Consider the following 57,671-nt stretch of genomic DNA (forward strand, 5'->3'; position numbering starts at 1 on the left):
TGGCCGGAAAGTTAAAGGGCAAGGCCCGCGAACAGGTGCTATCACAATTAGTTGAAGGACACATAGATCTGCTGGTGGGAACACACGCAATTTTTCAGGACAACGTACATTTTAATAATCTCGCGTTGGTGATTGTGGACGAACAGCACCGTTTTGGCGTACATCAGCGCCTTGCATTACGAGAAAAAGGCGAGCACCAAGGCGCCTATCCTCACCAATTGATTATGACGGCAACGCCGATTCCACGCACGTTAGCCATGACGGCGTATGCAGACTTAGACACCTCAATCATAGACGAATTGCCACCGGGTAGAACACCGGTTAAAACCGTTGTTATACCCGATACACGGCGAGAAGAGGTGATTGAGCGAGTGCGCAGTGCTGTCGTGAATGATAATCGACAAGTCTATTGGGTTTGTACCCTCATAGATGAGTCAGAAGTGCTTCAATGTCAGGCTGCCGAAGATACCATGGTGATTTTGAAAAGCTTACTTCCAGAGCTTAAAATTGGTTTGGTGCATGGACGTTTAAAGGCGATTGAAAAACAGACCATAATGGCCGCTTTTAAAGCAGGTGAACTCGACTTGTTGGTTGCGACTACGGTAATTGAAGTTGGGGTTGATGTGCCCAATGCGAGCTTAATGATTATTGAGAACCCTGAGCGATTGGGATTGGCGCAATTACACCAGCTTCGTGGTCGGGTTGGGCGAGGCTCAGTCGAAAGTCATTGTGTATTATTGTATTCCAGTCCATTGTCTAAAACAGCCAGTAAACGCCTAGGTGTATTGCGTGAATCTAATGATGGGTTTTACATTGCGCAGCAAGATTTAGAAATACGCGGCCCTGGTGAGTTACTGGGAACAAGGCAAACAGGGCTGGCAGAGCTGCGCATTGCAGATTTGGTGCGTGATGCCGAATTGATCCCCCAAGTACAAACGATGGCAACCCATTTGTGGGACAATCACCCCGCGCATGCGCAAGCAATTATCAATCGATGGATAGGAAATAAACAAAAATATGGTCATGCCTGATATGTCAGTTCTTCCTCCTGTCAGTGCAGAATCTGACGCACTTATTGATCAGGCTCAACAACTCGCTCGTCGATGGGGGTTAGCATTTAATGCTCACGTCGATGCGGGACTTGTGCTGATGCAAACCGCAGAGCGAGTGGAACTACGCCAATTAGATGAACCTAAGTTAGGCGCTGTATACGTTGATTTTAACTCAGATGCATTAGCCTTTAGGCGGTTGCATGGCGGTGGCAGAAAAGAGTCTATCGCCAAAGCGGTGGGCGTAAAAGGTCAAGCATTACCACGAGTGTTAGATGCCACGGCGGGTTTAGGAAGAGACGCCTTTGTACTGGCAAGCTTGGGGTGTCAGGTCGATATGATTGAGCGTTCGCCAGTGGTAGCCGCATTATTGGCAGACGGTTTGAAGCGTGCAGAACATGCAGCAGAATTGTCAGCTTGGTTGCCGCAAAAAATGCAATTATTTCATGGTGTGAGCTATGATGTGTTATCAGATTGGCAAGGTGAACAACCCGACGTCGTTTATTTGGATCCGATGTTCCCACACCGCAAAAAATCTGCTGCGGTTAAAAAAGAGATGCGAATTTTTCAGCATTTACTTGGGCCTGACGAAGATGCCGATAAATTGCTTATGCCTGCGCTGGCATTGGCTGCCAAGCGCGTCGTGGTGAAACGCCCCGATGCCGCCCCGTTTTTAGCCGAAACGAAGCCAAGTATGGAAATAAAAACCAAAAAGCATCGTTTTGATGTATATATAACGAATACGTAATGGGAGAAATCAAAAATGATATCTGTTGGAGCTAGATTACCTGAGTTTTCATTCAACCGCATAGTGAATGGAGAAATGACCCACTCTCACACGAATGAGTTGTTTAACGATAAACGTGTGGTGTTATTTGCCGTACCAGGCGCGTTCACACCTACCTGCTCAGCTGCGCACTTACCAGGATTTGTTGCTTTGGCTGATAAGATCAAAGCCAAAGGCGTCGACGAAATAATTTGCTTGTCGGTAAATGATGCTTTCGTCATGGACGCCTGGAGTAAAGCCAATAACGCAGAAGAAATCGTCATGATATCTGACGGCAATGGCGAGTTTGCTAAAAAAATTGGTTTAGATATGGATACTGACAACTTTGGCGGTATTCGCTCATTGCGTTACAGCATGTTGGTAGATGATGGCAAAGTGGTGAAGTTTAATCTGGAAGATCCTGGCCGCTTTGAAACCAGCGATGCACAAACGATGCTAGAAAGCCTCTAAGTACTGTTTTCACCGGCATTAGCTACGATGAAACCGCGCTTTTCAGCGCGGTTTTTTGTTATACTCCGCGCGATTTTCATCAGAGGTAGTAAGCATGAGCATTCAACGTGACGTGATCGTAATTGGCGCTGGCGCAGCAGGTCTTTTTTGTGCTGCACAGGCAGGTAAACGGGGTCGCAAAGTGGAAGTGCTTGATCATGCAAAGAAAGTCGGTCGAAAAATTCTGATGTCAGGCGGTGGCCGTTGCAACTTTACCAATATGTATGCGGGCCCCGAGAATTTTTTATCTGATAACCCGCATTTTTGTAAATCTGCCCTAAGTCAATATAGCCAATGGGATTTTATTGGGCTGGTGGCTGAATATGGGATTGCTTACCATGAAAAAACATTGGGGCAATTATTCTGCGACGAGTCTGCTAAAGATATCGTGAACCTGTTGCTCAGTGAGTGCAACAACGCGAAGGTAAAAGTAACGACCCATTGTGACATCATTTCGGTAGAAAAAAACGCGCAAGGATTTACACTCCACACCAGTAAAGGGGAGTACCAGTGTGAATCTTTAGTCGTGGCTACAGGTGGCTTATCTATGCCCAAGTTAGGGGCATCGCCATTTGGTTACCAGTTAGCTGAGCAATTTGGCTTACCAGTTAAACCCACGCGCGCAGGCCTCGTACCTTTTACCCTCCATGAGCAAGATAAAGACGTACTAGCAGAGCTATCAGGCGTGTCGGTAGACGCCAGTGCAAGTTGCAACAATACCTCGTTCAATGAAAGTATGTTGTTTACCCACCGCGGATTGTCTGGGCCAAGTGTGTTGCAAATTTCCAGCTTTTGGCATGGTGGCGACGATGTTGAATTTGACTTGTATCCTCATGGTGACTTACTGGAGATACTTAAATCCAGTGCAACAAAACAGCCTGATGCCAATTTGTCTACCATTCTCAGCCAGCACTACTCCAAACGCATGTGTAGCGTGCTGCTAGCGTATTTCAACTTGCCCAATAAGCCCATGAAGCAATTCCAAGGTAAACAGCTCGAACAGGTGGCAGACGCATTTCACCAATGGCGAATTAAACCCAATGGCACAGAAGGATATCGCACTGCCGAAGTCACCTTAGGCGGCGTTGATACCGATTATTTGTCATCCAAAACTATGCAGGCAAAAAACGTAGATGGACTGTTCTTCATCGGCGAAGTGGTCGATGTAACGGGCTGGCTCGGCGGATTCAACTTCCAATGGGCATGGTCTAGCGCCTGGGTAGCAGGGCAGCATGTGTAGATAAAAACTTATAATAAAAATTGAACTGAGTATTGTCGTTTTTATCATAAGCACGTCGTTGATTTAAGAGCTTTTGCTACCTAAGTTTTCTATGATGTGTTTTTTAGTATGTCAGATCCATCTACTGAGATATGTGTAGTTAGTGTAGGTAGTCCAGCAAGTTACGTGGCAAATGATGGTCCATGGGTTAATAATCAGCAAGACTTAAAGCTCAGACTGCGTATTGCAGGAAATATTTCTGTAACAGGTTATGATTTTTTGAATCACGATCTGCTTGAGACTTATATGTCTCCACAAGCATCGCCTAGAGTGATGAGTGCAGTCATGTCTGAATTCGCTGATATGCAAGACGGTAGCTCAAAATGCACTAGTTATAGAAACAGTTATAGGGTTTATAACAAAAATGGAGCACAGCTATACAGTACAAATGGATTTGTGAGCGTCCCAGTTCTGACGCATGGACTGTGGACATAAAGTGTAAATAATATAAAAAGAGTGGGGAGTCTCGCTCATTATTGGATGGCGGTAATGATTAGGAAGATTAAAAATGTTTCAAGTGTTGTGTTTACCGCCTTAATTGTTTGTCTCACAGTATTACTTACATACTTTTTTTTCTTCGATAAACCGTTTGTCTTCGTCTTGCGTGAATGCGGAATTGAAGGAAACTATCCCTCAGATGAGGTATTCCGAGAAATAATTGAAGTAAACAGTGTTTATTCAATTAACTTTGACAGTGAAAATGTCAACGAGATTGTAGTCGAAGATCAGGGGGCCGTTGGTTATTTATATCCCAGATTTTTAACTACCGGAATGAATATCCATCGTAATGTTACAAACATCCTGTCTACAGGAAGAGTTCTTAAAGTATACCCTGCTACTTTAACTAGCTTAGTCGGAGGGGCGAGAATTAGGATTCTAGTAGAGCTCGAGCTAGATGGAAAAAGGTATTTTTCTTTTGAACCCTTTCTAGATGAAAGATTTGTAGACCTACAAACTAGAGGGTGTGAAAACCTTATTGATGATTAAGGTTGAATTATCATTGATACTCTGTGTTAATCATTGCAGAAACTTCATTAAAGTCTTTTTTATATTAAAGGAAGTGGGCAATCGATTTTTGTAAGCGGCGTGCCGCAAGCACGCCGGTGAATAGCCTTTTTAACAAAAGATGGAAGCTAGTATTGTACTTCTATGGATGACATAAACCGTTGCCACTTACGCGCGATTTTCTTTTTTCGGAATGTCTCTGAATAGTCACAAAGTTTAAAGAAATCTGAGTTAACTGCACCGTCAATAATCACGATTTCATCGTGCTCCAGACCTCGCCTGACAACGACATTGTCGATGGCTAAATCACTGAGCTGAATGGGGGTATGCATCAGATAATCTTTCAGGTTGTCTGTTAGTATTTTTACCTGAGATTGCGTTGCGCCTTGAGCGATGTAGGCGTCAAGAGTGCGTGATATATCTCCGTTAGCATCTCGTACTAGCGTAAACACTCCGCCAGTGCCTTTATTTGAGTGAATAACACCCTTGAAACCTGCCAAGTGCTTTTCACTTACTTTAAGTTGTTGATAACGCTTAGCGTATTTAATCTCTCGGGCGAGTTGCTTGTCAGACTTAAATATGGGCTTTAATACCTTAACACATAAGGTATTGTCAGTTGGGTGCATATAACAGACGCGCCTGTTGCCCTGTGCGATGTATAAATCATCGGTTAGCTCAAAAAAGGGAAGATGAGCGTTCGTTTGAGACGGTTTGCTCAATGCTGTTGATTGGGTGTACATGCTATTCATTTCCTTTGTCGCAAGCATATAAAAAAACAAAATATCGAGACTTCGCGCATAGAGCACGAAGGAACAACCTATTTGTTGATGAGGAAACCCATTTCACAAAGAAAGGGCTATGAGGCTACATGTGTTGTAGCGGGTTTTGATGGCATTTACGCGCTAATACAAGCGTGATGCCTATGTGGCCTTCCATGTGCCTTATTATGATGAGTGACGTAATCGTTCTTCAGAGCATCTTGCTCTAAGCCGGTAATTATATTGAATAAACGTATCGCCAGCAAGTCAGCGCTACGTGGCTGGGTTTCACACCTATTTCACACTTAATGACATAGGTTAGTAACGAGTATACGAAGAATGGAATTACATTATGCTGGTTAGTACATTACCTCGAATTGAATTATCAAATGTCGCTCAGTCATTTCAATCGAATAGCCAAGGGAGTCTGAAAGGGATGTGAAATAGGGGGCAGAGCATTACCAATAGGTTTAACTCTGCACTCCCTTGTAGAGAAGAATTACTTAAGATGAGGGCGATTGATAAGCAAGGCTTTTGCCTTGCTTCCGTTCCCTTTTCTAAAGGTAACTATGGCTTTGTGGCCAGCGCTATTTAAGCGCAATGTTTGTTTTTGCCATGATGAATATGTTAACAACCCATTGGTAGATTTGGGTGTTTGTTCGCCTGCTCCCAGACCTTTGAGGGTTGATTGCGTTATTTCCATAATCTTGCCTGAAGCGTCTAAATAGATAGCATCAATATCAATATCAGATTGGCATTGAGTATCATTGAACCGTTCACAATTCACGCGACTTAAGAACTGAAGGTCGCGGTTGCTAGTACCTGACAGATCAAAAATGAAACGCGCCATGTTGTTGTCATCTGAAAGCCGAATGAGCTTGGCTTGATCAATAGCAACTGGTTCTCCTGAGAACGAGGTGTCAGTTTCCGGTGAAAGGGTGTCTGCAAGTTTAACGTTATCTACTAAGACGTCACCACTGCAATACCAGTTACGTAGGTGCACTTTTGCTTCGGTAGCGCCTGCCGGAGGCGTAAATGAGTAGCTATGAAGCGCCTTATCCGAACTCGCGAGGAAATATTGGTAGTGTAAACCTAAAAATGATGACCAAGTAAGTCCCGATGCGCTAGATGACATTAGATTTCCATGTTGGTCATAAAATTTTATACCTGCTACGCCATTATATGAGGAACAGTTGGTGCCAGAAGTAAGCTGTGACTCAAAGCGAAGTTGATATCTAACGCCTGAATGGATCGGAAGCGCTCTCTCAGACTCCACAAACTGACTTTTGTTTAGCTTAGCGGCTTGTGAAAACGCCAACAGGTCATTCTTTGCAAATACGCCTTGAGACGTTTTCCCAAAAACGTAAGCTGGGTAGGTGCTCACGGGCTCCTGAACAGATACATTGTTCCAGTTTATACTTGCACTTCCGCTCCACTTGCCTAGCACAAATTCAGTATTTACCGAACCAATAGGTGGTTTGAATGAAATTGCAATATGCTTGGTAGTGGTGGAGGTAGCGATATATTGATACCAGCCATTTACGTAGGATGAATACTTAAGGTACGGCGTGCCAACATCGCCGCTGGTGATACTGTTTCCATCTTTATCATAAAACCTAAGTACGGCTATACCAGAATAAGTTTGCCCATCATTACTACTTTCTTTCGCATCAAATCGGAAGCGATAGTATTTGCCTGCAACAAGTGGAGCATTACCGATAACGGGGCGCTCTGAGCCAGCAGTTATAAATTGATAATTGGCAATATCAATATGGTTGTTTTGACTGAACGTGCCATTTGTTGTCCAGCCAAAAAGAGAAGAGGGATTGTAATCTGAGAGAATAGTTGAGTTGTAGCCCACATGATAGCCACTAGGCGACACTAAATCGAAATGCTCAAAACCACCATTGACAATGTAACCCTCTCTTGCGCGTTTGCTGAGTAAATATGCTTCTTTGTACATCCAGTGAGTCGTGGGTGACAAAGAAAGATCATAGTAAGTTCGCGCTGAATCGTAGTACATGATCGGAAATTGATGTAAACCTAGGTAACGATCGTAATCTGCATAGTTGATGATTTCTGGAAAGAACTCCTTATCTTGAGCTCGATTTAAGAAAGCTTGATATCCATTGGTTTCGATGTTGAAGGCGATATTGTTAAATCCATTGTAGAAGTTATATGTCCATTTAATGACTTCTTTATCAACCACATCCTTCCATTTAAATCCACCGTGAAATGCATTTGGCTGAAGGTAAACACTGTCTAATACTGAGCCGCTTGTAGTTTGTACAGCTCCCCCGAATGTGCCTTCCTCCTTACCTTGATAAGCGGTGTACATCGACAGCCCGCCGCTTGATGCATAATAATTTTGATACGGCGATGAAATCAGGCTCATTGATGGCGAAATAGTATTTAATGATGCCTTCAAATTGAACAGGAAAGTGTCTGATTGCGCGCTGCCATCATTTCTGAGAAGGTCCTGATTGCCACCGTCTACTTTAATTGACTCTCTGGCGAAGTAAAATCCGGCCATTTCAATAGCGCTATTATTATTACGCGCTTTCCAGTTTTGAAATTCATCGTACACGGCACGCATGTACTCATTAAATTCTTTCAAATAATGCGGGTTGTGAGTACCGTTTGCTGATACAGCCTGTGTTTTAGGGTAGGGAATTGCGAAGTAAACCGATATAGATGGCACCTTGGTTTGGTAAGTACTCCCCAACGCTTGATTAACATCCGATTCCGCCTGTTTGAGCACATCAAGGTAGCCACCTAAACGAAATTGCTCATCGATATAGTTCGTCATTCTTACCGAACGGCTGCATGTGGTCTCAGAGGTGCATGTACCTAGGTTACCTCCTGTGCTGAAATAACGAACACTTTCCATCATCACCATTGCGTCCATAAAGGCATCTACTGGTTGGCCATTCTCATCCACGTAAGAAAGCATACGCTTAAAAAACTCTCGTTGTTCTGACGGAGAAACGGTGAGTACTTCGCTGGTGCCCGTTTTGGCGTAAAACAGGTATGTATTGTCTGGTGATACTGGCGAGGAGATTGCTGAAAACGCACTGAATCCAAATAGCGCCGCAGCTACCAATGAATATTTCATAGATAAATCCTTATATTTTAAGAGGGTAAATAGACCCAAGGCTTATGCTATATGAAATGGTGGTAGGGTAAAATAGTTGACCTAATTTTGGTTTGCATGTCGGTACGCTAACTATGTGTAACGCTCAGCGGATAGAAAACCGTGCTGTAATAGACGTTTCAATTCGGTGCTATGTTTCTTATGCGGCGGTGTAATACCATAGTAAAGTGCTCAATAATCTTTACAAGAGTAAGCAGAGAAGGTTCTACAACTAATTAACACTAAACAAGTGAATACTAAACAAATCTTGTGCGTCCACCCAAACATTTTCAGAGGTATAGCCCGATTCTTTAGCAAGGGCTTGAAAGCCATCTACAGAATATTTATATGAATTTTCAGTATGGATAGATTCGCCTTCGCCGAAATAAAAGGTGTGTTCGCCCACGGAGTATTCCTGCGCAGATGTACTTAGCAAGTGCATCTCAATACGACTCAGTGCGTCATTCCAGATCGCTTTATGAATGAAGTTGGTGGGATTAAAGTTCGCACTCAGTTCTCGATTTATGTGGCTGAGAATATTTTTGTTGAATGCAGCGGTTACCCCCGCTGCATCATTGTATGCCGGCTCAAGAATAGAAATGTCCTTTCGTAAATCAATGCCTATCAACAGCATGCCGCCTTGTCCAAGTAATTGCGCAATCCGAGTTAATAACTGTTTGGCCTGGTTAGGCTCGAAGTTGCCTAAACTAGAACCAGGGAAAAATGCGACTTTATTTTCTGCTTCGGTAAAGGGGCTGTCCCAGTATTGGGAGTAATCAACGCATACTGCATTAACATCTAGCCAAGGGTAATCCGTAGCAATTTTTTCTGAGGCATTGAGTAAATGTTGTTTAGAAATGTCCATCGGAATATACGTATTCGGTTTAAGCGCATCGAGTAACATGCGTATTTTAAGGCTACTGCCACTGCCTAATTCGAACAGTGTGCTTTGCTTTCCGACAGACTCCGCCATTTCGCTTGCATGAGCCCGCAATAAACTTATCTCAGTTCGGGTTACGTAGTATTCTGGCAGCGTGCAGATTTGATCGAATAAGGTCGAACCTGTCTCATCGTAAAAGTATTTGGGCGAGAGACGTTTAGGAAGAGAAGATAGCCCCTTTACTACATCATTAAGCATGTCTCCCGTCTCGGGTTCAAAGTCGTAAAAAGCGAATTCGTTGAATGTTGAAGTAGGAAATATGCTCATTAGATGTCTCTCATAGTCAGCGTGCTAAGCGAATACCGCTAAATTGCCAGCGATCTTTGGGGTAAAAGAAATTTCTGTAAGTCATGCGGATATGGTTGGAGTGGGTGGCAAATGAGCCGCCTCTTAACACCATTTGATTGCACATAAATTTGCCGTTGTATTCGCCTATTGCACCGCGGGCGGCTGTAAAGCCGGGGTAGGGGGCATAACTAGACGATGTCCACTCCCAGGTGCTTCCAAACAGTTGTTGTAAACTCGGTGACTCCGTCGCGCAGGCAGGCAGAAATTGTCTCAGACGGGTGGCATCCTCAATAAAATAGCCTTTCTCATCCGTGCAGTGTTTGGCTGCATGCTCCCATTCAAATTCAGTGGGTAACCTAGCACCAGCCCAACGTGCGAAAGCATCGGCTTCGTAATAACTGATATTGGTGACCGGTAAAGATAATGGTAATGGCATCAGGCCATGCAGAGTAAACTGCCACCAGGTTTCTTCTTTCTTGTGCCAGTATAAAGGCGCAGTCCAGTTCTGCTCTTTTCTATGCTGCCAACCATCTGACAGCCATAACAACGGATCAGAATAGCCGCCATATTCAATAAAGTGTAAAAACTCCTCGTTGGTAATCAGCCGATTAGCGAGTGAGTAGGGGGAGAGTAATACATCATGTTTTGGCGTTTCGTTATCGAAGCAAAAGCGGGTGTTTGCATGCGTTGTGGGTACAACTGATTGACCAATGGAGGTGATACCGCCAGCGAATTCGGCATAAGTTAACTCGATGCTATCTGGCGTGTTGTCGTCTGTACTGGCACCTTCATAAGCTGGAAAAAGGGGGTTGAATGAAAAATTATAAAGAATATCTGTGAGCAGTAGCTCTTGGTGTTGCTGCTCGTGATGTAAACCCAAGGTTAGTCGTTGAATTATGTCTGGTGAGGGCTGCTCTTTGAGCAAGCTAACAATGTGCTCATCAACATACTGACGATATGACAAAATATCGCTTAAACTGGGTTTCGATAGCAAACCTCGGTGTGGGCGAGAAAACGGCGTGCCCACACCGTTGTAATAGGAGTTAAATAGTGTTTCAAAGCTTGGATGAAAAGGGGTGTAGTGCTTACCTAAAAATGGGATCAAGATAAAGGTTTCGAAAAACCAGGTCGTGTGCGCTAAATGCCACTTTGGTGGGGACACATAGGCAGCAGCCTGCAAACCATAGTCTTCAATATCCAAGGGCTCGCACAATATTAGAGAGTGATGCCTAGTGTCTGCAAAATACTTAAGACTTACATTGTTGGCAGCGCTTTCGTGTTGTTTACTATGAATAGTCAATGTCGATGAGCGGTGAGTGTTCTCTTGCTCATTGTTTGAAAAAGTCGTTTTCCGTTTATCTGGGTTTTCCGATATTTGTTCCATGATGTGAGTACGACTGTTTTTCGAGTTGTCCCTCAAGAATGGTGAAAAAATGTGCGTTTTTCCAGCCGTTCAAAAAAATTTAATATGACAATGCGCCCAGACAAGTCGATGCATTTACGTGCTTTAACTGAATTTTCAGCAATTTAAGTGTGTTTTTTATAATTTGGTCTATTCTGTCTGTAAGTGCTTTATGGTGAAGAATAGATATGAGGTATTGGCGGCTGATTCATCGTATCCGTTTTTTAGAGAAACGAAAAATCTGCCTGTAAACCCAATGTTGCCTATATTTAAGTCTGACCATGGCACATCTAAATTGAGAACTCGGGGAATAACGATGAAAAAACTTCTTGCCTTATGTTTGGCTAGCACATTCTCTTTAAACGCGATGGCGGTAACCGTCATAGTGCATCCTTCTAACTCTGAACAATTGGATCAGGCATCAATCTCTCGGATTTTTTTGGGAAAAGCCAAGTCCTTTCCTAGCGGTAGCTCTGCGGTCCCGATTAACCTAGAAGAATCCTCTGCGACGACCGAAGAATTTAACAGCAAGGTACTAAATAAATCCTCTAGCCAGTTAAAAGCCTATTGGTCTAAGCTCGTGTTCACTGGCAAAGGCACGCCGCCTAAAACGGTTTCAAGTGATGCGGAAATGATCAATTTGATTGCTAATAATCCGAATATGATTGGTTTTATTAGTGGTGAAGGCGATGGCTCTGTAAAAGCGGTGGGTACGTTCTAATGTAAGTACTATTTCGTAAAAAAAGGCGTCATTGGTTCCCCATGTGACGCCTTTTTTGTTATTTCAATCAACGTTATACGTGTGTAGTGTTGATTGAACACGTGTCTTTAATTAGCTTGTTTGCGTGTTATGCTCATCTGATATGTCATGAGATCTTTTGTTTAACGTGCTTTTTAACCAAGAAAAAGGTCTTCGTAAATCTTGCAGTATCAGATACAAGCATGGAACGAGTAGTAGCGTAACCAGTGTGGCATACATAACCGCAAAGCCCAGCGCGACGGCCATAGGAATAACAAACCTTGCTTGAAGGCTGGTCTCGAACATAATCGGCAACACACCTACAAAGGTAGTAATTGAGGTGAGTGTAATGGCCCTGAATCGAGCACACCCTGCATCAACTACTGCCTCTTTAATAGACCAACCTTGATGTCTTCGCTGGTTAATATAGTCCGTCATCACCAAACTATCGTTAATCACAACTCCTGCCGCAGCGATTAGACCAAATGTCGACATCATGCTGATGTCCAATCCGAAGAAAAAGTGTCCCCAAATCGCGCCTGTTAAACTAAAGGGAATGACCGACATGATAATGAGCGGTTGCCCATAACTCTTAAGTGGCACAGCTAAGAGGATATAAACAATCATCATGCCTGCAAGGAAGAATAGCATTTGCTCATTTTGTTGTGCTTGCTGCTCTTCAATGTCGCCACCTAGCTCGGTTTTTACACCCGGAAATTGCGCCTGAATATCGGGTATAATGGTTGACTTGATGGTGTCTACCACTTCACCGGGTTCAACGGCTTCTTCATCTATTGCACCCCACACATACACACTTCTGTAGCCGCCTTCTCGACGAATATAGCTGACTCCTGGCGCTTCGCTTAAGGAAACCACATCGCCGAGCATGACCTGTTTACCAGAAGGGGTATTAATGGTTGTATATTTAATTTGCGCGAATTGCTCTCGTGTTAGTTTCGGATATCGAACCATCACCCGAATTTCTTCGCCATTACGAATGATTCGTTGCGCCTCTCCGCCATAAAAGCTGGTTCCCATTTGATTGGCTATCGACGCGAGATCCAAACCTAAATCGTAAGCGACAGGTTTTAGCTCTAAACGTACTTCTTTGCTCACAGCATCAATAGTTGAGCTGATATCAAATAAGCCGCGTTGCTCCTGAAGTCTGGCAATTAATGCGCGTCCCGCTTCTGACAACAGGTCGAGATCTTGCGCAAATAATACATAGGCAAAATCGCCGTCGTTTCCGCCTCCCATTAACTCATCTTGAATATTGATTGACTTCATACCGGGAATATCTGGGAGCTTCTCTCGCCATCGTCTGGCAAGCTCGAAAGTGGTAAACGGGCGAAGCTCTTCGTCAACAAGAGGTATGACGATTCTGCCGACGTTACGGGTTTCATTGAATGCGAGCGTGTCGCGTACCATGATTTGTCCAAATTCAGCCTCTATTTCGTCTTCTACGGTATAGATGACTTGCTCAATTTGCTTAATAGCGTCAATGGTCATTGCCTCTGAAGAGGTTTCCTCCATTTCAATGCGAATTTGAGGAAAGTCGTGAGGGATTTTTGGGGTTGGCACCATTCTAACGTGATTAGCCTGAATGAGCCCTATACTCATTAATAACACCGCGACAAAGGCTGACAAAGTCGCCCAACGCCACTCAGTACAGAGGGTTACAAAACGCTTATAGCGGCCATTAACGAAGGCAAAAAAGCGCGTATTGAACTTTTTCCGCCAACTATTGGGACGTGCAGGCGTAAATTTTGTGTGTGCTAAGTGAGCAGGTAGTATCAGTTTTGATTCGATTAAACTGAAAATAAGACACAAAATCACCACGGTCGCGATATTGTAAAAGATTTGTCCATCTGGGCCACTGCTCAAGGTGAATGGCGCAAAGACCGCGATGGTGGTGAGCACGCCAAATGTAGCCGGCGTAGCCACGCGCTTCGCTCCGCGTACCACATTGTCTATACCGCCCCCACTTTTTTCGATTTCTGAATAGGCGCTTTCACCAATCACGATGGCATCATCGACAACAATACCTAGCACCATAATAAACGCAAATAAAGAGGTGATGTTAATGGTGACGCTAAACAGCGGCATCATCATAACAGCACCTAAAAAGCACACGGGTAGTCCCACCATGACCCAAAAGGCTAAACGAAATCGTAAGAATATCGTTAGCATAATGGCCACTAAGATCGCACCCTGAAACAAGTTTGACAGCATCATATCTAAACGTGCGTTCAGGTAATACGTCATGTCTACCAGCGTTTTTAATTGAATTCCCTCAGGAAGTTGAGGATTTTTAACGGCTAGGTAATCTTTCACAGATGTTGCTACCGATACCATGTTTTGTTCGGTGGTTGCGTTTATGGGAATGAATATGCCGTTTTGACCAGAATACTTGAGGTAGCGTTCACCCTCTGTGAATTCATCTTTGATAATCGCGATGTCTTTGAGTAAGACTTTGGCGCCGTTGTTACCAATTTTTACGGGGATGTTTCTGAATTCGTCACCGTTATACATCTGGTTTTGCACTCTCAATGAGACAATGCCTGCGTCAGTGCGCAATTCCCCAGCAGAGAAGTTAGCAGAATAACGCCTTACCGCATTCACCACGTCAGATAAAGATAAATCATATTTACGAAGACTGGAGGGTTCGACTTCAATAGCGATTTCATAACTGGGTGACTGTGTATCAACCAAAGATACATTATCTAATTGAAGCAGTTCGTCTTCGATTTGTTTCGCGATAGGCTTCAGTTTGATTAGTGGCATATCACCAACCAATGCAAGTTGAATCACGTCTTGTTCAAATTCATCCTGCGTTACTTTGACAGGCTCCATGCCTGCTGGGAAAGTAGCGATACTGTCCACACGAAGTTTTACTTTATCAAGTACCTCAGCGAGGGGTTCGTCGGGGTGTATTTCAAGTGTAACGCGGCCGCTATTGCGATACGCCCTAGAGATCATCGTTTTGATTTCGGTGACGTCTTTTAGGGCTTCTTCAACCTTAATGAGGATCCCTTCTTCTATTTCATGTGGTGCAGCGCCTCGGTAGGTCGCTTCAACAAAGATATAGTTGAAAACCTGATTGGGAAACATTTGTCGTTGAATCGTAAAAAAGCTGACAATTCCCATGACAACAATAAAAACCATCATTAGGTTCGCCGCTACAGAGTTTCGCGCGAAGTAAGCGATTAAGCCTTTCTGTGGAGATAAATGCGTATTGGTTTCCATATTACTTCCCACTTACAAGCCTGACGTCATTGCGCCATTTGGCGATGCCGTTTTGTCGGTCACTTTTACGGCCATACCCGATTGCGGGTATTCTGGGAGGGTCAATACTAATTGGTCTTTGGGAATAATATCGCCTCTGATTAAAAAATACTGATTCTCTTCACGAATGATCTCTACTTCTTTTGCTATAAGTGTATCGTCTTCAGCAACCCATAAGATATTGTTAGTCACATACTCTTGGCGTACCTTGTAAACATCGTTGAGTGTTTTTCCTTTGAAGGTAATTTCAACGTAACTACCAAACTTAAGCGCAGGTGCACCGCTGTCTAGCCCGTAAGGATCGTTAATACGAACCACCAATTGGCTCATACGCGTGGTTTCGTCTACTACACCTAAATCTCTAACAATCGCCCCTTCTCGCTGAATACCATATTTACCTGGTACTTTTGTGATAGCGGTTTGACCGATAAGCTCAGTGGGCAAAAATGGCGTATCAAAACCTGCAATGGGTGTGACTATTTCTGCTACTTCAATGTTGCTGATGTGCGCAATTACCGCACCTTGAGATACAAATTGTCCAATACCGATGTCGCGAGATGTAATGAGCGCATCAAAAGGCGCTAACACGTCACAATTTTCTAAATCGCGTTTAGCCAACTTGAGTGCAGCCTTTGCGGATGTAACCGCTGCCTGTGCGCTCAGTACTTGCGGTTTGCGCAGATAGAGGTCTGAAACTGACTGGTTCCCCATATTCGCAGCTTCCTTTTTCGCTACATCAGCGCGAGCGAGTTCCTCAATCAGCTGGGCCTCTGCACGACTCAAATCTGCTTGAGCACGCAACAGAGCTGCTTCGTAAGTGTCTTTTTCAATAGAGAAGAGTTTTTCACCACGCTTAACCAAGCCACCAGGAATAAATTGAGGGTGCCAACTAACGACTTCACCTGATACTTGGGCTGCCAAGCGTGTTGTTTCTAATGGTTTTACTTCACCGTAACCTTGCAAGTTACTGATGTAATTGATGGGCGTAAGCGGAACGGTACTAACGTGAGGGCGGGTATCCACTTTTTCTTTCTCTGGGGGCGCTTCTGCCGTGGCAGAAATCACTTTCATGCCCAAGAATCCCAGTACGAGAAAGCCTACGGGCGCTAAAATTTTGATCCAATTACGTTTTATCACGGGTACGTCCTATTACTTCAGCTATGCTAATCGGTAGAGATTTCGTTGTTCGTTTTATATTCAACCGGAAGCCATATTATTTATAGGGTTAATTTGAACAGATTCTTGAAGCTGAATCTATTCGTTTTTCAAGATTTAAACGTCGTTTTAGTCGGTTTTGATCAGCCAAAAAGGTATGTTTATGTTTGCGTAAATAAGGCGTTAATGAAATAAATATAGCGTGTAAGTTAAGCATATGCGTTGTTTGAAATCGCATGAAAAATGCAGGGGAATTAAGGGGCTATCAGCCTAGCATTTAAGTAAATGTATAGATGACGGTTACTGATCAGATTGGCTATATTGGTATTTTGCTGCATATTTACGTGTGTAAATGAATACTTTTTTATAGCTGTTTGAATTTAAAGCAAATTGTTTGCACACATTACCAACAAAATGTGTAAAATATGTCGCGAAAAGCCAGTATTTTTCACAGTAAATTTAAAATAATAATAATAACTCAGTAATTGACTGCATGGGGTTGTAGCAGAGTATTACGAGCAGGGATGATTGAATTAGGTATCCTGTCTATGAGTGACGAACTCGAAAATTTTACTACTACCATTAATAAGCTCAAGCACTTGCATGCAGATACGAAGCTTAGTTATTTGATTGCTCAACTAGAGCCATCTGCAAAAACGTCACAGCATTTTTTGATAAAAATGGAAATAAAGCGTCTTGCTCAACCAACAAAACGCATTGTTGATCTTCGAGACGTGGTTAAACCAGTATGTAAGCCTACAGAGCGCGGTGGCGTGACACATTTTTTAGACCATCACAATACACTCGAATTTGATCGAGAGATGCGTAATTATGGCAATAATTATACTGTTGGCGTATTTGAACACATTCAGCAGTATGCTAAAAACCACAATAATATTGCAGATAAATCACGCAGTGGCCGTACTAAACTCATTTCAATTGGACACGTAGATCAGCGAACTGAAGAGCGCATTTATTTTACCACTGCGTTATCCATTTACTTCACTACCGACCGATCTCATTGTGAAGATAACAAGCCTGATCTGTTATCTCAATCCACCGATATATCAGAAAATGGCTTAACCATAAAAGTGGAAGACCCTTATGTGATTATTCCTGATGAGGTGATGATCAAATTTGCCGGATTAGAGCGCGAATATTTGATGCCTCAAAGCTTATTTGTGCGTTACACACTATATAAAAAATACGTAAAGGATAGCGTCACATATGCCGTATTTACGCTTCATGACGACCAGCCTAAAACCATTATTTCAGAGTGCAAAGAACTGATAAAGCGTTGTTTTCACAACCACAAACGTCGCAATCGAGTGCCTGTTGAAAACACGGTTGAAGCAGTCGAAAACCGTATTTTTGAGCAATACGTCATTGGCCGGCAAAAAGCACTTCCCGTACTGTTACGGATTAACGGTGACAGATTAACGCCTCTTTCTTTCATGGCGACGCCCGACAACAACGATTTGCGAGCGTATTTAAGTGCTAGTAATGGCCGTTCAATTCTGCCTTATTTATTTGATAATAAATGGATAGATGAATTAGTGAGCAGTGCGGCAACCAGCGTTCAGATTGATGTGTTTGTGTTTAAATTGCGGGATAAGCAAAAGCAATTAAGGGTAGCTTACGTTCCTCTTGCCGCTGTACGCGACGATTTGGCAATGAAGCGGTTTGTGTTAAAAGCGCATGCGAAACAGGGCGTAAAACTTATCAGGCTGCACTTGGTAAAAACGAACACGCTAAAGAGTGCATACATTCCCTCGTCTATACCCGACTCAGTAGGAGAGGCATTTGCCACCTTGAACAGAGAGCCTGAAGGCAAAATCAAAAAGTTATTAGGCATGTGTGAATTCTTCTCTGTTATTGAAGATCTATCTGCTTGCATTGACGTGTTTACGCCTGAAGCCCTGCGTGACGAAGCCTCCGGTGGGTTGCCTGATATGAGTGAATATGTTCTGGAGAAAAGAGGAAAAACGGTCAATCCTGCAGAAACGAAGTCCACGCACGGTGAGCAGCGTGTTGAAGATCGCTTTGTGATTACATTTCCTGTTGAGTTGACGGGGAGAAAACGTGACAAAAAAGACAAGCTTGTCGCAGCGCGTACTATCAATATTTCTTCTCGCGGTATGCACGTTGAAAGCAGCGCTGAACACCCATTCGAGGAAGGTGATGATCTTTTTGTGCAAATGACATTATCGCTAACTGGCAAAGAGCGCTCCTTTAGTCAGCAACGTTACAAGGTAATCCGTGCCGAAGGGCGTAAACTGTGGCTCGCTGTGGCAGGAAATATCGCATTACATGATGCGCGCTTGTATTTAAAAGATGCCTTGTATCACCAAGCTGATGCACTTACATTAGAAGGTGACCGTGAGCCCATTTACGGACTAGGCAAAGCGATGCGAAACCTATATGCCAGCTTGCATCCGCAACTTTTTGCTACGTATGCGCGCGCTCAGCAGTCATTTTTTGCCAATGCACTAATCACGTCCCGCTTTACCCGTTTTCCAGTTTACCGAGATGATGTTCCCCAGCACGTGTGTATAAACAAGCTATGTCAGCATGAGGTTGTGTTGGCAGAGATTAAACAGCAAATGAAAGCGTTGCACACGGAAAATGACAGTACCGCATTTTATATTGTTGCGGTTGCCCGAAAGAACAAAGCCCATAATACCTTTTCGCTGATAGTTGAGGTTGTGCCAGCAAAACAGCCTGCTGAAATGATTGCAAATACAACGAAAAAGTTTAGCTTGATGGGACAGTCGAATGTGTTCAAAGTGGGGGTGCATGCGTTAGCGCCAATATCGGATAAACTGTTTAAAGACGAGCTTCGTTATTTACAAAAGTTCGCCAAGGCAAAACATGCTAAATGTTTAGATATTACCAAGCAGACAAAAGCGCTGGTAGATATTGTAGATGTTACTCATGCTTACCACACATGGGCTGCGTAAACGCTAACGCAACAAGGCAGATAGATAAGGATAGTACCCCTAATGAAACGATGTGCTTTTTTAACGATGGACGACACCAGTGAATTCTTCGTATATGACCATTTAGCGCAGCGTGAATTAGAGACGTTGGGGTGGCATGTAGAAAGCGTGAGTTGGCGCGACGCATCCGCGAATTGGGATGATTTTGCCATCGTGGTTATTCGTAGCCCATGGGATTATCAAGACGCCCCTGAGGCGTTTATGAAGGTGTTGTCTGAGATAGACGACAGCTCTGCCATGCTGTTGAATGATTTTACTACTGTGTCATGGAATATGTCGAAGACCTATTTAGCCGACTTAGCGGACCGGGGCATTGGAATTGTACCCACCCAGTACCATGAACACTTTGAATTGGGTGCGCTTAAACAAGCGTTAGCAGCATTCTCAACAGATAAATTGGTGATTAAGCCAGTAGTCAGCGCCAATGCCGACTTTACTTATATCATTGCCGCTGATTCACTCCAAGAAAGCGTACTCGCATACCAACAAGACTTTTCTGACCGTCCATTTATGTTGCAGCCTTATATTCACAGTATTGCAACAGAAGGTGAGTACTCGCTATTTTATTTTAATGGGGAATACAGTCACTGTATTTTAAAAACACCCAAACAGGGAGATTTTCGTGTTCAAGAAGAACATGGTGGTCGCCTTAAATGCGTTGAGCCTGAACCGACTTTATTGCAGGCGGCGTCTGACACCATCAATGCGATTACATCCACACTGCTGTATGCCCGCATTGACTTTATACGACACCAAGACGCATTTCTACTCATGGAAGTCGAATTAATCGAACCCTCTTTGTATTTCAATATGGATGAGCAATCCGCCAAGCGGTTTGCTGATGCATTGGAACATACCTTTCATGCTACTCAACTATAGCATTTGCGTGTAAGGGCCATTGGCTTTAACCATTCGTGTGGATATAGAGGTTTTGAACCGCTGAACACCGGGCAATGTGCTGAGATCGGCGCGCAATAAGGTGTCGAAGTCGTCAATATCTTTTGCATGAATTTCAAGTACATAATCGAAATCGCCCGTAACCGCATGGCAGGCTCTGACCGATGGGTGTTGAATAATTGCCGCTTCAAATGCTTGATATTGCGAAAAATCAACAACAGCATGAACAAGTGCATGAATGTTCAATCCCAAAGATTCTGGCGACAGTACGGCTGCGAATTGTGTTATTTTCCCCTGCTTTTGCATGGCCTTCACGCGGTTCCAGCACGGCGTTTTGCTGAGTCCTACTTTATCGCCTAACTGAGAAAATGACTGGCGACCGTCACTTTCCAATTCAGCGAGAATATGTTTATCGAGATTATCCATCGTACTTAAAATTTAGCATTAATTAAAACAATGTTCTTTAATGTCGCACAATTAAAGCCTAGTTTAAAACAATGTTTTTACCTCTTTCTCTAAGATCATCCTCATGTAAATGAAACGTTAATGTTAACGTGCGAATCGGCCATGAGAACTTTGAAATGAGCGAATACAGACAGAAATATTCCAAATTGTTAGATGAACCAGAAATGTTGGATTACGGGGTTTACTTAAATTGTGACCGTTTACTTACTAGTCAAAAGCCCTTAAATCAATTGTGTAATGGTGATGAGCTTCAGTTTCAGATCGTGCATCAAGTGGAAGAGCTTTGGATGAAACTTATGGTGTATACCTTAATTGATGTACTGGAGTTTATGGAGGAAGAGAACACCCACCGCGTAGTCACGTTAATGAAGCGTGTGCACTTTATTCAGCGAATGATGAATCAACAATTAGATTTGCTAGAGACGATGTCGCCTAAAGAGTATCAGGAAATTAGACTGCAACTGGGTAACGGTAGCGGACAGGAGTCTCCCGGCTTTAGAACCCTCATGAAAATACCCGCAGATTTATGGACGGTGTTTCAAGCGCGTTATGTCGAAGGAAGAAACAAAACCATTGAGTCTATTTACGACAGTGAATATAACCACGATGATAGCTACGTAGTGGCAGAGTCGCTTATTGAATTTGACGAACTGCTACAAAAGTTTCGCTGGAATCATATATTCCTGATTCATCGTTCAATTGGGTTGGGCTCTCAGTCTCTGAAAGGGCGCTCGGTCGACTTATTACAAAGTGGCGCAAAACATCGATTTTTCCCTGAGCTCTGGGAAATTCGTTGTGATATGACAGACAAATGGGGTGGCGAATACGGTAGAGTACGTGACTCCATTAGTCGTGATAAAAAGGTATCTTAATGACAGGGTTTGATGTACCTGAAGGCATATATTTGTTGAGCCATTCGGTGGGTTGCTTGCCTCGCGTGGCCAAGCAAGCATTGAATGACCACTATTTGTCGCCGTGGAGCGAAAATGGCGGTGATGCTTGGCCCAACTGGTTGGAACACATTGATACGTTTTGCGACCGTATTGCGATGGTCATCAATGGCGCTGGTGGTGATGTATGCCCACAAAGTAATTTATCGTCAGGGCTGACCAAGTATTTGCTTGCGGCGTTTCCTGTATCGGGCAAAAAGCGCGTTCTGATGCATGGTACATCGTTTCCATCCATGGGATTTGTAGTGAGCGCGTTGGCCTCGCATGGATTCGAACTGGTGTTAATTGATGATACCGCCAACCCCACAGATCCAGAGACATGGGAAGCGGCATTAAGCAATAATATCGACATTGCCTTAGTTAGCCATGTTTACTCAAATACGGGGATGTGCGCGCCAGTTGAGGCGATTAGCCAAATGTGTCAAGCACGAAATATCCGTTGTGTGGTGGATGCGGCGCAATCCATAGGGGTGATTCCCATTGATGTGCAACAATGGCAAGCAGATGTGGTGCTAGGTTCGTGCGTTAAATGGTTATGCGGCGGGCCTGGTGCTGGGTTTATGTGGATAAATCCAACACATATTGAGCAACTTCAACCCGTTGATGTCGGTTGGTTTTCTCATGAGAACCCGTTTGAATTCGATATTCGCCATTTTGCCTATCGGCACGATGCCAAACGCTTCTGGGGCGGTACCCCAAGTGTCGCGCCCTATGTCATTGCCGCGTCTAGTGTTCAATACTTATTAGATGCGGGTATCGAAAACATTGCTAGCCACAACAAAGCGCTACAACGTACCGTGTTAGCAAGCAATCCGGCGTTGTCTGAGCGAATTAATATGCAAGCATTAGGAGGGACGTTGTGCTTGTCTTTTTCAGCCAACGTGACGGATAAGCTTTCTGATGCGTTGACTGATATCGGCGCTCGCTTTGATCGCCGTGGTAATGCCCTAAGGTTGTCGTTTCATATTTACAATTCTGCTGACGATGCTGCGAAGGTGGCTGATGTACTGAGTAACGCAACCCGTTGATTTGAAATGCTTTTGCTAGAGTAAGTAATGGTGTTAGGCTGAGTATGGTCTCAGCCTAACATACGCTGTCAGAGCGCGCGCTCTATTGCATTACAGTACTCGTCTACTTTTGCTTTTTGGGTTCTATCTAGTTCCGCCTCTTTTAGCGCGTCCAAACAGAAGTTGGCTGATGTTTGATGCGCGTCATTGAGCCGTTCTTCAGCGCTTATATGGGCGATAATTTTTAACAGACTAATAGCAAAGTTATGATTGTCTGGCGTTAAGGTTAGCGCTTGATTCAGCAAATCAAATGCGGGAGAAAGGCGTCTTTGTTTGTAATGACCCGCTGCCATTTCGGCCAACTCTATCGAGGTAAAATGAATGTTTTTGCGTTCTTCTTTTTCCTGCGACAGATACTCTCTCATCACGTGGCCAATAAACGAATCACTTTCTACCTGACTTTGGGTTTTTTCCAATAATTTTATCGCTTCTTCACGATAGCCAATTTCGTGAAATGCTTTCATTTTATCTAAGCTATCCTCAACCGACACAAGTGGCTCAGTTGACATATGATCTGACAATAGCCCTTCGGCTTTTCTTTTGTCTTTGCGCAAATTTGCGACTCTGGCCTCTACAATATCAAGTTGCTGACGAAGCTCGCCAGACATCGCTGTATTGTCGCGAAGCTCCCTGATATGGCGCTCGGCCGTCACTAGCATACGGTTGGCTTCCATTTCCCCCACTGTTGTAGCGAAATCCAGTGTTGCGCGCACCACGTTTAATGAAAACTCAGGCGTATCATGTATGGAATTCTTGGCATACTTTGCCATAGATTTGGTCGCAGCGAGTTGCCCTTCGCGATCATGGTTTAGTCGTGCCAGATTCCAAGACTTTTTATTGCGTTCTAGATTACGAGGTGCAAGCTCGGTGGCCTTTTTAATTACATCGTAACCTTTTTTATATTCTTCTTTGTCGATGTAATATTCCGCTAACGCGTCGTAGGTTGCAAAACGGGTGTCGTTGCGTCTTAGCAATATTTTGCTTAGTGGTGTGGCTTCTTCGTACTTGTTTTGCTTCAACAGGCTGCGAATTAAACCAATCTGTACCCATGCGTATTTATATCGTTGCGCCAGTCGCCGATAAAATACTTCCGCCTCTTTATATTCGTATAACAGCATCAAGGCGTCGCCCACCATTCGGTTAATGCGAGGGTGATAGTGTTCTAATGTTGCGTCTTGTAGTTGCCGTTCGGCGTGATAAATAGCCGTACTGTACTCGCCTGCATCCATGCAGTATTGAACTTTAAACAGTTCCTGTTTAATCGTAAGAATATGCTTCATGCGCTGTTGTATTCTTACTCTATCGAGTGGTTTAACCCAAAAGTCACTAGGCTCGAGTTCGATGACGCAATTAACTAGCTCTTGCGTAGTGTCGGCAGATAAAAAGATGACGGTGGATGTTTTGTGCACGTACCCTTTAAACTTCATCTCTTCCAGCAAGTTGAAGCCATCTTTGTCGCTTTTGACATCAAAAGAGACAATAAATACATCGAATGAGTGCGTCTCACATAAACGCAAAGCGTAATATGCGTTCTCTGCCGATTTCACATAGGTCATGCCCATCGGCTCTAGTGCATGTTTTATTGCGTTGTGAACAAGGGTTTGGCCATCAATAACCAACACACGCAGTTGTTCAACAGGTTTAGGGGATGGAATTTCCAGCAAGGCGCAGTTCCATTGACTTATTCTTTTACTACTACTCGTCCTGTCTTTAGTGAAACAGGCGCTTCAAGATGAGAGGCCAGTGTTACCTCTCATCTGTCGTGATATTTCCCAATCCTATCTTTTTGTTTTGCCGATCGTCTAGTCTTTTCTTTGTGCTTGTGACTCTTTGTTTGGTTACCACGCGCAACTTTGTTATGCGTTGAGTGATAGTGTGGGCTAACTTTATGCACTTTTTTCAACGGCTTAGATAAAGAGCGTAATGGCTGGTGAGCATGCGAATGAACCTCCCTTTTGGGACGGTGAATCGTTACGCCGTGCTCGTGATTATGGGTACGGCGTGGCGCGTTGTGACGCGACGTTACCCGATAACGCGTTTTGAAATTATGACGATGATGGTGCCAAACTACACTTCGTCGCCACGAATTTCTTTTATGCAATGCGGTGTGATGTAAGTAAATGGCTGAGCCCCAAATAATCGCATGGCGCAATGCATCGTGGTGTGTGTTTACCGACAGGCTCAACCAAATATGAGGGCGGTGATGGCGATGCCACCACGTTCCATACACATAGTTTGAATGATAATGGGGAACGTAATAGGTGCGCTCAAAACGAGGCGTTAGAACGATAATGTCATGTTCATACCGCACCTGCATGTGTTGGCTATCGCGTAAATGCCCTTGTTCGTAGGCGCGATGACGAAGTAGTTGAACTCGTGCTAACAGGTCATCTTGATGATACCGATGATAATAATTCAGGTGATAAAGCCAGTCTTCATCTGCCACCATGTTTCTGATCACATCTTCAAAAGGCAATAGCGCCTTAACACTGGCTGGCCAATGCTTCTTGTTTATCTCTCGGGTTTTCTCATACTCTGATATATAGCGAGTTCGCTGTTGCCACTGGAACGCATGCTTTAAGTCATTGGTGTAAAAAGAGGCCTCTAATATCTGATATAAGAGTGGGTCTGGATACAGTGCAATAGGTGCTAATAAGCTATCGAGGTGAGCAATATCGTCATCACTGATTGTAATGCCGAATTCAGATGCGCTGCTGGCGCTTGAAATTGTCGCTGCTGATAAATTCGCTATGGCGGGTAACGATGTTGCAGCGAGTGTATTCGCGAGTAAAAAGGCGACGATGTTGTGTCTCATGACATGCTCCCATTAAAGTAACCTTGTTAAAGGTATAGCGGGAGAAGGCTTAATTTCGCCTGAATCAAGCCTAACTGAATTGCAAATTAGATGCGTTACTTGAGGAGGTGAGGGTCGAACTCGTGACCAAGCTTTTCAGTTTTGGTACGCAAATAATGGCGGTTATCATCGGTAATGCCATGATCGATTGGTGTTCGGTTAACCACTTCTACCCCAAGGCTCTCCAGTGCGGCGCGCTTCTTGGGGTTGTTGGTCATTAGGTTAACGCGTTTTACACCTAGCTCCGCTAACATGATCTTGCAAATACCATAGTCGCGCAAATCTGCATCAAACCCTAGGTGCTCGTTAGCTTCAACAGTATCTAAACCATTGTCTTGTAGGTTATATGCACGAATTTTGTTTAACAAGCCAATGCCACGACCCTCTTGGCGCAAATACAGTAAAATGCCTTTGCCGTGCTCGACAATGTTTTGTAATGCTTTTTCTAATTGGAATCCACAATCGCAGCGGGTGCTAAATAGGGCATCGCCCGTGAGACACTCAGAGTGAATACGTATAGGGACCACTTCACCTTCTTCCCAATTTCCGTAAGAAAGGGCAACGTGCTCCTGATCTGTATCGGTTTCAACAAAACCGTGAATACGAAACTGCCCCCAACGTGTGGGAAGGGTGGCTGAACTCACGTATTCAAACTTCTCTTCTGACTGACTCATAATGGGTGAAACTACCTATGTTGACGAACCACGGCTGTGAGGATGTCAATATGGGTACATTTACCCATATTACAACCTTATTACGTAAGTTTAGCGCGTTTCGTTTGGCCTTAGCCACGGTAAGGCGAGAATTCCTCTAATGGTGTGGGGCGAGCCACTGCATATCCTTGGGCGAAGTCTACACCGATTTCTTTCAATTTATCCATCAATTGTGTGGTTTCTACAAACTCCGCGACCGTTTGCATTTTCATGGCTTTAGCAACATCGTTTATCGAGCAAACCATTGCCATATCAATAGGGTCGCTTAGCAAATCTTTGATAAAGCTGCCATCAATTTTCACAAAATCAACAGGAAGGTTCTTCAAATATGAGTAAGACGAAAAACCACTGCCAAAATCATCCAGCGCAAATGTGCAACCCGCTTGCTTGAAGGTGCGTATAAATTCTAGGGTTTCATCAAGTTTGATGATGGCCATGGTTTCGGTGATTTCAAAGCAGATTTTATGATAGGGCACCCCGTGGCGCTCAAACAGGTTTAGTACAAACAGTTTAAACTCTTTATCACCCAATGAGTTGCCGCTTAAATTGATATTACATCGATTCAACTTTTTAGCATGCTCAGGATTGTCACCTAACCACATGAAGTAATGTTCAATTACCCATTTATCGATTTGAGTGGATAAACTGAAGCGCTCCGCTGACGGTAAAAATGAGGAAGGGGGCACGAGTTCACCGTTGTCATCTTGCATACGTAACAGTAATTCGTAGTGGTGTCCATGAATGACTTTGTTGAGCGGATGGTAATGTTGGTAATGCAGCACAAATTTATCTTGCTCTAGCGCGTTATTAATGTGGGTAATCCACTTTAATTCGGTTTCGTAGCGCTGCATTTTTTCGTCTTCTTCAGAATAGGTGTGAATTTGATTTCGTCCTTGCTCTTTCGCCATGTAACAAGCGGCATCTGCCATACTCAACAGTTGTTCGGCGGTGGTGTTCTTTTTATTAAAAGAGACCAATCCAATGCTCACACCCAGTGAAAAAATACGGTTATCCCAAATAAATCGGAATTCTTGTACAACGTTTAGTAAGCGTGTTGCAACAAGATAGGATACTTGTGCTTGTTCGCCTTCGAGTAACACGCCAAATTCATCACCGCCTAGGCGCGCAAGCATGCCTTTGTCTTTTACGACGTTATTGAGTTGCTGTGACAATTGCTTAATCAGCACGTCGCCAGCCTTATGGCCACAGGTATCGTTAACCACTTTAAATTGATCTAAGTCCATGTAAAGCAGTGTTAAATCAGCGTTTGCGCTTTTGGCGTGTTGAATGGCCGAGCGTAAGTGGCGTTCAAACTCTCGGCGGTTGTAAACACCCGTTAAAGAGTCGTGAGTAGCAAGATATTCTAAACTGATACTAGACTGTTTCCGCTCGGTAATATCGAATATTGAACCGAACATAAAGGTTTTGCCTGCTTCTTCTCGCACTTGTACAGAGATAGAAAACCAAAACTCGCTGCCGTCTCGCCGAAGCCCCTTAATCTCTTTGCCTAATACGCGGCCGTCGCGTCGAATAACCGTGAGCAGGCTTTGGCGATCTGATTCATTGACGTAAAAATCTGCGGTGCTTTTAACTTCAGCCAACATTTGCGCTTCTGAATCAAAGCCAAATAACGTACACATCGCTGGGTTTGCAGTAATAAGCTCGCCATCAACCGTCGAGGTATATAAGCCTTCCGCTGAATTAGTGAATAAATTGTAGAATTTGTGCAAGTCAGTGATGGTATTTTGCTGAATTTGTTTGTGTGATTCGGCAATAACCTGCTCGTGCGCATCAATGGCAACCGCAATGAGTAAGATGCCAGTGAGTAGGAAGAATGTAATGAACAGATCGGCATACTGACCTGTCACTATGCCTGCCAAATACAGCCCAATGCTGAGTACTGCAGCAAAGGTAATAATGATCCAGCCGAAACCATAAACCCGGTTTGGAATATTGCTGAATTGATTAGGAAACGCCATCGCTAAGAGTAGATGAACCAACAACGAAGCACCCGCAAATCCGACGCCTGCAATGATTTGAATATAGGTGTCGAACAACAGTGCCGTGATGCCTAAGCCCGCCGCCATAGAATACGACACACTGCGCCAATATATTGGAACCGTTTGCAATAAAGCATGAGAGACTTTTGCCGACGCAAATAATAGCAATGCGGTCAAAATCGTAGTAGTTTCACTGATGTAAGTACTTACATTGATTAGCTGGCTTATCACACCGTGAATATTTAAAAAGAGCAGTAAGAACAGCCCACACGACACCGAAAACCAGAATCTTACTGGGCTTTTCAATAACACGTAGGTGATCATGAAGTAACAAAACAGAATAATCAATGCACCAACAATGATACCGAGCACCGCAAGGCGTACTTGTTCATCAGCAATCAATTGGCTGCTTCGCCATAATTCAAATGGGAAAACCAATGGACCATCATCAATAATTTGCACGTACATATGCAGGGTTTGGCCCGGTTGCAACTGCATAGGCATTAGGAATAAGCGATGGTTGTATGGGCGTTGCGAAATACTGCGCGACGCGCCCACATTAAACGCATGGACGATGCGTTGTATGTCATCAACGGCATAGGCGTTAATAATATCGATACTCGGATTACCAATAAGCAAGGTAAAGCGTGTGGCAAGGGGCAGAGTATGATCGATAGAGAATTTAAGCCAAATAGCCTGATCGTCTTTTAATGGCTCTATACTACGTTGCTTTTTCCATTGGCTAGAGGCGATAGCATCAGACAACTGGACATGTTTGTCGGTGTATAGAATGTCGACATGATCCCACAAGGCTAAAGACGAAAAGTCGTTATCCAATACAATAGTCTTGCCATCCGACGCAAGATGAGGTGCGTGCTCGTTGGCACTCGCTGACAGGGTAAGCAGTGCTAACAGACCACATACAAGAAAAAATTTTATAACTTTCAAACCATTACACGTGTGCAAAAGTACATTTTATTTTATCGCGTAGTCGAGACTAGCATACTTTTTGTAATTCAGTACGTAAATCAGGAAGATATTTTTCTCCCTCGACATGGCTCGCCTCTATCCAGCATGCCTCGCAAGTGTATTCTAAAAACAGTAAGAATTCCGCGTTTTGGAACGCCAATCGAATTAACTGGCGATCTGCGCCTTCGACATGTTCAATAATACGAATTGTGTCTGTCTTGCGTAGGCATTCGCGCCATTGTTGCACCTGCTCTTCTGTAGGAAATACAGATAAATGACAGACTAACTGCTGGTCTTGCACGCGCCAAATGGGAGTTAACTGCTGCATGAAATGTCCATCCCTTTGCCCCATGATGGAGGTGGTTTAGCCCAAAATGCCTGCTCAGGCTGTTCATCATACGGCCGTTTTAATACTTCCACATACTGCGTAAACGGCTCGAAATCTCCGTTCTCAGCGTGCTCAATAACGTGTTGAGCCAAGTAATTTCGTAAAACATACATTGGATTGTGTTGTTGTTTTAATTGGCGTTGAGCGTCTACATCGGCTTTTTCGAAGCGTAACCTTTGTTGATAGTCGTTTAACCAGCTTTTTGCTTCATCTCTGTTGATGAAATGATCCGTAAACGCTGATGTGGCTGAATCTGCATGGATGTGACATAAAAGCCTGAAACTTTGGGTGTAATCAGATTGATTGCTTTCCAGTAGAGTAAGCCAAGATTGCAGTAGCATATTGTCTTCTGGACGCGTTACGACCAGACCCAATTTTGCGCGCATCTTGCGGCTAAAGGTTTGGATAAGCCTTGGTTGGTAACTCTCAAGTGCTTGCGTAATTTCCGCCACGCTTAAGTAGTCGCTGAATGCGTGCGCCAATGCGTTTAAATTCCACAGGGCAATCCCCGGCTGCTGCTCAAACGCGTAGCGTCCAGTGTGATCTGAATGGTTGCAGATATAGCTGGGATCGTAATCATCTAAAAAAGCGTAAGGGCCGTAGTCAAAGGTAATCCCATGAATAGACATATTATCGGTATTCATAACGCCGTGGCAAAAGCCCTGAGCTTGCCACAGGGCTATTAAGTCTGCTGTCTTATATATGATAGCGTTTAGCAAGGCCAGATGCGGCTTGTTAGCGCGGCTTTCTGCCTGAAAAAAATGATGAAAACAGTAGTCGAATAATGCATCAAGCTTGTCTTTTTGACCACTATGATAAAAATATTCGAAGTGACCAAAGCGTATGTGGCTCTCACAGGTGCGAATAAGCATCGCAGCGGTTTCGATTTGTTCACGCTGCACGGGAGTGCTGCTATCGAATAGGCATAAAGCCCGTGATGATGGAATACCCAAGTAGTGTAGCGCCTCACTGGCAAGATATTCGCGTATTGTCGAACGCAACACAGCTCGACCATCACCGAAACGGGAGTAGGGGGTTTTTCCGGCACCTTTTAGATGTAAATCAAAGTGTTGGTTTGTCGATGTGATAATTTCCCCGAGCAGTAAACCGCGACCGTCGCCCAATTCTGGATTCCATGAACCGAACTGATGACCGCCGTATTTCTGTGCAACCGCGCGTTTCGCTAGCAAGCCCTCTGAAGTAAAGAGCATGTCGAGCAGGTGTTGTTCATTCTGCCATTTCTTTGGAATTTCTAATGTATTTGCAAGATCGGTATTAAACGCTCGTAACGATGCGTTCTGTATGGGTTGAGGCGATACAGAGGAAACAATATTTGCCAGCGAATCTGCATAAGAATGAACTAATTTCAAACCAAAACCTGTAGTTTACGTAACCAATTACGATATTCTACCATTGGTTCCAACATCAAAAAGGAAATTTCAATGAACTTACTTAATAAGCGTACTCTGCTCGGCCTGGCTTTAAGCTCTCTCGTTTGTTTTACGGCGCAAGCCGGTGATGTGGAAAAAGGCAAAGCTAAATCTGCCACCTGTGCAGCGTGTCATGGTGCTAACGGCATCTCCATGATCCCTGACTACCCAAATTTGGCAGGACAAAAAGAAAAGTACCTGATTAGCCAATTAAAAGCGTTTCGCAGTGGTGACCGCAAAAATCCGGTCATGGCGCCAATGGCTGCTGGGTTGTCAGATGAAGATATCGCTAACCTAGCCGCGTATTACGCTAGCCTTAATCCTGCTGGGTAATTGACGCTACCGATTGCACTAATAGAACAAGACGCCAGATTGCGTGATGCTCTGGCGCTTTCGCTGACTACGGTTGGTGGTTATGACGTTGATACATACGCAAGACCATGCGACATGTCTTTGCCTGCTTCAACCTATTCACATTTACTCACAAATATCACCGCTATTAAGGCTTTACAGTGGCCAGTAAATACCGTTACATATAGCGCTCACCCCGTAACATTGACGCGTAGATTCCCTCACATCATCTTAGGCAAGATCCCCGCGTTTTCTGAACAAGTTAGGAGTATTTCCGCCACTATGACCGCCATTAAACAAGACTTTGCAGACATTACTGCGTTTATTTATGAAATTGAAAAACTAAAGCAGGTAGAGCGCCGAATCAAACCCAAAGGCCTGTCGCGTTATGAAAACTCTGCCGAACATAGTTGGCACATTGCCTTGTTAGCGCAAAGTCTGATGCCCTATGCTGAGAACCCCGTCGACCCATTGCGGGTGGTGACCATGCTACTCATTCATGACATCGTTGAAATCGATACGGGTGACAAATTTGCGTATGTAGCAGAGCACGATGATTTTGAGAACGAACACCAAGCAGCCAAACGAATATTTGGCCTACTACCCGATCCAATGGCATCGACATATTTATCCATGTGGGAAGAGTTTGAGGCTGCAAAGAGCCATGACGCACAATTTGCGAAAGCGATAGACCGCTTAATGCCGGTATTGCAAAACCTGAACAACGGCTGCCAAAGCTGGCTAGAGCATGGCATTACAGTTGAGCAAGTGCTGAAGAAAAACGCAGGTGTAGCTAAAGCCAGTGAAGCACTTTGGATGCATGTTACGGATTTAGTCAAACAAAAAGCGCAAGAAGTGGGTGTACCGTTATCCTAGATTAGCGCGCCTACACTACTTTCTTATCACATGGGTTAATCCAAATTGCGTGAGTGACTGTATGTTATAGGGATCCCCGCTGTAATGTGTGAAAACAACATAAACCACGCGCATTCAGTCTGATATTGAACATCTCAAAACAAGGATAACTATGATAACCGTACATCATCTCAACAACTCGCGCTCTCAACGTATTCTGTGGATGCTGGAAGAAATTGGGATTGAGTATGAAATTAGGGGATACCAACGGGATGCGAAAACGAATTTGGCACCTCAAGCATTAAAGCAGGTGCATCCCCTAGGTAAATCACCGGTTATCACAGACGGCGATAAAACGATTGCCGAATCAGGTGCCATTATTGAATATTTGGCCGAAACCTATGCGCCACACTTGATTCCCGAGACAGGCACGCCGGCGTATTTTCAAGCCAAATATTGGTTGCATTTTGCAGAAGGTTCGATGATGCCCAACCTTGTGGCGAAACTGATATTTGATAAAGTTCGTGCGCAGGCTAAACCGTTTTTTGTGAAGTGGATTGCTGAGAAAATCGCCGATACAGCAATGGCATCTTACTATGGCCCTAATATTGAGAATAATTTCGCCTTTGTAAATTCACATCTTAAGCAGAATGATTGGTTTGCCGGTGAAGCACTATCCATTGCTGATTTTCAAATGAGCTTCCCTCTCGAAGCATCCCTCACAAGAGGGACAGGAGATGATCGTGAAGCCATTGCTAATTGGGTGCAAAAAGTTCATGCTCGCGGAGCATATCAACGCGCCCTTGAGCGAGGCGGAAAATACGATTTTGCTTAAGCGCGTTTGAACGAAAAAATGCGTTCAGTTTAGGTTTTTGAGGGGCGCAAGTTGCGCCTATTCATCCCCACTCACGTAGGCGCGGATCACAGAAAGGAATTTATCGCCGTAACGAGATAGTTTAGTTTGTCCTACACCACTGATATCTAAAAATGCCTGCGTAGATTCTGGCATCTTGTCTGCCATATCTGCCAACGTGGCGTCACTGAATACGACAAAAGGTGGGATATCGTCTTCTTCAGCAATGCGTTTGCGAAGGTGTTTTAGTTTGGCAAACAACACACGGTCATAGTTCATGTTCATGACTTTGCTGGTGGATTTGGCGGTGTTAACCGTTAACCTTGGTATTGCCAAGGTCACTGCAACGTCGCCTTTAAGCGGTGCACGTGCAGCTTCTGTGAGTTTTAAGGCGGCATTTTGAGTCATGTCGATTCGCAGTAAACCCTGATGCACCAATTGATTAATCACACCGTTCCAGTAAGCATCTGACTTGTCTTTCCCAATACCATGGGTTGAAAGCGTATGGTGTTCATGCTCGACGATACGCTTATGGTTTTTGCCTCGCAACACGTCAATGACATGCTGAATCGCAAATGACTGCCCCATTCGGTAAATGCACGACAAGACTTTTTGTGTTTCAACCGTGCCATCGAAGCGTTTTGGAGGGTCTACACAGATATCACAGTTTCCGCAATCGTTGGCGCTATATTCTGAAAAGTAGTTAAGTAATACCTGACGGCGGCAGGTTTGTGCTTCTGCAAAGGCCTCCATTGCAGCAAATTTTTGCAATTCAATGTCATGCCGTTCTGGGTTTTCTCCCATCGCAATCCATTGGCGAATGCGCGCAGCGTCTTTTTCATCGAACAGTAACAACGCTTCAGCAGGCATCCCATCCCGACCCGCACGCCCCGTTTCTTGATAGTAAGATTCGACAGAGCGAGGTAGGTCATAGTGCACGACAAAGCGCACGTTGGGTTTGTTGATTCCCATGCCAAATGCGACCGTAGCAACGATAACGTCAATATTATCCTGAATAAAATCGCGCTGAATCTTATCTCTGACTTCTGGCTCAAGTCCTGCGTGATAGCCTGCACACTGAATACCACGGGTGGCAAGCCGCATACTGATTTCGTCTACCTTCGCGCGGCTATTGCAGTAAATAATACCGCTTCCTTCTTGTTTACTCACAAATGCATACAGTTGCTCTGTGGCTTTGTATTTTGCAAGGAGGTTATAGCGAATATTTGGGCGGTCAAAGCTTCCTTTGAAAACATAAGGTTGCTGCATATTCAATTGCAGCTGAATATCAGCGCGAGTGGCAATGTCGGCAGTTGCCGTTAAGCCCATCACTGGAACGTGAGGAAAGAGTGTTTTTAGCTGTCCCAGACGACGGTATTCTTGCCTAAAGTCATGACCCCAATGCGAAACACAGTGGGCTTCGTCAACGGCAAATAAACTAATATTAAGGGTGCGAAGTCGCTCTAAAAAATCAAAAGATAACAGTCGCTCTGGCGCAACATACAGGAGTTTGTATTTGTCGTCTTGTAAATCTCGATAGGTTGCTAGCAGAGTTTCTCTTGATAGGGATGAATTCACATAAGTGGCGGGAATACCCATACCATTAAGACTGTCTACCTGATCTTTCATCAATGAAATCAAAGGACTAACAACAATAGTGAGCCCAGGCAACGTGAGTGCTGGAATTTGGTAACACAGCGACTTTCCGCCTCCTGTAGGCATGAGCACCAGTGTATCTCGACCGTCGAGTATAGCTTGGATTACGGCTTCTTGCCCATCACGAAATGCGTCGTAGCCAAACACGTCTTTGAGTGTTTGAATAGGGGGCGCAAATTGATGAAGTGATGGTGCAGATTCGGTCAACGTGAATTCCTCATGAACAATGGAGCGATATTCTACGGATTTTTGCCAATCTATTCATGCCCAAAGCGAAGAAAAAAAAGTAACGAAATCAATAGAGTGAAAAGGTTGAGCAAATAATGAGCATGACAACGCCTGAAGAGACCGTATTAGAAAAGACAAAACAGAGATTGGCCGAACAGGTAATCCAGTTTTTTCAACATCAAATGCCGTTCAACACCCATTTAGGCATGCAGGTAAGTGTTGAAAATGATGATCAGGTGACTATTCGCCTGCCTTGGCAGAACACATTAACGGGCAATTCTATCCATCAAATATTACACGGCGGTGTCACAGCGTCGATGTTAGATACCGTCGGTGGACTAACAGCAATCTTGCATGCCATTCGTAATCTTGAAGCAGATGGTATTACCGATTTTGAGTCAAAATTTCGCAATATGGGGACCATCGACATGCGTGTCGATTACCTTCGTCCTGGCAAAGGCGAGGTATTTATCGCTACCGCTCAGGTCATTCGAAAAGGAAATAAAGTGGCTGTGTGCAGAATGGAGCTACATAACGAATCTGGCACGCACATCGCCTTTGGCACAGGCACCTATATGGTGGGTTGAGAGGCGACAGCTTTCACATCGGATGAATTATTCGACAGTTTTTTGCGTTTCGTTGAGGGCGTGTCGATAAGGATTGATTTTAAAAAGCAAAATTATCTATACTGAATAGACAAGCTCTCGGGGTGCCTTTTCCTTGATGCCATTCAGACAAAGGCCGAGATGCAATTTGTAATTGCAAACCCGTGGAACCTGATCCGGTTAGTATCGGCGTAGGAATGAGCAACGCACAGCAGTTATCGGCGTTTTGCCCACTGAAGTGCCTATCTTGTTTTCCGTGCTAACCGCTTAGCACAAAAGGAAAACAACATGTCTAAAGACCTGACGATGCAAGCGGTTTCAGATCCGCAACGAATTATTTCTCGTGAACCATTACCAGCCAGCCGAAAAGTATACCTCGGCGGTGAACTTAATGTGCCTGTGCGTGAGTTAACACTTACAGACGGTACAATCTGCACTCTATATGACACCTCGGGCCCCTATACGGATCCTGAGAAAGATATCAATGTTCACAAAGGCTTAGAAGATATCCGTTCAAGCTGGATTGAGTCACGAGATGATACCGAGTACTACGAGGGCCGCCAACTCAAGCCTGAAGATAATGGTTTCCGTCACGAAGAATTGGCATTTGAGCTTCACAATCCGGCGCTGCAACGGTCGGTAAGACGCGCGAAAGCAGGAAAAAATGTCTCCCAGCTCCATTATGCACGCCGAGGCATCATTACCAAAGAAATGGAATTTGTTGCCATGCGTGAGAATCAGGCGCGTGAAGCATTGAACAATGAGTTCACAACAGAAGAGCGTGAAGCACGACTAAAAGGCCACAGCTGGGGAGCAAATTTGCAACCTATCACCCCTGAGTTTGTGAGAGATGAAATTGCCGCAGGACGCGCAATTTTGCCAGCCAATATCAATCACACCGAACTTGAGCCAATGATTATTGGGCGAAATTTTTTAGTAAAAATTAACGCGAATATCGGTAACTCAGCACTGACTTCGTCGATCGAAGAGGAAGTAGAAAAACTAGTGTGGGCGATTCGTTGGGGTGGCGATACCGTCATGGATTTGTCGACGGGCAAAAATATCCATGCCACACGTGATTACATTGTGAGAAATTCTCCAGTACCTATTGGTACAGTGCCTTTGTATCAAGCCCTTGAGAAAGTGAACGGCATTGCCGAAAACCTAACGTGGGAAGTTTTCCGTGACACGCTAATCGAGCAGGCCGAGCAGGGCGTTGATTACTTTACTATTCACGCAGGATTGCGCTTACATCATATTCCACTGACCACCGAGCGCGTGACAGGTATCGTTTCTCGTGGTGGTTCGATTATGGCGAAATGGTGTATTGCCCATCACAAAGAAAGCTTTCTTTACACGCATTTTGAAGACATTTGCGAAATCATGAAGGCTTACGATATTAGTTTCTCGTTGGGCGATGGTTTACGTCCAGGATCAGCCGCTGATGCCAACGATGAAGCACAATTTGCTGAACTGAAAACCCTTGGTGAGTTAACTAAAATTGCGTGGAAACATGATGTGCAAGTGATGGTTGAAGGGCCAGGTCACGTGCCTATGCATCTCATTAAAGAAAACATGGATTTGCAACTTGAGCACTGTGATGAAGCGCCGTTTTATACTTTGGGGCCACTAACTACCGATATCGCACCGGGCTATGACCACTTTACCAGCGGTATTGGTGCCGCGATGATTGGTTGGTACGGCTGTGCTATGTTGTGTTACGTCACGCCGAAAGAGCATTTAGGTTTACCCAATCGTGACGATGTGAAGCAGGGGATCATTACCTATAAAATCGCTGCTCATGCGGCTGATTTGGCAAAAGGGCATCCCGGCGCGCGCTACCGAGATGATTTACTCTCTAAAGCGCGCTTTGAATTCCGTTGGGAAGATCAATTTAATTTGAGCCTTGACCCTGACACAGCCCGTGAATTTCATGATGAAACCTTGCCAAAAGACTCCGCTAAGGTCGCGCATTTTTGCTCTATGTGTGGGCCTAAATTCTGCTCGATGAAAATCTCCCACGAAGTAAGAGAATACTCGGCTGAAATTGAAAAAGGCATGAAGCAAAAATCAGAAGAGTTTCTTGCTCAAGGTGCTGAAATTTATGTCGCGCAGGTGAACGACAAATCATGACTGTCAAAGTCGGCGTTATTGGCGCGGGCATATGTGGTCGCAGTGTGGCATTAATGTTGCGCCACATTGCGGCAGTGAGTCACACACGTATGCGAATATCCTTATTTGACGGGCAGGGTGTTGGTCCTCATGCACTGATGAACTGCCCGTCCGCGGTGGCTGCCGGCATGCTCGCGCCCTATAGCGAGGCGTCGGTTTCTCACAAGTGGCTGATAGAAGCTGGATCGCGGGCATTGGCGCTATGGCCGTCTTGGGTCGAACAACTCGACAGGCCGTCGTTGTTGTCTCAATCTGGCACGGCAGTCGTGGCCCATCCTCAAGATAAGCGCGAATTACATGACTTTTCAGATCGTTTAATGCAAGTGGAAGAGGGCGATATGTCCTGCTTGGCACCGTTGCCACAATCGTTAACTTCCCAATTTGCGGGACGGTTCAATGATGCCCTTTTTCTGCACGAAGAAGCCCATGTTAATGTCCCTGACCTACTGACTATCATGGCTGATAGAATCAGCGATGCGGCGAATATAGACAGTCATTGTATGGCGGTTCAGTCTATTGACCAAGAGCTTGCCGTCGTCACACTAGGTAACGGCGAAAGGATCACATTTGATTATCTGATTGATTGTCGAGGCTTGGGGGCTAAATCTGATCATCCTGATTTGCGAGGTGTGCGTGGAGAAGTATTAACCGTGCACGCACCTGAGGTGAACTATGAACACATGATTCGGCTTATGCATCCGAGATATTGCCTGTATCTGGTGCCCCGCCCCGACAATGTCTATGTGCTGGGGGCAACCATGTTGGAATCTGAGGACAAAGGGCCAGTAACGGTAAGAAGTGCGTTGGAACTTTTGTCGGCTTTGTACAGTATCGACAAGGGATTCAGTGAAGCTTGCGTACTTTCGATGCGGGCGGAATGTCGTCCTGCATTTCCTGATAATCAGCCCAGAATTGCTACTTTTGGGCGCACAATTACTATTAATGGGCTATATCGACACGGTATTTTGCTGTCACCTTTGGCGGCGCAGGTCGCATCTCGCACATTATTACATGCTATTGACGAACGTGCTGTTTGGCACAAAGAATCGAGAATCCCACTATGAAAACTATTTTGTTTAACGGCGAGCATCGTCCCGTCGAGGCTGGCAATATTCGTCAATTACTGACTGAATTAGGTGTGCAGGAAGGCACGGTTGCAGTGGCGTTGAATGAGGAGTTTGTGCCTTTGTCTCAGTATAGTGAAACGCCTATTAACACCCACGACAGCATCGAAATTGTTGCCCCGATGCAAGGAGGGTAGCATGACTTGGCAATTAGCAGACAAGACAATAAGTAGCCGAATGCTACTAGGCTCATCGCTCTATCCTTCTCCCGATATTATGCGTGAAGCGATTGTGAAAAGTGAAAGTGACGTTGTGACTGTTTCACTTCGCCGCCACAACCCCGCGTTGCAGGGGGGAGCGTCATTTTGGTCTTACCTTAATGATTTATCCGTTCACGTGTTACCTAATACGGCGGGGTGTATGTCGGCAAAAGAGGCCATTGTTACTGCACAGATGGCGCGAGAATTATTTAACACCCGCTGGATTAAATTAGAAGTTATCGGCAATGATTATACGTTACAGCCTGATCCCATCGCTTTAGTTGAAGCTGCAAAAGAACTTTGTTCGCAAGGATTCGAGGTATTTCCATATTGTACGGAAGATTTAGTGATTGCCGAGCATTTGGTACATGCGGGTTGTCGAATTGTTATGCCGTGGGCTGCGCCCATTGGTAGTGGCAGAGGGCCTGTTAATCTAGAAGGGCTTATGTTGCTGCGTGAACGCTTGAAAGAGGTAACGTTGATTGTTGATGCAGGGTTGGGCGCACCCTCTCATGCAGCAAAAGTTATGGAATTGGGGTTTGATGGCGTACTGCTTAACACCGCTGTGGCTCAAGCTCATGATCCCATCAAGATGGCTAGTGCATTTGCAAAAGCCGTAGATGCTGGCCGCGAGGCGTATATTGCGGGTGTAATGCGTCCACGAGACCACGCTAGCGCTTCAACGCCAGAAGTGGGCAAACCCTTCTGGCATCAGGAATAAAAATCATCATGTTATTACACCTCAATTCAACTTGGTCGCCTGCCAAGAGCAAAACGCGCCCAGTGGTTATGACGGTAGCGGGTATTGATTCGTCTGGCCATGCCGGACTACACACCGACATTGTTACGCAACGAGCACTGGGCGTGCATGCCGCGTCAGTGGTGTCTGCTATTACCGCGCAAAATGATAAGGGCGTATTTAATCTAAATGTCACCGACAGTGCAGGCCTTGCACTACAATGGCGAGCCAATAGCATCGCACCTTTCCATGTGGTGAAAAGCGGCTTACTGGCGTCATCTGCGCAAATTGACTGGTTGGGAGCAATGCTGTCTGAGTTGTCTGTGCCGTATGTGTGCGATCCGGTATTAATGTCTAGCTCGGGAGCCAGTTTAACCCTGTCTAATACACGTGAACCGTTATTGTCACTGTTGCCACATGTGACTCTTCTAACGCCCAACATTGATGAGGCTGAAGTACTTACAGGAATGAAAATCAATGACGTAGATGATATGCCTAGCGTCGCAAATCGCTTGTTAGAATGGGGCGTAAGTGCCGTTGTTATCAAAGGCGGACATTGCCATTACCACGCAAATAGCGGTGAAAAATACTGTGTGGATTATTACGCAAGCCCAGAAAAAAGTGGCTGGCTCGCCTCGCCAGCTAAAAAAGTGTGTGCCGTGCGAGGAACAGGCTGTGCTTTTGCATCAGCTGCGGCATCGGCATTGGCTTTTGGCTACAGTACTGAAGATGCAGTTGTTATCGCTAAAATGGCCATCAATGAAGGGTTGGATGGTGGCTATCTCAGTGGCTATGGCACACAAGGTCCGATTAATATTACTCAATTTCCTCAGTCGTCCCACGCCTTACCTGTTTGGGTTGATGAATTGAACAACCTCAACCAAACTTATGAATTTCCACGCTGCAGCAATACATCACTTGGGCTTTATCCCGTCGTGGATAGTGTTGATTGGATCAAAACGCTGTTAGATGCAGGGGTCAAAACCCTTCAGTTACGCATTAAAGATCCTCAGCATCCAGAGCTAGAAACACAAGTTGAATCTGCCGTTAATCTCTGTCGTGACTACGACTGCCAGTTATTCATTAATGATTATTGGCAGCTGGCAATAAAATATGGTGCTTACGGCGTGCATCTAGGTCAGGAAGACATCGCAACAGCTGATCTTAATGCGATTGCGGCGGCTAAAATTCGGCTTGGCGTGAGTAGTCATTGCTTTTATGAAGTGGCCCGCGCTCATGCATTGAATCCGTCTTATCTTGCAACCGGGCCAGTGTTTCCGACTCAATCAAAAGAGATGCCGTGGGTAAATCAAGGAACGCAGGGGCTAGCGTATTGGCGGCATTTGATTGATTATCCACTGGTTGCAATTGGTGGCATTGATGAAGGCAATATTTCTGAAGTGATTAGGTGTAAACCAGATGGTATCGCGATGATTTCAGCCATCACACAACATCATGAGCCAGCAAAACAGGTAAAAGAATTAATGCATTTGATCGCAAAGCAGGATGAAGACCATGCACACTGATTTTAGCCTAGATGAATGGCAACGATATCAACGCCAAATTCAATTAGCGGATATTGGTGTGCAGGGGCAAAAAGCGCTAAAACAAGCACGAGTGGCTATTGTCGGCGTGGGAGGTTTAGGTTGCCCAGTGTCGATGTATTTAGCGGCGGCTGGCGTTGGTGAGATTGTACTTATTGATCATGATATTGTGAGTGAAACCAACCTTCAGCGCCAGCTACTATATCGAGATAAAGATGTCGGTTGCAGTAAGGTCAATGTGGCAAGCGCCGTGTTACGTGACTTGAATCCGCACATTACCATTCGCGCGATGAATAAAGCGTTTTCTAGTCAACTACCTTTGGCTGACTTGGATGTAGATTTGATTCTCGATTGTACTGACAATTACAGCACGCGTTCTGATATCAATACGTGGGCACGAAATCACAAACGCGATTGGTTGTTTGCCAGTGTGCATCAATTTTCAGGTCAGTTGTGCCTGTTTCGGTATCAGGATGCCTGCTACCACTGTTTATTTCCGCTTGCTCCTTCAGAGGCTATGGATTGTAATGGTGCAGGGGTAATTGGTAGCGTGCCAGGTGCGGTGGGTTTATTGCAAGCACAGCAAGCGATTCAATACCTGATTGGTAGTGCAGTTGCCTGTGACAACACGCTTGTCTCTGTCAACTTGCAGACATTAACCACGCAAAAAATGCGCCTTAGACGCGATCCCCATTGTGGTTTGCACGATGCGAAAATTGAACCCGCAAAGCCAATAGCACCCTGTGACAGCGAAGAAGTCGCTGACTCTTCACTATCACCGCCTATTTTCATGCATAAACTGCTTAATGAAGAAAATATCGTGTTAGTCGACGCCCGTTCACGTAGTGAGCATCAGGCCTTTCATATCGGCGGGCGTGTCATCGAAGAAGATGAAGTACACGTCAAGCAATTGCATCGAACGCCTGATACTCAGTTTTTCGTTTACTGCCAAAGTGGCCAACGCAGCGAACGTATGGTATCTGCTTTGAAAGCACGGGGATTTAGTCAAGTTTATCAATTGTCTGGTGGGTTAGCCGCGATTTTACCCATCTTAGCAGAAGATAGCTTACGTGAGTTGCGCGCAAAGTTTTCCTGAGAATTCTGTCGAAAAAACTGGCAATTAGCTTGTGAGCTTATATGGTTAATGGTTGAAATACCTATTTAATTCAGCCCCTAAGAATTAATGCAAAAAACCGAAACGCCATACGAACTGAGTAAAAAGCAGATAAAGCACGATCCACTTAAGCGCATAATTTTTGTTGCCAGTAGTGCGATCTTGCTTTTACTACTGTGGCAGGTCTTTACGTCTTATACTTTACATAAACGCTATCAGGAAACTCTCACCGAAGCAGTGGCAGATAAGGTTATCACGGAATACCAAGGCTATATTCATCAACTTCGATTAGAAATGGACTTGTTTCAAAATCGTGAGTCAGAAGCGTTGTTTACCCTATACAGTCAAGGCAAGGAATCACAGAAGGAAGCGTATTTATCCGTCTTAGAAAAGCTTCGGGCTGAAATGAAGCACGTACGATTGTTTTCTGTGGTGAATGAGAAAGGAGACGCGTACTTTTCTCATATAACAGGCGATTTTATGCCTTCTTGCAAGGAGGAAGTGGCAGACACATTACGTAATGGTAAACAGGAACGTTTATTCTTGCACCAAGGGAAGAACAGTAGTCACTTCGATTTACTTCAGCCTGTTAGGTTTGCCACAACAGAGAGTGAATTCTTCTTTGTCGCCTTTGATGTTGATGTATTAAAACGCTCTTTAGAGCGTGCGCAATTACCTCATCAAGAGCTTTTTTTACTTCGCCAAGATAAGCAAGGCCATGTTGAACTTACCAGTGTCTCTGATATTGATACCAGCCGAGAGTTGTCTCAAAGTGAGATAGATCAGTTCGAAACAGTGAAGCCCATACCGATGACACGCTGGCAAATTGCTGTCCGATTGGATGCCGCATATAACGAAAGATTGTGGCGAGATAACCTAACCAGTGCGGTGATTACCTGGCTTCTGCTCACGCTGCTCATGGCTGGCTTTTATTTATTGCAACGCTCTCGTACTGAGCGGTTTAGCCAAATCGCTGAAATGTATGAACAAAATGCTAAGCATGATGCGTTAACGGCATTGGTAAATCGCGCCTATTTTGAAAAAGCGCTTGAGATGTTCCTTGCGAATAGAAAAGATTTTTCAACAGGCGTTGTATTGCAGATTGATATTGACCAGTTTCAACTGATTAACAACAGCTACGGGTATACGTTTGGTGACATGTTGCTGGCACAGTTTGCCGAATCATTGACGAATGCGCTGCCCGCTGAGGTGATTGTAAGCAGGTTGGGTAATGATGAATTCGCGGTAATTTTACCTGAATTGCATCATGCTGACGCTAGCGGATTCATCGAAGAACTCAGGCGCTATATCGAAGACTTGGAACTTGAGCAAAACGAAGAGCTGATAACCGTGACCGCTTGTATTGGTGCGGTTAATCTGACCAAGCAGCATACCAATTGTGAACGTGTGTTATTGTCGCTTGGACAAGCTGTGTCGACAGCGAAATCTAAAGGCAGAAATCGCGCGCAGCTATATCAAAGCAATGACTCTCAATTGCAAGTGCATGCGCAGCAAATGGATGTGATTAACAAGGTGGAAATGGCGCTTCGTCAACACCGCTTTGTGCTTTACCGACAGCGCATAGCGCCGCTTAAAAAGAACCAAGAACGAGCAGCAGAATGCTATGAAGTACTGGTTAGAATGTTTGATGAGAACGGTATATTAGTGCCACCGAATGAATTCATTCCCGTGGCAGAACAATATGGCATGATTAGCCAGATTGACCTATGGGTGATTGAAACAACCTGTCAGGCAATCTCTCTAGAAGGTGAGTCTGCTTCAACGCGCTATAGCATTAATCTTTCAGGTAAAACGCTGGCTAATCCTGAGTTAGCACGGCTAATTAAGCGGTTATTTAAGCAATATGAAATCACGCCGTCGCGGGTGTGTTTCGAAATCACTGAAACGGCGGCAATTGGTAACTTCGATGTTGCGTTAGCGTTTATTACCTCAATGAAAGCAGAGGGCTGTCGATTTTATTTAGACGATTTTGGCAGCGGCATGTCGACGTTTGCCTATTTAAAGAAATTACCTGTAGACACAATTAAAATTGACGGTAGCTTAATTGTTAATTTGCATCAAGATGAAGTGAGTCGGGCTCTGGTTGAAAGTATTCAACGCATGGCCACGGTGACCGGAAAAACCACGGTGGCAGAGTGGGTAGAAAATGCAGAAGCCGCCGAGCTGCTCAGAGAAATGGGTGTCGCGTATGCGCAAGGCTACTACGTGCACAAACCTGAGCATTGGTACTTAATTCGCGCAATGGAGTCATAAAAGACATGGAAAATAACATTGAACAATACCTGCTAAGTTTGCCCGAAGCTTGGCTAGACTACCCATTCGGCGACGACGTTAAGGTGTTTAAAGTGAAGCAAAAAATGTTCGCGTTGGTCGGTGAGCGAGAGGGTAAAAAAGGAATTAATTTAAAATGCGACCCACTTGAGGCCGAGAGTTTGCGCGATATTTTTCCGGCAATTACTGCTGCGTATCATATGAATAAGCGTCATTGGATCACGGTGCAACTGGATGGCTCAGTGCCTGAAGGAGAAGTTAAGCGGCTCGTGGATAACTCATTCATGCTGGTTGTTAATGGTTTGCCCAAGCGAGAACGCGCCTCTTTGGCATTGCATTTTTAACCCTCATTGTGTGACGTGAGAACCCTTCCATAACGGGAATTTACACCTAATTACATTCTCTTTTTGCTTCTTACTGATAATCCATTCACAATACGCCACCACGCAATTTTGGAATGCCATTTTAATGAATAATCAATCGGTTAAAGCAGGCGTATTGTTTGCAATCGCAGCTTATTGTATGTGGGGCTTTGCACCTATTTACTTTAAGTTATTAGCAGATGTACCCGCATTGGATATTTTAATGCATCGCATAGTTTGGTCAGTGCTTGTACTTATTGCGTTGGTACTGGTGGCTGGGCAACTACCGAAAGTGACGGCCGCACTCAAAAACACCAAGGTGCTTAAAATTTTATTGGTATCTGGGTTACTGCTGGGCGCGAATTGGTTATTGTTTATCTGGGCTGTCAATAACGACCACTTGTTAGATGCAAGTCTTGGCTATTATATTAATCCATTGTTAAACGTATTTTTAGGACGCGTATTTTTGCAAGAGCGGTTACGCTCGATGCAAAAAGCAGCAGTTGCGCTAGCGGCCATTGGAGTGATTACCCTGATTGTGTCTTTTGGTCATGTACCTTGGATAGCACTGGTTCTCGCGGGTACTTTTGGTGTGTACGGATTGCTTCGAAAACAAGTGGCTGTAGATTCATTGCCAGGTTTGCTTATTGAAAGCACGATGATGCTGCCCCTAGCCATCGTTTACTGGTTTACCTTTGCCAGTGACGCGAGCAATATGTTTACGAACGAGATGGCTCTGAATATCACCCTTATCTGTGCGGGCATTGTGACTACGGCTCCCTTGCTGTGCTTTACCGCAGCGGCGCGCCGAATAATGTATTCCACCTTGGGGTTCTTCCAATATATTGGCCCGAGCATTATGTTTTTGTTGGCGGTGTTTGTGTATGCAGAACCGCTTGACATGGCACGCATGATCACATTTGGCTTTGTTTGGTGTGCCTTATTAATGTTCACCTTCGATTCGTATCGGCAATACAGAAAGCAAGCAAAAGTGATTGCTCACTCAGCGTCTAAATAGTAATTTCAAAGCGATGCTATGTTGATAGCGAATGTATTGCATCTATATCTGGATGGTGGTCAAGGTCACTGACCACCTTATCCCGCCCCGTTTCTTTGGCATGATAAAGGTGAATATCTGCAATTTTGAGCATTGATTCTATGTTGTCTCGAAAATGACGGGTTAAGCCGACACTCATGGTATAGCGAAGAGAGGTGCCTGCATACTGAATAGGCGTTTCCTTACATTGTTGTTTGAAGTCAGAGAGTGCGGCCTCTGCGTCTTCTAGCGAGGTGTCAGCCATGAAAACACAAAATTCTTCGCCCCCAAATCGTGCAATGATATCTTGAGGAAAACGCTGTTTTAGCGTTGAGCCAACTGCCTTGAGTACCTCATCACCTGCATCATGGCCTAGTGTGTCGTTAATGTCTTTGAAATGATCTAAATCGATAAGGGCAAGGCAATGGTGTTTCGTGTCACGTTTTAGCTCTGCATTAACTTTATCGAAAAAGTGCCGTCTGTTAGGTAGGCCAGTGAGGTAATCGGTATTGGCAACTTGCTTGATGGTATCGATATGCTCAATGTACTCGACATTTAGCATAACACGACATAAAAACGCTTCCTGCGCGTAAGGGAAGGTTAGGTAATCATTGGCGCCGCCTTTAATAAAACGTGCGGGAGCGTGCTCTTGGGGGTTTTCAATTAGCCCGACGATGGCTAACTCCTCTTTAGAATATACTTTGCGTAGTGACGCGACCAAATCAATACCTGCCCCCTCTTTTAACTGATCGCTTACCAATAATAATTTTACTTGCGGTAAAGTTTGAACCAGAGATTCAGCATCTGATGCAGAAGTAGATTCAAATATCTGAAAATTATGACGCCGTAATATAGAAAGAATTGACGCTCTGACTGCACGCTTGGGATGCGTAATAAGCACACCAATGTTTTTGTTCTTCTCCAGTCGAAACAGTAGACGGCTCATGTATTCATACATCTGCGCATTTTCTTTAGGTACGTAATCGACGACATCTCGCTGAAGAATATTGTCGCGGATATCTTCATCAAACCCTGATGTAATCGCAATCACTGGAAGGTAAGCAGACAGCGCAAAATCTATGGCTTCTCCACGAGGAGCGTCGGGCAGCGTATATTCAACCACGGCACAAAGGAACTGTTCTGGCTCTGAATCAGCAAAAACAATTTTGGCGCGTGTGAGGGAGTCTGCGCTTACAACTTCTAAATTAGCTTTACCTATCACACGCTTAAGTAAACGCATGTCATGGTGGCTGTCTTCAATAAGCAGTACTTTGTGTTTCATTTACCGCCTTAAAATGTTTGCTTTGCAAGGGCTAGCAAAGTAGCAAGTAATCTCAGCAATATAGCAGAACAATGACGACAGCAAGGCGTTATTTAGTTGGCAATACGTAAATGCTTATTAGGCTTTACTTAGCCGCGCATAAGCCAGTACTAGCCATTTGCTGCCAAAGTCATCAAAATTCACTTGTACGCGTGCATGATCGCCGCTGCCTTCAAAATTTAACACTGTACCTTCACCGAATTTAGGATGTGCGACTCGCTCACCCAAGTTAAACCCAGTAGACTCAAAAGCCACATGCGAGCTTTTTTGAGCGGCTTTCTCAAAGCGATTGTACATTGGGCGGCTAACTGTATTGCGTATACGTACCTCTTCAATACAGTCAGACGGAATCTCTTTAATAAATCGAGACGCTGTATGGTATTTATCTTGGCCGTATAATCTGCGGCTTTCGGCATAGGTGATGTACAGTTTTTCCATTGCGCGGGTCATACCCACGTAACATAGGCGTCGCTCTTCTTCTAAGCGTCCTGGTTCTTCATTGCTCATTTGGCTGGGGAACATGCCCTCCTCAACTCCAGCCAGCACCACAAAAGGAAATTCCAATCCTTTTGCACTGTGAATGGTCATCATTTGCACGGCGTCTTGATGTTGGTCTGCTTGTGCTTCGCCCGCCTCCAGCGACGCGTGTGCCAAAAATGCGGCCAATGGTGTCATGTCGTCGGCATCTTCAGGCACCTCAAACTGCTTACAGGCACTGACCAACTCTTCAAGGTTTTCAATACGTTGTTGCGCCTTTTCACCTTTTTCAGCCTTATACATAGCGTACAGGCCGCTTTGTTTGATTGCCTCGTCAGCTTGTTGATCTAGCGGCAGAGGTAAGATGGCTTCTTGCATACCAAGCACCAAATCCACAAAGGCTTGCAATGCGTTGGCGGCGCGCCCAGACAGACGTTTCTCTTTTAGCATTAGCAATGTTGCCTGCCAAAGAGATTGCTCTGTGGCGCGAGCTGCATCACGAATATTCGCCAATGTTTTTTCACCGATACCACGACTTGGTGTATTCACCACGCGTTCAAACGCAGCGTCATCGAGGGGTTGGTTGAGCATACGTAGGTAGCTTAGTGCGTCTTTAATTTCTTGACGCTCGAAAAAGCGCAAGCCACCATAAATTCGATAAGATACTTGCTCTTGCAACAGAGCTTCTTCTATAACGCGTGATTGGGCATTATTCCTATATAAGATAGCGCAATCGCTCAAGGCATAGCCTTTGTCTATCCAATCCTTAATACGCGCCACGATAAAGCGGGCCTCATCCAATTCGTTAAAGCCTGCGTAAAGAGAGATAACCTCACCTTCGGCGTCTTCTGTCCAAAGGTTCTTGCCTAAACGGCCTTGGTTATTGTCAATTACGGCGTTGGCCGCTTTTAAGATATTGCCAGTAGAGCGATAGTTTTGCTCAAGACGTATGGTCTTCGCGCTGGGGAAGTCTTTCAAAAAATGGGAGATATTCTCGACATTTGCACCCCGCCAGCCATAAATAGATTGATCGTCATCACCTACAATCATCATGTTGTTGTCTTCACAGCACAATAATCGCAGCCACGCATACTGAATATTGTTGGTATCTTGGAATTCGTCTACAAGAATGGTGCGGAAACGACGCTGGTAGTGTTTGAGAATTTGCGGATGATTCAGCCATAGCTCATGGGCCCGTAATAAAAGCTCGGCAAAATCCACTAGCCCAGCGCGATCACAGGTGTCTTGATAAACCTGATAAATCTCACGCATTTTTTGTTTGGTGGGATCACCGTAGGTTTCTATATGTTGTGGACGTAAGCCCTCGTCTTTATTGCCGTTGATGTACCATTGCACCTGCTTAGGTTGCCAGTGTTTTTCATCTAAGTTCATAGATTTGATCACCCGGCGTACTAAACGGTACTGATCGTCAGAATCTAATATCTGAAAACTTTCAGGCAAACGTGCTTCTTGATAATGGTAGCGTAATAATCTGTGCGCCAAACCATGGAAGGTGCCCATCCACATAGTTTGCAATGAGGTTCCCATTAGGCTCTCGACACGGCCGCGCATTTCTCGTGCGGCTTTATTGGTGAAGGTCACGGCAAGAATGCTGAAAGGTGCAATGTTTTCTACTTCCATTAGCCAGGCAATACGATGAACAAGCACACGAGTTTTACCGCTTCCTGCACCTGCTAGCACAAGCATGTCGGAGGGGGGAGCAGCAACCGCATCGCGTTGTTTGTCATTGAGTTGGTCTAACAGTCTGGACACATCCATTGGCAATTTTCTTCATCGGCTTTAATTTAGGGCAGAAGTATATCACTTATACTGTATTTTTATACATTTGAATGCTTTGAACTATAGGATTACCCGTAATTTGCTACTGTTCTGTCAGTAAAAGGCTTAGAATAACGTGATTAACATCAGCAATGGGTATTGGCTCATGCAGAAAAAAGGTAAACGAGACATGATGGACGCGCAGGCATTCTGGCAAACGCTTAAGGAAGAAGCACGATTTTTTGTAGATAAAGAACCTCTTTTAGCCAGTTACATTCACGCTTGCGTGTTAACGCATCACAATTTTGAATCATCTTTGAGCTTTATTCTAGCGAATAAAATTACAGACGAAGTCATGCCAGCGTTAGCGATTCATGAGATGTTCGATGAAGCTTTTTTGATGCAGCCAGATTTGGTTGAGTCAGCCATGACTGATATCCAAGCAGTTTATCAACGTGACCCAGCTGTAGACTCGTATCTGACGGTGCTAATGCATCTGAAAGGCTTTAAAGCGATTCAAGTGCATCGCTTAGCCAATTATTTGTGGCGACACAACCGTAAGCAACTTGCTTTGTTCATTCAAAGTCGCAATTCGGAGGTGTTTGGCGTTGATATCCATCCCGCTGCAAAGATCGGTAAAGGTGTTATGTTCGACCACGCCACAGGTATCGTAGTGGGCGAAACCGCCGTGATTGAAGACGATGTCTCAATTTTACAATCGGTTACGCTGGGTGGAACAGGCAATGAAAGCGGAGATCGCCACCCTAAAGTCAGAAAAGGTGTGATGATTGGATCGGGCGCAAAAATACTCGGTAACATTGAAATCGGGCAAGGTTCTAAAGTCGGCGCAGGGAGCGTGGTACTAAGCTCTGTGCCAGAGCATGTGACGGTGGTAGGCGTACCAGCGAAAATTGTGGGTAAACCGCAATGCGATAGCCCGTGTCAAACAATGCAGCAAAATGTGCTAGAAGACTAACCGGCGCATTTAAATCATTTATTTTCAGCAAAAAGGCAGCGTGTTTGAGTATAACGCGCCGCTACACAAGCTGTTTCAAATCTTCTAATGTGGTGAGCTGAATATCGGGTAAAAGCGTGGCTTTTTCGCTTGCTAAGTGCATGCTGCGATTTTCAGCATACCACGCAGTTGAAAAGCCTGCTTGTTTGGCACCCATTACGTCTTTTTCTAGATTATCCCCCACGTGCAATATGTGTTTAGCATCAACACTTAATTGTGTGCGGGCAAGATCAAACATGTGCTGATGGGGTTTCATTGGTTGTTGCAAGCTGGCATGAAAGCTTTGAATAAAATATGACGCAATGCCAATCTGATGTAATCGCACATTACCATTAGTAATGGCAATCAGCGGCACACGCGATGATAAATAAGCCAAAACCGACATAATAGATTCACTGACTTTAAAATCACTACGATGAAAATAAAAATGTTCAAATGCGTCGTTTACATGTCTATCTAAATCAGTCATGTGTGAATAACCAGATTGAATTAAACCCTGTTTTAAAACACGCTTTCTAAGTTCACCCATATCATTGTGAAGCGAAGGGGTTTGGTGGAGAAACTCTGATTTTATTTTGCCCCAGTCGTGCATCGACATGTTGGCAGTGTTAGGAAAGCGCTCAGCTAAAAATTGATGAAGGTGCTTTTCGGCACGGCGCATAATCGGATAGTTGTCGTACAATGTATCGTCTAGGTCAAACGTGATGGCTTTTACATTGGGTATTTGGCGATAAAATATCATGGTTAGTCTTTACCTACTTTTTCCGCACTACATAACTAGCTTAGCTGACCCAAAGCGTATCGCGTAGACTGGACAATGTATTATTTGAACTTAAAAACTGAGCTTAAAAGCTGAGCTTAAAAGCCATCTAAGCTCGGCAGGTATACGTTCAAAAACTGCTGAAGCTGCGTAATGAGTAAGGTATCCATGTCTGGATTAAAGTGGCTAGGATCTTTGCTACCCACGGCCAGAATGCCAAAATTGCCGTTTTCGCCCAGCAACATCAAGCCGACAGATTCCGCTGGTTTTCCAGCAAACAACAGTTGCTTTTCATGTTGGCTTAAACGCCCAAAAAAGAAATGACTTTGTTTGAAGCGCTTTTCCATAAAGAGTTTGCGCTGGATTTCAGGAAAGGCGTTAGCTCCCTCAAATGCGCGTAGTGATACCGCAGACATTTTTAGCTTGTCTCGCATCACGCTATCGAGGGTTGATTGTACTTCGCTGAAATAACGACATTGTAAAAGCTGAAGGTTTAAATCGGCATAAATGCGATAGATTTCTTCATTCTTCTTGGCTACCGAAATAAGCTGACTGAGCTTACGTGAGAGTTGCTTTACCTTTTCTCGTAGTTGATTACATTGCAATTCGAAAAGAGACACTGCCCCTTTCTTTTCATGAGGAATGAGTAGCCTTTCAGCAATATCTGGGAAGTGGTTGAAAAAATTTGGGTTAGCAAGCAGGAAATCACGCACATCCTCGGGACGGATTGCGTTGAACGTTTCTACTTCATTGTTCAAGCTAGATTGGGCGTGCTGTTGACCCGACACTTCATTCATATTGTAATAAATCCATCAAACACGTGTTCGGCTGGTCCAGTCATTTTTAGTACGTTATCTTTCCCTTGCCAGCGAATTTTTAGACTTCCGCCAGGCAAGTCGACTCGGACATCTTTCCCTAGTTTACCTTGAATTTGCCCGATAGCAACGGCTGCACATGCACCACTGCCACAAGCCAGTGTTTCACCCGCTCCACGTTCGAACACGCGTAACTTGATATGACCCGAATTGAGTATCTGCATGAAGCCAACATTCACGCCCTCTGGAAAGCGTTCATGCCGTTCTAATAACGGGCCTAAAAGCTCGACGGGGGCTGTGTTAATATCGTCGACTTCCATCACGCAATGGGGATTTCCCATTGACACAGCGCCGACAAATACCGTGTGTTCTTCTGCGCGTATAATGTAAGTGCCTTCTTCTTTATTGGCTTTCATCGGAATGTTGGCAGGAACGAAGTTGGGCCTGCCCATATTCACTGTAACTTGCCCGTCTTTTTCTAGGTAAAGAATGATTTTGCCAGATTTTGTACTCACAACAATTTTGCTGCGGTTAGTTAACCCTTTCATTTTCACAAAACGAGCGAAGCAGCGCGCCCCATTGCCACATTGCGAGACTTCAGTGCCATCAGCATTGAAGATGCGGTAATGAAAATCTTGATCAGGATCATAAGGGGGTTCGACGATTAACATTTGGTCGAAGCCAATTCCGAAGTTTCTGTCAGCCAATTGCTGAATTTTTTCTTTAGAGAAAAAGACATTTTGGGTAACGCTGTCTACGACAACAAAGTCGTTACCTAACCCATGCATTTTAGAAAATTGTATTTGCATTACTACGCTGTCAGCTTTTTATTTCATTATATGACGGATTCGCCGCGCCAGAGGTCTTCAATAGTTTCACGCTTTCTTACCAGATGTACAGAAGAATCATCAACTAATATTTCAGCCACCCGAGGACGACTGTTGTAATTGGATGACATAACAAAGCCATACGCGCCTGCACTTCTTACAGCAAGTAGATCGCCAGGGGCAATCGACAATGTTCGGTCTTTACCAATAAAGTCGCCTGTTTCACACACAGGGCCGACAATATCGTAAGTTTGTGATGGGCGTTGTAACGACGTATCGCAAGGAATAATGTTCTGCCATGCAGAGTATAATGCCGGACGGATTAAGTCGTTCATGGCGGCATCGACAATGGCAAAGTGCTTTTCTTCGCCCTCTTTTAGAAACTCAACCTTGGTTAGCAGTACACCTGCATTTGCCATAATGGCTCGTCCTGGCTCAAAAATCAGCGTTAGTTCAGGGCGTTGTTGCATACGTGTCATTAATGCTTCTACGTATTGATCAGGGTGAGGTGGTGTTTCGTCTTTGTAATTGACGCCCAATCCGCCACCTACGTCTAAGTGGTGAATAGTAATGCCTTCTTCGGCGAGTTCGTCAATGAGCTCCAACAATCTGTCGAGGGCATCCACGAACGGTTCAGCTTCAGTGAGTTGTGAACCAATATGGCAATCCATACCGATAACGTTCAAATGAGAAAGCTCAGCGGCTTCTTTGTAGACCTCAATGGCATGATCACGTCGAATACCAAATTTGTTGGCTTTTAGGCCTGTAGAAATATACGGATGGGTTTTCGCATCTACATCGGGGTTAATGCGAATAGAAATGGGAGCTTGTTTATTCAGTGTTTTAGCTACTTGGTTGATACGAACTAGTTCGGCTGGCGACTCTACATTAAAGCATAAAATGTCTTTCTCTAGCGCAAATGCGATTTCCGCTTCGGTTTTGCCGACGCCCGAAAATACCACTTTACGGGGATCGCCGCCGGCGTGTAAAACGCGCGCAAGCTCGCCGCCAGACACAATATCAAAGCCCGAACCTAGCTTGGCCAAAACGCTCAGCACACCCAGATTTGAATTGGCTTTCACCGCATAGCAAATGAGATGTTTATGCTCGCCTGCCGCCTTGTTAAATGCATGCCAATGGCGCTCGATGGTTGCTCTCGAGTAGACATAGCAAGGGGTGCCATAGGTGTTTGCGATGTCGCTTAAGGCGACATTTTCTGCTTTGAGTTGATGATTTTCGTATTGGAAAAAGTCCACCTATCCCTCCTTGCTATCGGCCGCATTCACTTCAGACGATTCGGTGCTTGGCGTGTCTTGATTTTGTTGAGGCTTTTCTGGGGCGTACAGCGGCCCTTTATTGCCACAGCCTACCAAGCCTATGAAGACGACAAACAACACGATAAGCGGGCGGGTAATTACGGATTTCATGACGTTACTCAATTCGAAAGGATTACAGATATCATCGCACTGAAAAGGTAAAAATCAATAAGAATTCGATATTTACATCATTCTTTTAGCATAAACGTGAGACTGTCATAAAAACTATCTTATATAAGAGAGTGAACTACGTGTGTAAAGCAGCCAGCTTTTGTGAGACAGACTCAGGAAACTCCACGTTATTCCAAAGTGATTTGCAAAGCGTTTCGGTGTTGTGCCAGTCTTTTTGCTTTAGCCATTCAATAAACAGGGTGGGATCTCCCGGATAATTAATAGGATCCGGGGCGGTGGTGCCTAACCAAGATCGAAGTGTATCAGAGTCTAATTTTTCCATTCCTGTGCACAAACCTAACCTTTGTAGCGTCAGCATATTCGATGCTTGTTCGTATTGACCTTGTAACGGTTTGATTAACAACTTTTTGCCCAATTTCAGGCACTCACTCGACAGTTCAAACCCGCCGTTGGCAATCACGCCGGCACAATGTTTTTGGGCCTCTCTGAATTTAGGTTTAGAGGGTGCGAACCAGTGAATATTTCCCTCTACGCTGTCCTGTGTGACATCAGGATGAAAGCAGTGAAATTGATAATGAGAAAATGGCGTGAGCAGCGTTTTAATATCGTTTAATGCTTCAAATGGAAGATACACGAGAAAATGCTGATTATGAGGGGTGACATCTACGGTTTCATGTATAAAAGGAGGCAGAATAGCGTGCCCAAAATGATACCAATGAACACCTAATTGAATATCGCAGGGCGCAAAATAACGGGTAATCACTCGATCATAAAGTGATTCCCCTTTTTTAGGAACGTCGTATGTAAACGCAGCTTGATGGCTCACCGATATACTGGGAAGTGAGTGGCGCTTTGCTGCCCATGCAGATACCGGCTCGAAGTCGTTCAGTAAGAGGTCGTAATTTGCCACTTTTAGGTGATTTACGTCATGAAAAAATTGCCCCATGTCTGCGTGTTTTAAGGTTTGCCATTTGCTGACTTTTCCCTGACGCGTGACAAAGGTTAATCCTCGTCGTGTTTGATAGTCACCGAACACGTCCATGTCAAAGTACTTGTCAGGCTTTCGTCCGGTAAATAAAAAATCTACAGATATATCAGGATGTTGTTTTAGCGCCTCTGCCATCACGCGCGCACGCGCGATGTGGCCATTGCCCGTGCCTTGCACGCCATACAAAATTTTCATCGGGTAGTGATCACATTAATAAATCAAGACTAATAAACGAAATGGTTAATCCCAACATGGCTCCTGCAAAGATATCACTGGGATAATGTACCCCCAGTAAAATCCTTGAGAGGCCGATTCCCATTGCCCATGTGTAAACAAGCACTGTAAGAGAAGGGTAGAAGAAGGCGATTTGTGTTGCCATTAAAAAAGCCGCAGCGGTATGACCCGATGGCAGACTAAATTTGTCTGATGGGGTAACGTGTGCGTTAAAATTGTGAAACAAATCACAGGGGCGTTGGCGTTTGAATAATTTCTTCAATACGACATACAACGGAAGTTCCATGCCGTAAGCAAGCAGTGCGCTGTAAAGAAATACGTCGCCGTGTAGTGGTTCAAACGCATAAAGCGCCAAGCCGATGAGTAAGTATAGGTGACCATCGCCACTGTGCGAGACCCATTTGATGACACGGCAATCGCGTTTGGCTGAGAAGTTAAATAGCCAATAAAAAAGTCGTGTGTCGGTTCGGGCAAATAGGTTCATATCAGATCAAATATTGCTCACTTCCTAACCAATCCTAGAAGTCGAATATGAAAAAAGCGTGACAAAAAGAAGAAGCCTTTGTGACATCCATTTGTCGCAATTGATTAGATTAGCGTTTTACAAAAGGCACGATAAACACTACGCTGTGAGGGAATCTATACCCAGCAGGAATACGCAATGGAATACAACACGTCAGAACTCTGTGACTTATTTGCTGATAACGTTGATGTCGTCGACCCAATGTTTATTAGTTATGGCGGAAGGTCATCTTACGGTGGGGAAGTCACTACCGTGAAGTGTTTTGAGCACAAAGGCCTAATCGACAGCGTTTTATCTGAGTCAGGAAAAGGCAAAGTTCTGCTCGTTGACGGCGGTGGCTCAATGCGCAGAGCCTTGATTGATGCAAATACCGCACAGCTTGCCGTTGATAATGAGTGGGAAGGCATCATTTGTTATGGCAGTGTTCGTGATGTAGATGCGCTTGAAGACATGGATATCGGCGTACATGCCATTGCTTCTATTCCCGTTAAAGCTGAAGGAGAGCTAATCGGCGAAGCGGATGTTGCCGTTAATTTTGGCGGCGTTACGTTTTTACCTGAAGATCACGTGTATGCAGATAGCACGGGGATTATTTTGTCACCGGAGCCATTGGATATAGATTAGTCTCCGTTAGAGGTTAATTATTGAAATATGATGAAGAAAAAGCGCACAGAGTGCGCTTTTTCAACTCGTAGCAAATCGTTTTACTTATAGATGTCGTTTAAATAGGCAGCAATTCTTACCCCTGCCATCTGCAAGCGTTGCTTAACGGTCGGCAAATGTTCAAATTGGTAGTGCCACGATAATTTTTTGCTATCCGGATACACGCCATCGCGAAGGCCCGCGCTTTCATTAATCCAATCATAGGGTGTGGCTTTTGACCACGTTGTGATGTCCTTTTTCGAAATTTTCTCAGATAGCCAGTTTGTCCATTCAGAGTAAGACAGCTGTTGTTTGTCAATCAGGCCAGAGTCCCACACACGGTGCAGATTACTATCTTGCCAGAAAAACTCTACTTTTACGTCATTGCCACCTTTATCTGTGCCGTTACCTGCGTGTAGCGGTTGGTGCAAGTCACCTATGATGTGAACAAGAAAATGCAGCGCCAAACGTTTCTCTTCTTGTGTCGCAGCCGAATTTTTAAGTGTGTTGGTGAATGATGTCAGGGCCGTGTATGCATCGCCTTGGCTTGGTGCGCCAACGTCTTTGTAGACCTTGCCTTTGGGCACAGTGACGTAGTGCCACGGTGAGGCGGTTTTTTGCCAAAACTCTGAAGGGTGAGAGCGCATTTCATCGGCATGGGTAGAGATTT

General features: G+C 44.6%; 50 protein-coding genes and 1 riboswitch (2 of these 51 cut by a window edge). Of the genes, 26 read left to right on the plus strand and 24 right to left on the minus strand.

What is annotated here, in order from left to right; translation table 11 throughout:
- The 6 genes from recG to OE749_RS16005 all read left to right on the plus strand — a co-directional run.
- Positions 1-1,031: the 3' end of an ATP-dependent DNA helicase RecG gene (recG, locus tag OE749_RS15980; protein WP_263713481.1), read on the plus strand. 1,045 nt of this gene lie to the left of the window's left edge; the window shows 1,031 of its 2,076 coding nt (coding positions 1,046-2,076); its start codon lies off the left edge, out of view; it ends in the stop codon at positions 1,029-1,031.
- 1 nt (position 1,032) lies between these two features.
- A complete protein-coding gene (locus OE749_RS15985; protein ID WP_263713482.1) occupies positions 1,033-1,797 on the plus strand; it encodes a class I SAM-dependent methyltransferase in 765 nt (254 codons plus the stop codon).
- 15 nt (positions 1,798-1,812) lie between these two features.
- Positions 1,813-2,286 carry a peroxiredoxin gene (locus OE749_RS15990; RefSeq protein ID WP_263713483.1) on the plus strand — a complete coding sequence of 158 codons (474 nt, stop codon included), beginning with the start codon at positions 1,813-1,815 and terminating at the stop codon, positions 2,284-2,286.
- 94 nt (positions 2,287-2,380) lie between these two features.
- Positions 2,381-3,565 carry a BaiN/RdsA family NAD(P)/FAD-dependent oxidoreductase gene (locus OE749_RS15995; RefSeq protein ID WP_263713484.1) on the plus strand — a complete coding sequence of 395 codons (1,185 nt, stop codon included), beginning with the start codon at positions 2,381-2,383 and terminating at the stop codon, positions 3,563-3,565.
- 108 nt (positions 3,566-3,673) lie between these two features.
- The gene (locus tag OE749_RS16000; RefSeq protein ID WP_263713485.1) at positions 3,674-4,039 is read left to right on the plus strand and encodes a hypothetical protein; all 366 of its coding nucleotides are present in this window, start codon (positions 3,674-3,676) and stop codon (positions 4,037-4,039) included.
- 54 nt (positions 4,040-4,093) lie between these two features.
- Positions 4,094-4,591: a hypothetical protein gene (locus tag OE749_RS16005; RefSeq protein ID WP_263713486.1), complete on the plus strand. Its 498-nt coding sequence runs from the start codon at positions 4,094-4,096 to the stop codon at positions 4,589-4,591.
- A 146-nt stretch (positions 4,592-4,737) separates the two neighbouring features.
- Here OE749_RS16005 and OE749_RS16010 read toward each other — a convergent pair whose 3' ends face one another.
- The 4 genes from OE749_RS16010 to egtB all read right to left on the minus strand — a co-directional run bounded on the left by OE749_RS16010 (position 4,738) and on the right by egtB (position 11,112).
- The gene (locus OE749_RS16010; protein ID WP_263713487.1) at positions 4,738-5,349 is read right to left on the minus strand and encodes a YrbL family protein; all 612 of its coding nucleotides are present in this window, start codon (positions 5,347-5,349) and stop codon (positions 4,738-4,740) included.
- A 517-nt stretch (positions 5,350-5,866) separates the two neighbouring features.
- The gene (locus tag OE749_RS16015) at positions 5,867-8,482 is read right to left on the minus strand and encodes a DUF4855 domain-containing protein (RefSeq protein WP_263713488.1); all 2,616 of its coding nucleotides are present in this window, start codon (positions 8,480-8,482) and stop codon (positions 5,867-5,869) included.
- Positions 8,483-8,732: 250 nt separating this feature from the next.
- Positions 8,733-9,707, minus strand: a complete 975-nt coding sequence (gene egtD, locus OE749_RS16020) for an L-histidine N(alpha)-methyltransferase (RefSeq protein ID WP_263713489.1) — start codon at positions 9,705-9,707, stop codon at positions 8,733-8,735.
- 16 nt (positions 9,708-9,723) lie between these two features.
- Complete coding sequence (gene egtB, locus OE749_RS16025; RefSeq protein WP_263713490.1) at positions 9,724-11,112, minus strand: ergothioneine biosynthesis protein EgtB; 1,389 nt, start codon at positions 11,110-11,112, stop codon at positions 9,724-9,726.
- A gap of 334 nt (positions 11,113-11,446) precedes the next feature.
- Between egtB and OE749_RS16030 the strand changes: the two genes are divergently transcribed.
- Positions 11,447-11,851 carry a type 2 periplasmic-binding domain-containing protein gene (locus OE749_RS16030; protein ID WP_263713491.1) on the plus strand — a complete coding sequence of 135 codons (405 nt, stop codon included), beginning with the start codon at positions 11,447-11,449 and terminating at the stop codon, positions 11,849-11,851.
- Between the two features lie 111 nt (positions 11,852-11,962).
- Here OE749_RS16030 and OE749_RS16035 read toward each other — a convergent pair whose 3' ends face one another.
- Together OE749_RS16035 and OE749_RS16040 are read right to left on the minus strand one after the other, a co-directional pair.
- A complete protein-coding gene (locus OE749_RS16035) occupies positions 11,963-15,115 on the minus strand; it encodes an efflux RND transporter permease subunit (RefSeq protein WP_263713492.1) in 3,153 nt (1,050 codons plus the stop codon).
- 12 nt (positions 15,116-15,127) lie between these two features.
- The gene (locus OE749_RS16040) at positions 15,128-16,288 is read right to left on the minus strand and encodes an efflux RND transporter periplasmic adaptor subunit (RefSeq protein ID WP_263713581.1); all 1,161 of its coding nucleotides are present in this window, start codon (positions 16,286-16,288) and stop codon (positions 15,128-15,130) included.
- Between the two features lie 569 nt (positions 16,289-16,857).
- Between OE749_RS16040 and OE749_RS16045 the strand changes: the two genes are divergently transcribed.
- Positions 16,858-19,269, plus strand: a complete 2,412-nt coding sequence (locus OE749_RS16045) for a PilZ domain-containing protein (RefSeq protein WP_263713493.1) — start codon at positions 16,858-16,860, stop codon at positions 19,267-19,269.
- Positions 19,270-19,311: 42 nt separating this feature from the next.
- Positions 19,312-20,187 (plus strand): ATP-grasp domain-containing protein, encoded by an 876-nt coding sequence (locus OE749_RS16050; RefSeq protein ID WP_263713494.1) that lies wholly within the window; start codon positions 19,312-19,314, stop codon positions 20,185-20,187.
- Here the strand turns inward: OE749_RS16050 and OE749_RS16055 are convergent.
- Positions 20,182-20,631: an Lrp/AsnC family transcriptional regulator gene (locus OE749_RS16055; protein ID WP_263713495.1), complete on the minus strand. Its 450-nt coding sequence runs from the start codon at positions 20,629-20,631 to the stop codon at positions 20,182-20,184. The two genes, OE749_RS16050 and OE749_RS16055, sit on opposite strands and share 6 nt — an antisense overlap.
- Before the next feature lie 155 nt (positions 20,632-20,786).
- Between OE749_RS16055 and OE749_RS16060 the strand changes: the two genes are divergently transcribed.
- Together OE749_RS16060 and OE749_RS16065 are read left to right on the plus strand one after the other, a co-directional pair.
- Positions 20,787-21,542: a tryptophan 2,3-dioxygenase family protein gene (locus OE749_RS16060; protein WP_263713496.1), complete on the plus strand. Its 756-nt coding sequence runs from the start codon at positions 20,787-20,789 to the stop codon at positions 21,540-21,542.
- Positions 21,542-22,648 carry an aminotransferase class V-fold PLP-dependent enzyme gene (locus OE749_RS16065; RefSeq protein WP_263713497.1) on the plus strand — a complete coding sequence of 369 codons (1,107 nt, stop codon included), beginning with the start codon at positions 21,542-21,544 and terminating at the stop codon, positions 22,646-22,648. Before OE749_RS16060 ends, OE749_RS16065 begins: the two co-directional genes overlap by 1 nt.
- A gap of 68 nt (positions 22,649-22,716) precedes the next feature.
- On the opposite strand, the gene OE749_RS16070 is transcribed toward OE749_RS16065, so the two are convergent.
- The 6 genes from OE749_RS16070 to OE749_RS16095 all read right to left on the minus strand — a co-directional run bounded on the left by OE749_RS16070 (position 22,717) and on the right by OE749_RS16095 (position 30,981).
- Positions 22,717-24,351: a response regulator gene (locus tag OE749_RS16070; RefSeq protein ID WP_263713498.1), complete on the minus strand. Its 1,635-nt coding sequence runs from the start codon at positions 24,349-24,351 to the stop codon at positions 22,717-22,719.
- 89 nt (positions 24,352-24,440) lie between these two features.
- The gene (locus tag OE749_RS16075) at positions 24,441-25,502 is read right to left on the minus strand and encodes a DUF3300 domain-containing protein (protein ID WP_263713499.1); all 1,062 of its coding nucleotides are present in this window, start codon (positions 25,500-25,502) and stop codon (positions 24,441-24,443) included.
- A gap of 95 nt (positions 25,503-25,597) precedes the next feature.
- Complete coding sequence (gene ribA, locus OE749_RS16080) at positions 25,598-26,215, minus strand: GTP cyclohydrolase II (RefSeq protein ID WP_263713500.1); 618 nt, start codon at positions 26,213-26,215, stop codon at positions 25,598-25,600.
- 110 nt (positions 26,216-26,325) lie between these two features.
- Positions 26,326-29,202 (minus strand): EAL domain-containing protein, encoded by a 2,877-nt coding sequence (locus tag OE749_RS16085; RefSeq protein ID WP_263713501.1) that lies wholly within the window; start codon positions 29,200-29,202, stop codon positions 26,326-26,328.
- Positions 29,203-29,251: 49 nt separating this feature from the next.
- A complete protein-coding gene (locus OE749_RS16090) occupies positions 29,252-29,551 on the minus strand; it encodes a DUF3630 family protein (RefSeq protein ID WP_263713502.1) in 300 nt (99 codons plus the stop codon).
- Positions 29,539-30,981, minus strand: coding sequence for a protein adenylyltransferase SelO (locus OE749_RS16095; RefSeq protein ID WP_263713503.1), 1,443 nt, complete (start codon positions 30,979-30,981; stop codon positions 29,539-29,541). The genes OE749_RS16090 and OE749_RS16095 overlap by 13 nt, the downstream gene beginning before the upstream one ends.
- A gap of 72 nt (positions 30,982-31,053) precedes the next feature.
- On the opposite strand from OE749_RS16095, the gene OE749_RS16100 reads away from it, so the two are divergent.
- The 3 genes from OE749_RS16100 to OE749_RS16110 all read left to right on the plus strand — a co-directional run bounded on the left by OE749_RS16100 (position 31,054) and on the right by OE749_RS16110 (position 33,082).
- A complete protein-coding gene (locus OE749_RS16100) occupies positions 31,054-31,374 on the plus strand; it encodes a c-type cytochrome (protein ID WP_263713504.1) in 321 nt (106 codons plus the stop codon).
- A gap of 300 nt (positions 31,375-31,674) precedes the next feature.
- On the plus strand, positions 31,675-32,268 hold the full coding sequence (locus tag OE749_RS16105; protein WP_404828198.1) for an HD domain-containing protein: 594 nt from the start codon (positions 31,675-31,677) through the stop codon (positions 32,266-32,268).
- 151 nt (positions 32,269-32,419) lie between these two features.
- Positions 32,420-33,082, plus strand: a complete 663-nt coding sequence (locus OE749_RS16110; protein WP_263713506.1) for a glutathione S-transferase family protein — start codon at positions 32,420-32,422, stop codon at positions 33,080-33,082.
- 57 nt (positions 33,083-33,139) lie between these two features.
- Here the strand turns inward: OE749_RS16110 and recQ are convergent, their stop codons facing one another.
- Positions 33,140-34,963 carry a DNA helicase RecQ gene (recQ, locus tag OE749_RS16115; RefSeq protein ID WP_263713507.1) on the minus strand — a complete coding sequence of 608 codons (1,824 nt, stop codon included), beginning with the start codon at positions 34,961-34,963 and terminating at the stop codon, positions 33,140-33,142.
- Positions 34,964-35,079: 116 nt separating this feature from the next.
- On the opposite strand from recQ, the gene OE749_RS16120 reads away from it, so the two are divergent.
- From OE749_RS16120 to rarD, 10 genes are all read left to right on the plus strand, one after another.
- Positions 35,080-35,571: a thioesterase family protein gene (locus OE749_RS16120; RefSeq protein ID WP_263713508.1), complete on the plus strand. Its 492-nt coding sequence runs from the start codon at positions 35,080-35,082 to the stop codon at positions 35,569-35,571.
- 108 nt (positions 35,572-35,679) lie between these two features.
- Positions 35,680-35,804, plus strand: a riboswitch (TPP riboswitch).
- A gap of 73 nt (positions 35,805-35,877) precedes the next feature.
- Positions 35,878-37,722: a phosphomethylpyrimidine synthase ThiC gene (gene thiC, locus OE749_RS16125; RefSeq protein ID WP_318527893.1), complete on the plus strand. Its 1,845-nt coding sequence runs from the start codon at positions 35,878-35,880 to the stop codon at positions 37,720-37,722.
- Positions 37,719-38,825, plus strand: coding sequence for an FAD-dependent oxidoreductase (locus OE749_RS16130; protein WP_263713509.1), 1,107 nt, complete (start codon positions 37,719-37,721; stop codon positions 38,823-38,825). Before thiC ends, OE749_RS16130 begins: the two co-directional genes overlap by 4 nt.
- Positions 38,822-39,022, plus strand: coding sequence for a sulfur carrier protein ThiS (gene thiS, locus OE749_RS16135; protein WP_263713510.1), 201 nt, complete (start codon positions 38,822-38,824; stop codon positions 39,020-39,022). Before OE749_RS16130 ends, thiS begins: the two co-directional genes overlap by 4 nt.
- A gap of 1 nt (position 39,023) precedes the next feature.
- Positions 39,024-39,806, plus strand: coding sequence for a thiazole synthase (locus tag OE749_RS16140; protein ID WP_263713511.1), 783 nt, complete (start codon positions 39,024-39,026; stop codon positions 39,804-39,806).
- Between the two features lie 8 nt (positions 39,807-39,814).
- Positions 39,815-41,350: a thiamine phosphate synthase gene (gene thiE, locus OE749_RS16145; protein ID WP_263713512.1), complete on the plus strand. Its 1,536-nt coding sequence runs from the start codon at positions 39,815-39,817 to the stop codon at positions 41,348-41,350.
- Positions 41,340-42,464: a HesA/MoeB/ThiF family protein gene (locus OE749_RS16150; protein ID WP_263713513.1), complete on the plus strand. Its 1,125-nt coding sequence runs from the start codon at positions 41,340-41,342 to the stop codon at positions 42,462-42,464. Before thiE ends, OE749_RS16150 begins: the two co-directional genes overlap by 11 nt.
- An 87-nt stretch (positions 42,465-42,551) precedes the next feature.
- Complete coding sequence (locus OE749_RS16155) at positions 42,552-44,756, plus strand: putative bifunctional diguanylate cyclase/phosphodiesterase (protein ID WP_263713514.1); 2,205 nt, start codon at positions 42,552-42,554, stop codon at positions 44,754-44,756.
- 5 nt (positions 44,757-44,761) lie between these two features.
- A complete protein-coding gene (locus OE749_RS16160) occupies positions 44,762-45,118 on the plus strand; it encodes an MmcQ/YjbR family DNA-binding protein (RefSeq protein WP_263713515.1) in 357 nt (118 codons plus the stop codon).
- Between the two features lie 124 nt (positions 45,119-45,242).
- A complete protein-coding gene (gene rarD, locus OE749_RS16165) occupies positions 45,243-46,154 on the plus strand; it encodes an EamA family transporter RarD (RefSeq protein ID WP_263713516.1) in 912 nt (303 codons plus the stop codon).
- 16 nt (positions 46,155-46,170) lie between these two features.
- Here the strand turns inward: rarD and OE749_RS16170 are convergent, their stop codons facing one another.
- Positions 46,171-47,454, minus strand: a complete 1,284-nt coding sequence (locus OE749_RS16170; RefSeq protein ID WP_263713517.1) for a response regulator — start codon at positions 47,452-47,454, stop codon at positions 46,171-46,173.
- 117 nt (positions 47,455-47,571) lie between these two features.
- Positions 47,572-49,749 (minus strand): DNA helicase II, encoded by a 2,178-nt coding sequence (gene uvrD, locus OE749_RS16175; RefSeq protein WP_263713518.1) that lies wholly within the window; start codon positions 49,747-49,749, stop codon positions 47,572-47,574.
- A 166-nt stretch (positions 49,750-49,915) separates the two neighbouring features.
- Between uvrD and cysE the strand changes: the two genes are divergently transcribed.
- Complete coding sequence (cysE, locus tag OE749_RS16180) at positions 49,916-50,725, plus strand: serine O-acetyltransferase (RefSeq protein WP_404828195.1); 810 nt, start codon at positions 49,916-49,918, stop codon at positions 50,723-50,725.
- Between the two features lie 61 nt (positions 50,726-50,786).
- On the opposite strand, the gene OE749_RS16185 is transcribed toward cysE, so the two are convergent.
- From OE749_RS16185 to OE749_RS16215, 7 genes are all read right to left on the minus strand, one after another.
- Positions 50,787-51,506, minus strand: a complete 720-nt coding sequence (locus OE749_RS16185; protein ID WP_263713519.1) for an HAD-IA family hydrolase — start codon at positions 51,504-51,506, stop codon at positions 50,787-50,789.
- A gap of 116 nt (positions 51,507-51,622) precedes the next feature.
- On the minus strand, positions 51,623-52,321 hold the full coding sequence (locus OE749_RS16190; protein WP_263713520.1) for a DUF484 family protein: 699 nt from the start codon (positions 52,319-52,321) through the stop codon (positions 51,623-51,625).
- On the minus strand, positions 52,318-53,148 hold the full coding sequence (gene dapF, locus OE749_RS16195) for a diaminopimelate epimerase (protein WP_263713521.1): 831 nt from the start codon (positions 53,146-53,148) through the stop codon (positions 52,318-52,320). The genes OE749_RS16190 and dapF overlap by 4 nt, the downstream gene beginning before the upstream one ends.
- Positions 53,149-53,174: 26 nt before the next feature.
- A complete protein-coding gene (lysA, locus tag OE749_RS16200) occupies positions 53,175-54,422 on the minus strand; it encodes a diaminopimelate decarboxylase (protein WP_263713522.1) in 1,248 nt (415 codons plus the stop codon).
- Positions 54,423-54,593: an LPS translocon maturation chaperone LptM gene (gene lptM / locus OE749_RS16205; RefSeq protein ID WP_263713523.1), complete on the minus strand. Its 171-nt coding sequence runs from the start codon at positions 54,591-54,593 to the stop codon at positions 54,423-54,425.
- Between the two features lie 136 nt (positions 54,594-54,729).
- On the minus strand, positions 54,730-55,797 hold the full coding sequence (locus tag OE749_RS16210; protein ID WP_263713524.1) for an MJ1255/VC2487 family glycosyltransferase: 1,068 nt from the start codon (positions 55,795-55,797) through the stop codon (positions 54,730-54,732).
- A gap of 10 nt (positions 55,798-55,807) precedes the next feature.
- Positions 55,808-56,320 (minus strand): phosphatase PAP2 family protein, encoded by a 513-nt coding sequence (locus OE749_RS16215; RefSeq protein ID WP_263713525.1) that lies wholly within the window; start codon positions 56,318-56,320, stop codon positions 55,808-55,810.
- Positions 56,321-56,497: 177 nt separating this feature from the next.
- On the opposite strand from OE749_RS16215, the gene rraA reads away from it, so the two are divergent.
- The gene (gene rraA, locus OE749_RS16220) at positions 56,498-56,983 is read left to right on the plus strand and encodes a ribonuclease E activity regulator RraA (RefSeq protein WP_263713526.1); all 486 of its coding nucleotides are present in this window, start codon (positions 56,498-56,500) and stop codon (positions 56,981-56,983) included.
- Between the two features lie 80 nt (positions 56,984-57,063).
- Here rraA and OE749_RS16225 read toward each other — a convergent pair whose 3' ends face one another.
- On the minus strand, positions 57,064-57,671 hold the 3' portion of the coding sequence (locus OE749_RS16225) for a S1/P1 nuclease (protein WP_263713527.1). Its footprint extends 169 nt past the window's final position; 608 of the gene's 777 nt are visible here — the last part of the coding sequence; its start codon lies off the right edge, out of view — the gene reads right to left on this strand; it ends in the stop codon at positions 57,064-57,066.

Source organism: Fluctibacter corallii (genome assembly GCF_025751585.1).
Lineage (GTDB): Bacteria > Pseudomonadota > Gammaproteobacteria > Enterobacterales > Alteromonadaceae > Fluctibacter_A > Fluctibacter_A corallii.

What these genes read in the sequence shown, in the direction of transcription:
- OE749_RS16130 (WP_263713509.1), top strand. Translation starts at nt 37,719, where the DNA reads ATGACTGTCAAAGTCGGCGTTATTGGCGCGGGCATATGTGGTCGCAGT.
- OE749_RS16090 (WP_263713502.1), bottom strand. Translation starts at nt 29,551, where the DNA reads ATGCAGCAGTTAACTCCCATTTGGCGCGTGCAAGACCAGCAGTTAGTC.
- OE749_RS16035 (WP_263713492.1), bottom strand. Translation starts at nt 15,115, where the DNA reads ATGGAAACCAATACGCATTTATCTCCACAGAAAGGCTTAATCGCTTAC.
- lptM (WP_263713523.1), bottom strand. Translation starts at nt 54,593, where the DNA reads ATGAAATCCGTAATTACCCGCCCGCTTATCGTGTTGTTTGTCGTCTTC.
- OE749_RS16075 (WP_263713499.1), bottom strand. Translation starts at nt 25,502, where the DNA reads ATGAGACACAACATCGTCGCCTTTTTACTCGCGAATACACTCGCTGCA.
- rraA (WP_263713526.1), top strand. Translation starts at nt 56,498, where the DNA reads ATGGAATACAACACGTCAGAACTCTGTGACTTATTTGCTGATAACGTT.
- thiC (WP_318527893.1), top strand. Translation starts at nt 35,878, where the DNA reads ATGTCTAAAGACCTGACGATGCAAGCGGTTTCAGATCCGCAACGAATT.
- OE749_RS16045 (WP_263713493.1), top strand. Translation starts at nt 16,858, where the DNA reads ATGAGTGACGAACTCGAAAATTTTACTACTACCATTAATAAGCTCAAG.
- OE749_RS16120 (WP_263713508.1), top strand. Translation starts at nt 35,080, where the DNA reads ATGAGCATGACAACGCCTGAAGAGACCGTATTAGAAAAGACAAAACAG.
- OE749_RS16055 (WP_263713495.1), bottom strand. Translation starts at nt 20,631, where the DNA reads ATGGATAATCTCGATAAACATATTCTCGCTGAATTGGAAAGTGACGGT.
- egtD (WP_263713489.1), bottom strand. Translation starts at nt 9,707, where the DNA reads ATGAGCATATTTCCTACTTCAACATTCAACGAATTCGCTTTTTACGAC.
- OE749_RS16155 (WP_263713514.1), top strand. Translation starts at nt 42,552, where the DNA reads ATGCAAAAAACCGAAACGCCATACGAACTGAGTAAAAAGCAGATAAAG.
- thiE (WP_263713512.1), top strand. Translation starts at nt 39,815, where the DNA reads ATGTTATTACACCTCAATTCAACTTGGTCGCCTGCCAAGAGCAAAACG.
- OE749_RS15995 (WP_263713484.1), top strand. Translation starts at nt 2,381, where the DNA reads ATGAGCATTCAACGTGACGTGATCGTAATTGGCGCTGGCGCAGCAGGT.
- cysE (WP_404828195.1), top strand. Translation starts at nt 49,916, where the DNA reads ATGCAGAAAAAAGGTAAACGAGACATGATGGACGCGCAGGCATTCTGG.
- OE749_RS16000 (WP_263713485.1), top strand. Translation starts at nt 3,674, where the DNA reads ATGTCAGATCCATCTACTGAGATATGTGTAGTTAGTGTAGGTAGTCCA.
- OE749_RS16030 (WP_263713491.1), top strand. Translation starts at nt 11,447, where the DNA reads ATGAAAAAACTTCTTGCCTTATGTTTGGCTAGCACATTCTCTTTAAAC.
- uvrD (WP_263713518.1), bottom strand. Translation starts at nt 49,749, where the DNA reads ATGGATGTGTCCAGACTGTTAGACCAACTCAATGACAAACAACGCGAT.
- OE749_RS16060 (WP_263713496.1), top strand. Translation starts at nt 20,787, where the DNA reads ATGAGCGAATACAGACAGAAATATTCCAAATTGTTAGATGAACCAGAA.
- OE749_RS16140 (WP_263713511.1), top strand. Translation starts at nt 39,024, where the DNA reads ATGACTTGGCAATTAGCAGACAAGACAATAAGTAGCCGAATGCTACTA.
- dapF (WP_263713521.1), bottom strand. Translation starts at nt 53,148, where the DNA reads ATGCAAATACAATTTTCTAAAATGCATGGGTTAGGTAACGACTTTGTT.
- ribA (WP_263713500.1), bottom strand. Translation starts at nt 26,215, where the DNA reads ATGAGTCAGTCAGAAGAGAAGTTTGAATACGTGAGTTCAGCCACCCTT.
- OE749_RS15990 (WP_263713483.1), top strand. Translation starts at nt 1,813, where the DNA reads ATGATATCTGTTGGAGCTAGATTACCTGAGTTTTCATTCAACCGCATA.
- OE749_RS16105 (WP_404828198.1), top strand. Translation starts at nt 31,675, where the DNA reads ATGACCGCCATTAAACAAGACTTTGCAGACATTACTGCGTTTATTTAT.
- OE749_RS16210 (WP_263713524.1), bottom strand. Translation starts at nt 55,797, where the DNA reads ATGAAAATTTTGTATGGCGTGCAAGGCACGGGCAATGGCCACATCGCG.
- OE749_RS16150 (WP_263713513.1), top strand. Translation starts at nt 41,340, where the DNA reads ATGCACACTGATTTTAGCCTAGATGAATGGCAACGATATCAACGCCAA.
- OE749_RS16005 (WP_263713486.1), top strand. Translation starts at nt 4,094, where the DNA reads ATGATTAGGAAGATTAAAAATGTTTCAAGTGTTGTGTTTACCGCCTTA.
- OE749_RS16065 (WP_263713497.1), top strand. Translation starts at nt 21,542, where the DNA reads ATGACAGGGTTTGATGTACCTGAAGGCATATATTTGTTGAGCCATTCG.
- thiS (WP_263713510.1), top strand. Translation starts at nt 38,822, where the DNA reads ATGAAAACTATTTTGTTTAACGGCGAGCATCGTCCCGTCGAGGCTGGC.
- OE749_RS16010 (WP_263713487.1), bottom strand. Translation starts at nt 5,349, where the DNA reads ATGTACACCCAATCAACAGCATTGAGCAAACCGTCTCAAACGAACGCT.
- OE749_RS16100 (WP_263713504.1), top strand. Translation starts at nt 31,054, where the DNA reads ATGAACTTACTTAATAAGCGTACTCTGCTCGGCCTGGCTTTAAGCTCT.
- egtB (WP_263713490.1), bottom strand. Translation starts at nt 11,112, where the DNA reads ATGGAACAAATATCGGAAAACCCAGATAAACGGAAAACGACTTTTTCA.
- rarD (WP_263713516.1), top strand. Translation starts at nt 45,243, where the DNA reads ATGAATAATCAATCGGTTAAAGCAGGCGTATTGTTTGCAATCGCAGCT.
- OE749_RS16110 (WP_263713506.1), top strand. Translation starts at nt 32,420, where the DNA reads ATGATAACCGTACATCATCTCAACAACTCGCGCTCTCAACGTATTCTG.
- OE749_RS16050 (WP_263713494.1), top strand. Translation starts at nt 19,312, where the DNA reads ATGAAACGATGTGCTTTTTTAACGATGGACGACACCAGTGAATTCTTC.
- OE749_RS16190 (WP_263713520.1), bottom strand. Translation starts at nt 52,321, where the DNA reads ATGAATGAAGTGTCGGGTCAACAGCACGCCCAATCTAGCTTGAACAAT.
- OE749_RS16185 (WP_263713519.1), bottom strand. Translation starts at nt 51,506, where the DNA reads ATGATATTTTATCGCCAAATACCCAATGTAAAAGCCATCACGTTTGAC.
- OE749_RS15985 (WP_263713482.1), top strand. Translation starts at nt 1,033, where the DNA reads ATGTCAGTTCTTCCTCCTGTCAGTGCAGAATCTGACGCACTTATTGAT.
- OE749_RS16170 (WP_263713517.1), bottom strand. Translation starts at nt 47,454, where the DNA reads ATGAAACACAAAGTACTGCTTATTGAAGACAGCCACCATGACATGCGT.
- OE749_RS16215 (WP_263713525.1), bottom strand. Translation starts at nt 56,320, where the DNA reads ATGAACCTATTTGCCCGAACCGACACACGACTTTTTTATTGGCTATTT.
- OE749_RS16015 (WP_263713488.1), bottom strand. Translation starts at nt 8,482, where the DNA reads ATGAAATATTCATTGGTAGCTGCGGCGCTATTTGGATTCAGTGCGTTT.
- OE749_RS16160 (WP_263713515.1), top strand. Translation starts at nt 44,762, where the DNA reads ATGGAAAATAACATTGAACAATACCTGCTAAGTTTGCCCGAAGCTTGG.